The organism is Paenibacillus sp. BJ-4, from assembly GCF_020404765.1.
GTDB lineage: Bacteria > Bacillota > Bacilli > Paenibacillales > Paenibacillaceae > Paenibacillus.
Genome location: NZ_JAIVEM010000135.1, coordinates 57,672 through 115,342, shown reverse-complemented (window position 1 = coordinate 115,342; position 57,671 = coordinate 57,672). Strand labels below are relative to the sequence as shown.

Annotated in this window: 44 protein-coding genes and 6 pseudogenes (2 of these 50 cut by a window edge); 23 read left to right on the top strand and 27 right to left on the bottom strand. The window is 43.5% G+C overall.

What is annotated here, in order from left to right:
* The 7 genes from LCF57_RS28280 to LCF57_RS19435 all read left to right on the top strand — a co-directional run.
* Positions 1 to 1,067, top strand: the end of a protein-coding gene (locus LCF57_RS28280; protein WP_413232209.1) for a thioester reductase domain-containing protein. It extends 1,570 nt beyond the left edge of the window; 1,067 of the gene's 2,637 nt are visible here — the last part of the coding sequence; the start codon falls outside the window, past its left edge; its stop codon occupies positions 1,065 to 1,067.
* A gap of 12 nt (positions 1,068 to 1,079) precedes the next feature.
* A complete protein-coding gene (locus tag LCF57_RS19460; protein WP_226002181.1) occupies positions 1,080 to 2,699 on the top strand; it encodes an aminotransferase class V-fold PLP-dependent enzyme in 1,620 nt (539 codons plus the stop codon).
* Between the two features lie 65 nt (positions 2,700 to 2,764).
* On the top strand, positions 2,765 to 3,478 hold the full coding sequence (locus LCF57_RS19455; RefSeq protein ID WP_226002180.1) for a hypothetical protein: 714 nt from the start codon (positions 2,765 to 2,767) through the stop codon (positions 3,476 to 3,478).
* A 315-nt stretch (positions 3,479 to 3,793) separates the two neighbouring features.
* Complete coding sequence (locus LCF57_RS19450) at positions 3,794 to 4,741, top strand: ABC transporter ATP-binding protein (RefSeq protein ID WP_226002179.1); 948 nt, start codon at positions 3,794 to 3,796, stop codon at positions 4,739 to 4,741.
* Positions 4,742 to 4,753: 12 nt separating this feature from the next.
* Positions 4,754 to 5,530 (top strand): ABC transporter permease, encoded by a 777-nt coding sequence (locus LCF57_RS19445; protein WP_226002178.1) that lies wholly within the window; start codon positions 4,754 to 4,756, stop codon positions 5,528 to 5,530.
* A complete protein-coding gene (locus LCF57_RS19440; RefSeq protein WP_226002177.1) occupies positions 5,527 to 6,513 on the top strand; it encodes an ABC transporter permease in 987 nt (328 codons plus the stop codon). The genes LCF57_RS19445 and LCF57_RS19440 overlap by 4 nt, the downstream gene beginning before the upstream one ends.
* 67 nt (positions 6,514 to 6,580) lie before the next feature.
* Positions 6,581 to 9,199, top strand: a complete 2,619-nt coding sequence (locus LCF57_RS19435; protein ID WP_226002176.1) for a helix-turn-helix transcriptional regulator — start codon at positions 6,581 to 6,583, stop codon at positions 9,197 to 9,199.
* Between the two features lie 1,445 nt (positions 9,200 to 10,644).
* On the opposite strand, the gene ppsA is transcribed toward LCF57_RS19435, so the two are convergent.
* The 6 genes and pseudogenes from ppsA to LCF57_RS28275 all read right to left on the bottom strand — a co-directional run bounded on the left by ppsA (position 10,645) and on the right by LCF57_RS28275 (position 17,803).
* Positions 10,645 to 13,263: a phosphoenolpyruvate synthase gene (gene ppsA / locus LCF57_RS19430; RefSeq protein WP_226002175.1), complete on the bottom strand. Its 2,619-nt coding sequence runs from the start codon at positions 13,261 to 13,263 to the stop codon at positions 10,645 to 10,647.
* A 1,353-nt stretch (positions 13,264 to 14,616) separates the two neighbouring features.
* Positions 14,617 to 15,720 carry a Gfo/Idh/MocA family protein gene (locus LCF57_RS19425; protein WP_226002174.1) on the bottom strand — a complete coding sequence of 368 codons (1,104 nt, stop codon included), beginning with the start codon at positions 15,718 to 15,720 and terminating at the stop codon, positions 14,617 to 14,619.
* 139 nt (positions 15,721 to 15,859) lie between these two features.
* The gene (locus tag LCF57_RS19420) at positions 15,860 to 16,285 is read right to left on the bottom strand and encodes a MarR family winged helix-turn-helix transcriptional regulator (protein ID WP_226002173.1); all 426 of its coding nucleotides are present in this window, start codon (positions 16,283 to 16,285) and stop codon (positions 15,860 to 15,862) included.
* 171 nt (positions 16,286 to 16,456) lie between these two features.
* Positions 16,457 to 17,130: pseudogene (locus tag LCF57_RS27960) on the bottom strand (nitroreductase family protein).
* A 128-nt stretch (positions 17,131 to 17,258) separates the two neighbouring features.
* Complete coding sequence (locus LCF57_RS19410) at positions 17,259 to 17,354, bottom strand: SDR family oxidoreductase (RefSeq protein ID WP_318840727.1); 96 nt, start codon at positions 17,352 to 17,354, stop codon at positions 17,259 to 17,261.
* 215 nt (positions 17,355 to 17,569) lie between these two features.
* Positions 17,570 to 17,803, bottom strand: coding sequence for an LLM class flavin-dependent oxidoreductase (locus LCF57_RS28275; protein WP_226002172.1), 234 nt, complete (start codon positions 17,801 to 17,803; stop codon positions 17,570 to 17,572).
* A 209-nt stretch (positions 17,804 to 18,012) separates the two neighbouring features.
* Here LCF57_RS28275 and LCF57_RS19400 point away from each other — a divergent pair.
* Positions 18,013 to 18,380 (top strand): annotated as a pseudogene (locus LCF57_RS19400) (winged helix-turn-helix transcriptional regulator).
* Between the two features lie 1,053 nt (positions 18,381 to 19,433).
* Positions 19,434 to 19,547 carry an IS3 family transposase gene (locus LCF57_RS28270; RefSeq protein ID WP_413232205.1) on the top strand — a complete coding sequence of 38 codons (114 nt, stop codon included), beginning with the start codon at positions 19,434 to 19,436 and terminating at the stop codon, positions 19,545 to 19,547.
* Positions 19,548 to 19,672: 125 nt separating this feature from the next.
* Here the strand turns inward: LCF57_RS28270 and LCF57_RS19395 are convergent, their stop codons facing one another.
* On the bottom strand, positions 19,673 to 20,581 hold the full coding sequence (locus LCF57_RS19395; protein ID WP_413232204.1) for a LysR family transcriptional regulator: 909 nt from the start codon (positions 20,579 to 20,581) through the stop codon (positions 19,673 to 19,675).
* 72 nt (positions 20,582 to 20,653) lie between these two features.
* On the opposite strand from LCF57_RS19395, the gene dapA reads away from it, so the two are divergent.
* Positions 20,654 to 21,538 carry a 4-hydroxy-tetrahydrodipicolinate synthase gene (gene dapA / locus LCF57_RS19390; protein ID WP_318840723.1) on the top strand — a complete coding sequence of 295 codons (885 nt, stop codon included), beginning with the start codon at positions 20,654 to 20,656 and terminating at the stop codon, positions 21,536 to 21,538.
* Positions 21,539 to 21,859: 321 nt separating this feature from the next.
* Here dapA and LCF57_RS19385 read toward each other — a convergent pair whose 3' ends face one another.
* Together LCF57_RS19385 and LCF57_RS19380 are read right to left on the bottom strand one after the other, a co-directional pair.
* The gene (locus LCF57_RS19385; protein WP_226002171.1) at positions 21,860 to 22,312 is read right to left on the bottom strand and encodes an SRPBCC family protein; all 453 of its coding nucleotides are present in this window, start codon (positions 22,310 to 22,312) and stop codon (positions 21,860 to 21,862) included.
* Positions 22,313 to 22,514: 202 nt separating this feature from the next.
* Positions 22,515 to 23,888, bottom strand: a complete 1,374-nt coding sequence (locus tag LCF57_RS19380) for an MFS transporter (RefSeq protein ID WP_226002170.1) — start codon at positions 23,886 to 23,888, stop codon at positions 22,515 to 22,517.
* A 279-nt stretch (positions 23,889 to 24,167) separates the two neighbouring features.
* Between LCF57_RS19380 and LCF57_RS19375 the strand changes: the two are divergent.
* Positions 24,168 to 25,024, top strand: a pseudogene (locus LCF57_RS19375) (arginase family protein).
* 241 nt (positions 25,025 to 25,265) lie between these two features.
* On the opposite strand, the pseudogene LCF57_RS19370 reads toward LCF57_RS19375, so the two are convergent.
* Together LCF57_RS19370 and LCF57_RS19365 are read right to left on the bottom strand one after the other, a co-directional pair.
* Positions 25,266 to 25,616, bottom strand: a pseudogene (locus LCF57_RS19370) (alpha-amylase); the annotation flags it as partial.
* 78 nt (positions 25,617 to 25,694) lie between these two features.
* Entirely contained in the window at positions 25,695 to 26,423 is a 729-nt protein-coding gene (locus LCF57_RS19365; protein ID WP_226002169.1) for a carbohydrate binding domain-containing protein, read from the bottom strand.
* 286 nt (positions 26,424 to 26,709) lie between these two features.
* Here LCF57_RS19365 and LCF57_RS19360 point away from each other — a divergent pair, with 286 nt between their 5' ends.
* A complete protein-coding gene (locus LCF57_RS19360; RefSeq protein ID WP_226002168.1) occupies positions 26,710 to 28,869 on the top strand; it encodes an amidase in 2,160 nt (719 codons plus the stop codon).
* Between the two features lie 170 nt (positions 28,870 to 29,039).
* On the opposite strand, the gene LCF57_RS19355 is transcribed toward LCF57_RS19360, so the two are convergent.
* Both LCF57_RS19355 and LCF57_RS19350 read right to left on the bottom strand, forming a co-directional pair.
* Complete coding sequence (locus LCF57_RS19355; RefSeq protein WP_226002167.1) at positions 29,040 to 29,834, bottom strand: SDR family NAD(P)-dependent oxidoreductase; 795 nt, start codon at positions 29,832 to 29,834, stop codon at positions 29,040 to 29,042.
* Positions 29,835 to 29,999: 165 nt separating this feature from the next.
* Positions 30,000 to 31,015 (bottom strand): annotated as a pseudogene (locus tag LCF57_RS19350) (AraC family transcriptional regulator ligand-binding domain-containing protein).
* A gap of 700 nt (positions 31,016 to 31,715) precedes the next feature.
* Between LCF57_RS19350 and LCF57_RS19345 the strand changes: the two are divergent.
* Together LCF57_RS19345 and LCF57_RS19340 are read left to right on the top strand one after the other, a co-directional pair.
* Positions 31,716 to 31,994, top strand: coding sequence for an ArsR/SmtB family transcription factor (locus tag LCF57_RS19345; RefSeq protein ID WP_226002186.1), 279 nt, complete (start codon positions 31,716 to 31,718; stop codon positions 31,992 to 31,994).
* 102 nt (positions 31,995 to 32,096) lie between these two features.
* Positions 32,097 to 32,480 carry a VOC family protein gene (locus LCF57_RS19340; protein ID WP_226002166.1) on the top strand — a complete coding sequence of 128 codons (384 nt, stop codon included), beginning with the start codon at positions 32,097 to 32,099 and terminating at the stop codon, positions 32,478 to 32,480.
* A 227-nt stretch (positions 32,481 to 32,707) separates the two neighbouring features.
* Here LCF57_RS19340 and LCF57_RS19335 read toward each other — a convergent pair whose 3' ends face one another.
* The 5 genes and pseudogenes from LCF57_RS19335 to LCF57_RS19315 form a co-directional block, all read right to left on the bottom strand.
* A complete protein-coding gene (locus LCF57_RS19335) occupies positions 32,708 to 33,280 on the bottom strand; it encodes a TetR/AcrR family transcriptional regulator (protein ID WP_226002165.1) in 573 nt (190 codons plus the stop codon).
* A 139-nt stretch (positions 33,281 to 33,419) separates the two neighbouring features.
* Entirely contained in the window at positions 33,420 to 34,457 is a 1,038-nt protein-coding gene (locus tag LCF57_RS19330; RefSeq protein ID WP_226002164.1) for an aldo/keto reductase, read from the bottom strand.
* 71 nt (positions 34,458 to 34,528) lie between these two features.
* Positions 34,529 to 35,764: an NADH:flavin oxidoreductase/NADH oxidase family protein gene (locus LCF57_RS19325; protein ID WP_226002163.1), complete on the bottom strand. Its 1,236-nt coding sequence runs from the start codon at positions 35,762 to 35,764 to the stop codon at positions 34,529 to 34,531.
* Between the two features lie 286 nt (positions 35,765 to 36,050).
* Entirely contained in the window at positions 36,051 to 36,761 is a 711-nt protein-coding gene (locus LCF57_RS19320) for an SDR family oxidoreductase (RefSeq protein WP_226002162.1), read from the bottom strand.
* A 161-nt stretch (positions 36,762 to 36,922) separates the two neighbouring features.
* A pseudogene (locus LCF57_RS19315) lies at positions 36,923 to 37,003 on the bottom strand (TetR/AcrR family transcriptional regulator); the annotation flags it as partial.
* Between the two features lie 683 nt (positions 37,004 to 37,686).
* Between LCF57_RS19315 and LCF57_RS19310 the strand changes: the two are divergent.
* A complete protein-coding gene (locus LCF57_RS19310) occupies positions 37,687 to 38,673 on the top strand; it encodes a substrate-binding domain-containing protein (RefSeq protein ID WP_226002161.1) in 987 nt (328 codons plus the stop codon).
* 86 nt (positions 38,674 to 38,759) lie between these two features.
* On the top strand, positions 38,760 to 41,024 hold the full coding sequence (locus tag LCF57_RS19305) for an alpha-galactosidase (protein ID WP_226002160.1): 2,265 nt from the start codon (positions 38,760 to 38,762) through the stop codon (positions 41,022 to 41,024).
* Between the two features lie 131 nt (positions 41,025 to 41,155).
* Here LCF57_RS19305 and LCF57_RS19300 read toward each other — a convergent pair whose 3' ends face one another.
* Complete coding sequence (locus tag LCF57_RS19300; protein ID WP_226002159.1) at positions 41,156 to 41,359, bottom strand: TetR-like C-terminal domain-containing protein; 204 nt, start codon at positions 41,357 to 41,359, stop codon at positions 41,156 to 41,158.
* Between the two features lie 181 nt (positions 41,360 to 41,540).
* Positions 41,541 to 41,846: an ArsR/SmtB family transcription factor gene (locus LCF57_RS19295; protein WP_226002158.1), complete on the bottom strand. Its 306-nt coding sequence runs from the start codon at positions 41,844 to 41,846 to the stop codon at positions 41,541 to 41,543.
* 108 nt (positions 41,847 to 41,954) lie between these two features.
* Between LCF57_RS19295 and LCF57_RS19290 the strand changes: the two genes are divergently transcribed.
* Positions 41,955 to 43,127, top strand: a complete 1,173-nt coding sequence (locus LCF57_RS19290) for an MFS transporter (protein ID WP_226002157.1) — start codon at positions 41,955 to 41,957, stop codon at positions 43,125 to 43,127.
* A 61-nt stretch (positions 43,128 to 43,188) separates the two neighbouring features.
* Here the strand turns inward: LCF57_RS19290 and LCF57_RS19285 are convergent, their stop codons facing one another.
* The 7 genes from LCF57_RS19285 to LCF57_RS19255 form a co-directional block, all read right to left on the bottom strand.
* Entirely contained in the window at positions 43,189 to 43,542 is a 354-nt protein-coding gene (locus LCF57_RS19285; RefSeq protein ID WP_226002156.1) for an Asp23/Gls24 family envelope stress response protein, read from the bottom strand.
* Positions 43,543 to 43,692: 150 nt separating this feature from the next.
* Positions 43,693 to 46,803 carry an efflux RND transporter permease subunit gene (locus LCF57_RS19280; RefSeq protein ID WP_226002155.1) on the bottom strand — a complete coding sequence of 1,037 codons (3,111 nt, stop codon included), beginning with the start codon at positions 46,801 to 46,803 and terminating at the stop codon, positions 43,693 to 43,695.
* Positions 46,800 to 48,224: an efflux RND transporter periplasmic adaptor subunit gene (locus LCF57_RS19275; protein WP_226002154.1), complete on the bottom strand. Its 1,425-nt coding sequence runs from the start codon at positions 48,222 to 48,224 to the stop codon at positions 46,800 to 46,802. The genes LCF57_RS19280 and LCF57_RS19275 overlap by 4 nt, the downstream gene beginning before the upstream one ends.
* A gap of 157 nt (positions 48,225 to 48,381) precedes the next feature.
* Positions 48,382 to 49,032, bottom strand: a complete 651-nt coding sequence (locus LCF57_RS19270; RefSeq protein ID WP_226002153.1) for a response regulator — start codon at positions 49,030 to 49,032, stop codon at positions 48,382 to 48,384.
* Complete coding sequence (locus tag LCF57_RS19265; protein WP_226002152.1) at positions 49,029 to 50,258, bottom strand: sensor histidine kinase; 1,230 nt, start codon at positions 50,256 to 50,258, stop codon at positions 49,029 to 49,031. The genes LCF57_RS19270 and LCF57_RS19265 overlap by 4 nt, the downstream gene beginning before the upstream one ends.
* Before the next feature lie 185 nt (positions 50,259 to 50,443).
* Positions 50,444 to 51,535, bottom strand: a complete 1,092-nt coding sequence (locus tag LCF57_RS19260; RefSeq protein WP_226002151.1) for an AI-2E family transporter — start codon at positions 51,533 to 51,535, stop codon at positions 50,444 to 50,446.
* 240 nt (positions 51,536 to 51,775) lie between these two features.
* Positions 51,776 to 52,678 (bottom strand): AraC family transcriptional regulator, encoded by a 903-nt coding sequence (locus tag LCF57_RS19255; RefSeq protein ID WP_226002150.1) that lies wholly within the window; start codon positions 52,676 to 52,678, stop codon positions 51,776 to 51,778.
* Positions 52,679 to 52,852: 174 nt separating this feature from the next.
* Here LCF57_RS19255 and LCF57_RS19250 point away from each other — a divergent pair, with 174 nt between their 5' ends.
* The 6 genes from LCF57_RS19250 to LCF57_RS19225 form a co-directional block, all read left to right on the top strand.
* On the top strand, positions 52,853 to 53,599 hold the full coding sequence (locus LCF57_RS19250; RefSeq protein ID WP_226002149.1) for an SDR family oxidoreductase: 747 nt from the start codon (positions 52,853 to 52,855) through the stop codon (positions 53,597 to 53,599).
* Between the two features lie 169 nt (positions 53,600 to 53,768).
* Complete coding sequence (locus tag LCF57_RS19245; protein WP_226002148.1) at positions 53,769 to 54,476, top strand: lantibiotic protection ABC transporter ATP-binding protein; 708 nt, start codon at positions 53,769 to 53,771, stop codon at positions 54,474 to 54,476.
* A gap of 1 nt (position 54,477) precedes the next feature.
* Positions 54,478 to 55,209, top strand: coding sequence for a lantibiotic immunity ABC transporter MutE/EpiE family permease subunit (locus LCF57_RS19240; RefSeq protein WP_226002147.1), 732 nt, complete (start codon positions 54,478 to 54,480; stop codon positions 55,207 to 55,209).
* A 1-nt stretch (position 55,210) separates the two neighbouring features.
* Positions 55,211 to 55,969 carry a lantibiotic immunity ABC transporter MutG family permease subunit gene (locus LCF57_RS19235; protein ID WP_226002146.1) on the top strand — a complete coding sequence of 253 codons (759 nt, stop codon included), beginning with the start codon at positions 55,211 to 55,213 and terminating at the stop codon, positions 55,967 to 55,969.
* Between the two features lie 21 nt (positions 55,970 to 55,990).
* Positions 55,991 to 56,650 (top strand): response regulator transcription factor, encoded by a 660-nt coding sequence (locus tag LCF57_RS19230; protein ID WP_226002145.1) that lies wholly within the window; start codon positions 55,991 to 55,993, stop codon positions 56,648 to 56,650.
* Positions 56,641 to 57,671, top strand: partial view of a sensor histidine kinase gene (locus LCF57_RS19225; protein WP_226002144.1) — the 5' portion only. The gene runs 367 nt beyond the window's last position; the window shows 1,031 of its 1,398 coding nt (coding positions 1-1,031); it begins with the start codon at positions 56,641 to 56,643; its stop codon lies off the right edge, out of view. The genes LCF57_RS19230 and LCF57_RS19225 overlap by 10 nt, the downstream gene beginning before the upstream one ends.

Here is a 57,671-nt window from a genome sequence, read left to right as displayed (position 1 = left end):
GTCAGTTGCTTCGAAACACTTCGGCGAATATCTTTTGTCTTGTACGTGGACGCACCGAGGAGGAAGCTGCACAGCGCTTGCAATCAAATCTCGCAAAGTACGGCTTGCTTGAAGAATCAGCTTCGAAACGCATAAAAGTGTTCGCTGGTGATTTGGGTCTCAAAAGGTTTGGGTTGTCTGAAGCTGCTTTTGATCGGTTGGCCGAGGAGATGGATGCCCTTTATCACAATGGCAGTATGGTCCATTTCATTGCGCCATATGTCGAGCATAAAGCAGCGAATGTGCTAGGAACTCAGGAAATGATACGACTGGCGAATATTGGACGCTTCAAGACGCTCCATTATATCTCGACTACGCACGTGTTTTCGGACCAAGATATCCAGAATGGAGTATTGTCGGAAATGGATATTCCGGAGCATCCTGAGGATCTTAAACTTGGATATACGCAGAGCAAATGGGTTGCGGAGCGTATAGTGATGGAGGCGGCTCGCTGTGGACTACCGACCCTGATTTATCGTCCGGGACGGATATGGGGAGATAGCCACATGGGCCACTGTCAAACAAACGATTTTATGTGGCTGATCATCAAGGCCTCTATAGAATTGGGGCTAATCCCCAATATGGAAGCTGAGATGGAAATCATTCCGGTTGACTTTGCAGCGGAAGCAATTATCTATTTGTCAGGTACCCAGATTCCTGACGGGCGTGTATATCATCTCTTGAATCCGACGCGAACCACCTGGGATGAGGTAATCGAGACTCTTGTAAACTACGGATATGATCTTAAGAAGGTACCGTACGAGATTTGGTACGAACAGATCCATCAGACGGCATCTTGCTCTTCAAGCCAAGCAACGAATGCAATTCTGCCGCTTCTGGAAAGCGGATGGAATGACGGTATGTCAGAATTCCAAGTTCGCTATGACACTACCCATCTGATACAGGGTCTGAAGGAAAGCGATGTAACTTGTCCGAAACTGGACAGGTGTTTGATGAATACCTACCTTACTTATTTTGTCGAGACAGCTTTCTTGCCACAACCAAATGGAAGAAAGTTAGGGTATTAGGGAGGGTGAGAAATGATGGAGCCTATATTTAACCAGTCGTTTCACGAAATCGGTGATTATTTACGTTCAGTGTTCGAGCCATCTGCAGAGCAACATAAATTGGAGGAGAAGATGGATAGGCTCATCACGGACGTAATTAACGAAATGCACGGCGCTCCAAGTGTTACATCGGATACGGAATTAGAGCTTATACCCCTGATGGGACAAGAAATAATTATTCCTGAGGTTCCGGTACACCCAGAGCAGTACATTAGCCATCTGATTCGAGAAGTCGTACACCATTGTATCAATACATCTTCTCCCAACTTTATCGGCCATATGACCTCAGCGTTGCCAATATTTTTCAGACCGCTTAGCCGCCTTTTAGTAGCACTAAACCAAAACGTGGTGAAGGTGGAAACATCCAAGTCATTTACAGTGCTTGAGCGTCAAACACTTGCGTTTATGCATCGCTTGGTGTACAGCCGTTGTGAATCTTTTTACACCGAACATGGGCAAAATCTATCAAGCACGTTGGGGGTTGTGACTTCGGGGGGGACGGTGTCCAACTTGACTGCCTTGTGGATTGCACGCAACGTGGCGTTGCATAACCAAGATACCGACGTGGAACGGGATGGTTACGCCCTCGCATTACATAAAAATGGGTACCAGCGGGGCGTTATTATAGGCTCATCCTTGATGCATTACTCGTTTGATAAGGCTGCCGATGTTCTAGGCTTGGGTAGTGACGGAGTAATCCGGATTGATTGCGACTCCCGCGGCCGTATAGATTTGGTAAAGCTTGAGAAGGAAATAAAGGCTTGCCAAAAACGGGGAGATCGAATACTCGCATTAATAGGCATTGCAGGTACAACAGAGAGCGGAGCAATTGATCCGCTGGTAGGCATGGCGGAGTTGGCCAGAACGAGAGATATTCACTTTCATGTAGATGCTGCTTGGGGAGGTCCGCTACTTATGTCGGATGTACACGCCCGTAAACTTCGTGGAATTGAAAGGGCTAATACCGTAACCATTGATGGACACAAACAGATGTATTTGCCCATGGGTATAGGGATACTATTGATGAAAGATCCACATGCTGCGGCTCGGATTGAGAAAACAGCTCGATATATCCTACGAGGTGGTTCCTTGGATTTGGGACGTCACTCGATGGAAGGCTCCCGTTCAGCGATGTCAGTGTATATGCATGCGGGACTTTATTTACTGGGGCGTGAAGGTTATGGCTATTTGTTGGATGAAGGTATCCGAAAAACTCACTGGATGGCTAAGCTGCTGGCTAGTCATCCAGCCTTCGAGCTGATTGGCGAGCCAGAAATCAATATTTTAACTTATCGTTACATTCCTGCATCCCTTCGCGAGGCTGTACGAAGCTGTACCCTGCGTCCTGAAGAGCACGACCGAATTAATCGCTTCAATGAGCTCCTTCAAGAAATGCAAAGCCAGCAGGGGGATTCGTTCGTTTCCCGGACAACGCTGTGCGGAATTGAAGGGATGCCGAAATCTGTTGTCGTACTAAGGGTTATTTTGGCAAATCCGTTAACAACGGAAGCTCATATTCAGAGTGTTTTGAAAATTCAGCAGGAAATTGCCAAAGATCTGGAGCTTTCGTTCAAATACAATACAGACAGATAGGAAATATGTGTACTGAGTAAGGACGTGGAACACTTGTGATCACGTCTCACAAAGGAGTGAAACATATGGTATTGAGAATGCCTAAATCTCTTCAGACCTTTCCTAAAGGAGCCATCAAGAATGCTCAGATCAATCAACGGTTTCCAGCAATAGGGATTACTGAGTTTCGTATTGATGTCCATACACTCGGAAATATGTTGATTTGTTTTGATGCAGAGAAAGAGATTAGCTTTGTGGCTTCCGGCGAAAAACATCTGCTTCCTCAACGAATTTGCTCTGGCGGTACATTCCTGTTCGAGGGAAGTAACTTGGGATCATATTGGAAACAGGGACAGAATCAAAAAATCTTCATAGAGGTTCATGTACCTCTAGAAACGAATGTACAAGCTAAATTCACGGCCGGAGTTCTAGTTTTAGATGGAGGACGGGGCACCATCAATGTTGAGGGTACATTCGGAGAGGTGGCCGGGATTACAGAGTCCTCTAACGTACAGATAAAGTTAAGTACTGGAGATGTCTCAATGAATGAGCTTCGTGGTGATGCGGATATCCGGCTGACAGGAGGAAGCGCTACATTGGGCTGGACTGAACTAACAGGTAGGGAGCGAATTAATGTTCATTGCGGGACCGGAGGGATTGACATATTCTTACCTGCTATAGAAACCACGGTTCTTGATCAAGGATTTCTCCCCCGCGCCAAGCGGATAACAACACATACAGGGTCAGAAATCTCGGGAGTTATAGGTATAGGTACGTTTGACATAAAACATTGGCAGTAGGTATGAATTATTGAAGGAGCGTGCAAAACGCAAGCTCCTTCAATAATTTTACGCCTTTAATCCGACCATGTGGGTACCGCAAGCAAAAATTTCGAGAATTCTGTTGAAGTACGGAACTAGACAAAAACGTAGGAAGGTGATGAAATGCTTCAAACGGTTTGATATGGAATATTGGTGAAGCATGAGTCGATAAACATCAGAGGATGAAGCTGTCTTAGAGGGGAAAATCAACCTTATGAATCGACCCTTTGGTTGATTTATTATACTGGCTTGCGCGGTAAGATGAGAACATAAAATAAGAGGAGTGGTGCTGTTATGATCTCTAATTCACCTATCATCGAAGTAAGCGAGCTAAGCAAAAGCTTTGGTAGCCGCACGGCGCTGAACAATGTAACGTTCGATGTGCATCAAGGTGAAATTTTATGTTTTCTTGGCCCTAATGGGGCAGGAAAGACTACAACAATCAATATTTTGTCTACCTCGCTGCGCGGGGACAAGGGAAATATCCGATACTGTGGAGAGCCAGTGGAACGGCTAATGAGCCAATACAAACGTGAACTTGGAATTGTTCCGCAGGATTTAGCGGTGTATGAGGATATATCAACCGAAGCCAACGTTCGTTTTTTTGCTTCGCTATATGGTTTGACGGGTACGGAACTAGAGCAAGGTACAAATGAAGCGCTTGAAATCGTCGGATTGGCGGACCGACGTAAAGATAAACCGAAGACATTCTCTGGAGGAATGAAGCGGAGGCTCAACCTGGCTTGTGCCATCGCTCATCGTCCTAAAATGATTATTATGGACGAACCAACGGTAGGTATTGATCCCCAGTCTCGTAACCATATTCTTGGATCAATCCGCAAGCTGAGGGACGAGGGAGCAACGATCATCTATACAACACACTACATGGAAGAAGTGGAGGAAATATCTACTCGAATTTTGATTATTGATCACGGCGAGGTTATCGCTTCCGGTACCAAAGAAGAATTAAAGGAACGGCTTGCCGATGAGAAACGTTACGAAGTAGAGGTTGAAGAAATAAGTGAAATGCCTGATATTGATCTATACCGAATCGACGGTGTTAAGAAAGTAGACATCGTCGGAAACCGGATTCACATCTCAACTCTAAAAGGGATTGAAAATCTGGATCAAATCATTGTGAACATAACCTCAAATGGACTTAAAATTATTAATCTGACAGGTTTTTCGCCCAGTCTTGAGATGGTTTTTCTCAATTTGACTGGTCGTACGCTTCGGGATTAGGAGGAAAAGACAATGACCGATTCGAGAAAAAAAACGGGGCTGCTATTTCCATTTTTCAGTATTCTTAAGCGAGATTTTATCAACCTGGCTACGAATGTCCCACTTATCCTGAGTAACACTATTTTTCCACTCCTTTTAATCTTTGTGCTTGGTTATTTGGGTGGAGGGCTATATGGTGGAAGTGACGTTACTGCTTACGATTACTATGGCGTGACGATTCTAATTTACAGCGCTTTAAACGTATCCATGACGGCTGCAAATAGTTTTATGGATCAAAATGTGAAACGTAGCAATCTTCGCATATTGTACGCACCGATCCCAAAATCGTTCATTTACTTGTCCAAAACTGCGGCCACGTTCCTATTTACAGGCCTTTGCTCCATTGCACTTGTAGCACTACTTCAACTCGTGTTTAACATTCGGCTAGGTGGAACCTCCGCAGTTTACACAGCTGTTGTACTTCTTTGTTTCGATTTGTTTTCATCCGCACTCGGTGTCCTATTCTGTTGTCTCTTTAAAGGAGAGGAATTAACAAACAAAATTCTTTCGATAATAAACAGCGTGCTCGCGATACTGGGTGGTTTGTTTTTCCAATTAGACGGCCTCGGTAGGACGGCGGAAGTCATATCCTTTTTCTCCCCGGTCAAATGGGTGGTTGAAACTGTGTTACGTATCGTTTACGACGGAGATTTCAGCTTGTTTCTACCAACACTGTTGAGCTTTGTTATAGCGTCCCTACTACTCTTATGGGGCTGTAAACGAACTTTCAAAACGGAGGACTATATATGAAAACGACCTTTCGAATTTTTTGCAATCATTCCCTTCGTATGTGGAACCGCAGGAATGTTATTGTGATTACCCTAATAATGACGTTGGCATCAATGGCGCTGGCAATCTATTTTACAGCTCAATCAGAATTGAAAGGCACCTTAGCGGTGGTAACAAGCCAAAAAGTGAGTTTGACCCTCAGCTCAGAGCAATATCGGATTCAATATTTGCAGCAGCCGCCACCTAAATCTGAGCTGGTAAGAAATAGATATGATGCAGTGGTTACTTTCAATAGCGACGGCTCTCATCGTATTGAATCATTGAAATCGGATGAGTTTAAGCAGCAGCTAGAGCATGCAATTGTCCGCCCGCATGCGCCGTTGTCTGTAATGCCTCAAAGAGGAATTGGGACCAACATATTGGGTTACCTTACCATGTTCCTGCTTATTCAAGCTTTGTTCTATTTTCAGTTGTTTTCGGATGACAAAAAAACGGGCACATTTCGACGGACTGCTGTATCTCCTGCAGGAATTGTTCCCTATTTGTCAGCACAATGTCTATTTGGATTTATGGCTGTTTATGTGCCAACTTGGCTAGTGTTAGCACTAGCGAAAGCTGTAGGAATTAATATCGGATTTGGTCTTGGCACATACTCTTTACTTCTTGTCTTGCCTGCGCTGTTAGCAGTATCTTTTGCTCTGTTTATGGCAGCGTGGATCGAGAATGCTGATAATGGGCTATCATTATCTTCAGCCATTATTCTTTTAAGTTCAGTGCTTTCGGGCAGCTTTTACACAATTGCTCATGAGAACGGTATTATGAAGGTTATTACAAGTGTTTTCCCACAACAGCATTTTATAACGCTCGTTCAAGAAATGGAGTTAAAAGGAGCAGTAGGGTTGTATTGGGAGCACGCACTTTATGTGATTGTAGCGTCCGCAGTGTTGGCGGCGGCAGGGTGGCTCATTTGTAAGAATCGTTTTCGCAAAGGATTCTACGGGTAACTTCGGAATTTCGTGTTATAGTAGAATTAGATATTTTCACACGAACTAAGGCAGGTGAAAAGAAAAGATGGGTAGTTTTCAGCTGCTTTCCGCCAAATTGAAAGCACCCGCATTACGTAAGCAATATGTCCCGCGTCCTGAATTGTATCGGAAACTTGATAGACTCTCCGATCACAAGGTTTTGGTCGTGCAGGGCTCAGCAGGAAGTGGAAAAACCACACTTATGACATCCTACATGAGCGAGCGGCCAGATCTTGGATGGTATTGGATTACGCTTGACGAAGCGAATAACGATGCGCGTTCTTTTTGGTATTACGTTTTAGAAGCGTTAAAGGGACTGTTTGGACAAGAGCCAGAGCACTTGCGTACAATGTTTGACGCACTATCCCAAAAGCCTAATTTGGATCACCTGCTTGTGCTACTAGTCAATCGGTTGGAGGAATGCAGAGCAGTAGGAACGCTGGTATTAGATGATTTTCACTTTATTGATGACACGACCTTACTTCAAAGTCTGACATTTTTTCTTCGCTTCAGTCCCGAAACAATCCGCATTGTTCTGCTGACCAGAGAAACTCCAAAGTTATATTTGGGGGAACTTGCCATGTCGGGACAATACCTGGAGGTTAACGAACGCGAATTAGCATTTACCCACGAAGAAGCGAATTTATTTCTGACTCAAACGCTTGGTTTAACACTCGAACCTTCAACTGTTCACAAGTTGTATCAATGGGCTGAAGGGTGGGTGGGCGGCTTACAACTGTCTGCTCTTGCGGTTGTTCACCATACGCATACTTTGACGGAGCCAGTCGGAACCTTGAACAGATACATGGTTGATTATTTATCTAATGAGATTTTGCGGTCGGTATCGGAGTGGGAGCAACAGTTCATGCTTCAGACATCTGTGCTTGCATATTTCAATGAAAAGATATGTAATTGGATGCTCGGCATTAATGATGCGGCGGTGATTATCACAAGGTTGGTAGAAAAGCATTTGTTTGTGATCACCGTGGATGAGGAAGAAGGTTTATATCGTTATCATCAGGTATTTGGTGATTTTTTAAGGGCAAAGCTTCGCGAGCAAGGAGAAGATACAGTGCGATCGCTCCATCTTAGAGCAGCAGAAGTTTATGAACGAATGGGAAGTAGTGAAGAGAGCCTCCAGCATTATTTGTGGGCCGAGGCCTATGAAGAAGCTATACGTTTATTATTAGCAACAGGACATCACTTCCCCAATTGGTCGTACCTTCGGCAAATTCCGCTGGATATTTTATCTTCCAGTCGCCCACTTATGTTTCAGCGGTTATTTTATCACTTTTGTAACTTAGAAATTGAAGATATGAGGCAAATCATAAATTTAACACCACAGCAAGAGGAAGATGGATTAGGGAGCTTGTTTCAGTTGTGTCGTTTTATGCTAGGAGATGAAGTTTTTGATCTACCTGTTGGAATGGAATGGCTCGAAAACTGGGAATCTTTTGAAATGGATGCAGTTACGCGTGCCATTATTTTGGTAACTGGTGGAACGATGTTGTCGCTCAAAGATCAATTTGCGACAGCCATGAATTGGCTCAATCAAGCAAAACGGTTGGAAAAATTGTCGCCAAATCCTTTTTTGCGCTTTTCTATCTTGAGCAGCCAAGCCCAAGTGCTAGAAACGTTAGGTGAATTTTCGGCATGTCTGTCACTGTATGAAATCATGTTTGATCTTTGTGAGAATTATCCTATGCTACATCCAATGAAAGTTATCAACTGGATCGGGCTTACTGGCATCCAATTAAAGATGATGAAACTTGAATTGGCTGAAGAGTCAATTGCTACGGCTAAACAATTATTTTTCGACGATGACAGTCAATTAAAAAGTGCATATTTATATAACGAAATGGAACTTCGAGTACTTCACGGCGATAACACACGCGCGATTGAATTACTGGAGGAACTTAAGAAATTTCCCCTTTATCAAAGTCCTACCTATTTTACGTCTATTTTAAAATACATGCTCAGGTATGGATTGAGTAACATTGAAATGGAAAATGAACTATTGAAAAGAGTTGAAGAACCACACTCCAAAGCTTTTATACGCTTGGAAGATCGTTTGGCGTGTGCTCGTATTCGCGTAGCAAGAGGAGAAAATGAGCTTGCCTATCAGCACCTTGACGTATTACTGCCTCATGCAAGAAAACATGGAATTCGAACCATTCTGGTAGAAGGGTTATTATTGAAGATGACTCTAATAGCTTCTGTATCAAGCGTGCCGGGAAAAGAATTGTTTCACGTACTCCGAGAAGCTGTACATTACGGATATGAAAACGAGTACCTGTCTCCTTTTTGTTTGGAGATGGAGAGACTTCGCCCTTATTTTGGTCTATTTTTGAAAGATCCGGAGCAGGAATTAAATTCCAAAGAAAAATGCTTTGCACAGCTTATACAGGCACTCTTGGAACAATCAAAAATGCAAATATCTTTGCCCGTATCACCTAAGGAGCGTGAAAAAGCCATTCTCAGTGAGCGTGAGCTTGAGGTACTTCAAGTGTTAGCCACGGGACGTAGTAACAAAGAGATAGGAGTTATGCTGTGCATTTCATTAGCTACAGTTAAATCTCACGTCATCAATATTTACGCGAAACTCCAGGTATCTAACCGAGTAGAGGCTGTAGAACGGGGGAGAGAGCTTGGATTACTTTATTAAATAGAGTATTGGACTCTATTCACTTCTTAAAATACTTGTAGGACCTAATTTATGAATCAATCACTGATTATTTTTTTGCTTGTTCTTTGTTCTCAGTGAATCGGTGAGGTACCAGTTTAAGCAAAAGATACGGTACCATATTTCGGTAAGTTTGAGACGTGTACTGGTTTCCTTAGTTGCAATGAATAATCGGTCCAGTCACGTCTTTATTACTGATATTTCATATATATTAAGACAAAACTCAAGGCTTTTCATTTATTAATTGATAAATCTATAAACGATTAACTGAAAGCTTTCTGTGTTAAAATTGCCTTTTAGTTATTTACAAAGCCGAGTCTCACGATATAAATCCATATATACTATGCAATGTTATAGTTAATATAGAATTTAATACCGTCATCAAAGATTTCTCCTTGTAGAATTTTTCATTGCGATTAGCAATTTGTTTCTTGATTTCAATTGAAATTCAGCCATCGTTCAGAAGCTTACTTTGCAATCGTGAACAAAATAGGGTATTATTTCATTCCCTATTTGTCCTGTTAGACGATAATACATAGGATGAATTGGCTGCTACATAAGTGGATACACATTCCCTCAGGATTGGACCAATATATGATGTCGGAAAACTAAGCGAGGATCACATGAAGAAGAATACAGAGGGATATCAGGATGAGAACGACGTATAGATCGAAAAGGGGAAGGAACAGAGCCACAATCCGGAATATACAATCACGGATAAAGTCTTAGAAATTGCAAGACAGGGCAGTCTAAAATATAGACACTCACTTGATAAACTTTCGGATTAGTCTACATATTTTTAAAGGCTGCTGTTATGAGAATAGTTTTTTCCTTCAACTGCAGTTTCTTTGTGTCTCAAATATGTTTTCAAAAGGAGATCAGGTCTGTTGCTCATTAGACGATACCTCAACCATAAGCAGAATAGGGTTGGTAAATGCACTATTGGTTTAAATCCTTATACCGTCCGCAAAGTATCAGGGTTCATACTTTATATATAATTGATAAAATCATCTAATTTCTAAGAAAATCAATCTTACGACCAATGAATAGCATATAGTAAATCGTTTTTAATACTTATTCACAAAACTCGTATTTTGACTAAATGTTTTTAATCATTAAAGCCTCCTCGGCATACATTTTCATTTGGTGTTATCACTATATAACCCCTTTTTTCATTTTAAATGATTTACCCTTATTCCAAAAGGCTGCCGAGTCAATTGGCAGCCTTGCATGAGATTTGTTTGGTCATTAAGACACATTTGAGTGTTTTGCCCGTGTGTAGCTCCCTTATGTTTCTGCTAACCCATAATGTCCAAAAACTGACGGAAAAAAATGTCCAAGTACTGACCGATATAGTGACCATAGAAACCATCCGAGGAAAGGAAAAGACATCACTAATACTCATAATTCAACTGCTGATTTATCCATTACAATAATTCGATATACCCTTCTGTTCCATGCACGCGAATTCGTTGCCCATCTTTTATCAGTTTGATCGCATTCTCCACTCCCACAACGGCTGGCAAGCCATATTCACGTGCGATAACGGCTCCATGGGTCATCAGTCCGCCCACCTCCGTAACCAAGCCTTTTATGGATAAAAACAATGGAGTCCAGCTGGGGTCGGTAAAGGCGGTGACTAGTATATCGCCATCTTCCAGATCAGCCTCTTCCATATTCAGGATCACACGTGCCCGCCCCTCTACAACGCCCGAAGAAACAGCGAGGCCTACAATAGCTTCGGCGGGGATATTTTCCCGTTTGTATTGACCCGTAATGATTTCGCCGTCAGACGTGATAATACGTGGCGGAGTTAGTTTTTCATATAATCTGTACTCATCTTTTCGTTTGTCGATGACCTGGTAATCTAGTTTATTTGTGCGTATGGCTTCCTGCAATTCTTCAAAAGCGAGATAGTAAATATCTTCTTTTTCATGAAGAACGTTGGCTTGTACGAGTCGTTCCGCTTCCTTTAGTAAAGCCTGCTTATAAATGAAGTAGCGACTAACAATGTCGTATTTCGGATATTCGCGATAACCGATGAAATTCCGGATCAGGTCGATCATTTGTTTTGTCTCTTCGGCTTTTTGTTCACCACCCGGTAATTGTTTCAATTGGTCTAATAAGTCCTGTTCTTTTTTCAAAGCTTCCTGTCGCCCTTGCTCAAATTTTCGTTTGCTGGCGCCAGGCTCAAGGTTTTTGATGTTACTGAGGATCATAGGTACCAGTATACTTGGTTTTTCACTCCAGCGTGTTCTTGTAATATCGATCTCCCCGGCACATCGCATTCCATATTTGTCGAGATAAGCAGCAATAGCATCACGCACCTGCTGCCCGCCTTCGAATTGAAGCAGTTCATCCAAAAAGTTATCATCCTTTACCTGTTGTAGATACTCAATTATTTCCGGATAGGGACGAATCACATCTGCAACATCCAGTAGCTCCATACCCATTTCAGAAGTAACGTTGTTAGGTACAGATAGGGAAAGTGTGTCTGCTACGTTTTTTTCACCTAACCAGTCATTCATTTTTTCATTGATCCATGCTGAAGCGTGGATAGCGGCCATAATCACACTCAAATTTTTCAGATCTGATGCACGCTGCCTCCGTTGCTGCATATCTTCCAGGATACAATCAAATACATCCAATCCTGATTTCGTTTGGATGTTATGTTCTAACGCTGATAACGATGACTCACTACTCTTAATCAAATCAGCAACAATTGCCGGATCGTTTCCTGCTTCTGCCAGAATATCCGCAGACGACATACCCTTATGGCTTTTAACGGGCCCCGGTTCGCTTTTGTCATTTGGGTCCGATTTTATAAAATCTCCCCGCTCTATGATGGTAATAAGCGCGTCTTTTATGAGCGGATCGGAGTGCCCTAAAACATCCAATAAATTTTGCCTGCCAGCCGGTGAAGCCAGGCCCATCGTGATATCCACAAACAGCCTTCCACCACCAGTTTTAAACATGGGTCGGGCACCTGTTAACAACCAAACAGATATCCCCAGTGGTTTAATAGGATCAGTCATCATTTGCTGATGGCCGACAGATACATACACGTGATTCTCCTGGTCATTTGCTTCAGGAATGGGATATAAAGTGGTGATCGGTCGGCTCTGGAGAATATAAAATGTATCATCAGCCAAACACCATTCGATGTCTTGGGGGCAGCCGAAATGTTCTTCGATCTTTCTTCCAATGCGTTCCAGTTGTAAAATTTGTTGATCCGTAAGGGTTTGCGTCTTTTGCTGATCAGGATTGAGCTGCTTGGTTTCTGTTCCGCCTTCTTTTCGTCCATAAATAGCCATTTTTTTGGTTTCTATCCTCTTGCTGACGATTACCCCATCCTGTACTTGATAACAATCGGCAGATACCAAGCCGGAGACCAGCGCTTCTCCAAGTCCGAAACTGGCATCGATAGAGAGCAGCTTTCGGTTGCAAGTGATGGGATCAGCGGTAAATAAAATCCCTGAAGCCTGTGGGAACACCATCCTTTGAACGATAACGGATAAATAAACTTGGCTGTGATCAAATCCATTCTGCATTCGGTAAATTACCGCGCGTTCCGTAAATAAAGAAGCCCAACATTTGCGGATATGCTCCAAGATGGATTCTTTGCCGATAATATTTAAATAGGTGTCTTGTTGACCAGCAAAAGAAGCATGTGGCAAATCCTCAGCAGTCGCACTAGAACGCACGGCATAAGCATATTCATCGCCAAACTTGGAGAGATAGTGAGCAACTGCTTTCACAACATCGGAAGGAATGGCTACTTCCATAATGGCCTGTCGAATCTTCTTGCTGATTTCATCAATTTGTTCTCGATCTTCTACTTTAAGCGTAGTTAGCCGATCCAACAAAGCATGAACCATTTCGTTTTGTTCGATGGCTTTTTGATATCCCACCGTTGTAACACAAAACCCTTCTGGCACTTGTATTCCTTGCATTTTGGATAATGCCCCTAAGTGCAGTCCTTTTCCACCAGCAAGCAAAAGCTGAGGGTTATCCATTTCTTGAAAATCGAGAACCAGTGAATTCATTCAATATCTCCCCTAACCATTAAATTGAGAAAAAAACGAACAATCATGATCATGCCTAGTCACCGCCGACGTAAGTCGCCGCGTACTTCTTTTCAAAACCGCTTGAGGATGTACGCAGCCTGATCGCACATTCCACCAACCACCGGCTCCAGCTCATCAATTCTTGCTTGCCGTTTGTTCCTAACCTGTTTCAGCCGCTCCTGTTCCAGACGCCAACCTTTCGCTTCTATTTCTCCTTGAACGCGCTCCTTTTTTTCGTTTTTTTTGGGGGTATAAAAAGAGCATTGACAAATCAAAGTCCTAGATGTAAAATAAAGATAGGAATAATAATGTGTGCGGTCTTTTGTATGATTTGTCAATGACGTTATCGATTATATCATAGCGTTTATTCGTGTTCAATTGTTTTTTAGCAAGAGATGACCCTTGAATTTATCAAGGTCATCTCTTTTTGTGTTCAGTTGAACCATCATGTTAGTTTAGCCAGTCATTCTTGATAATCTATCGTCCCGCTATCTCTTGGATCTTTTATTGTTTTGTTAGCGATGATGCTTCCTTCTAGGGAATGCTCGAGCAACTCGGATATGAAGCAAAATTAAAGTGTCAACACTTCGGCCCGGATGCCCGGTATTCGCCAATTTGAAATTCCGATGGCCTAGCTCATGGATAGCCTGGCCGCGTTCGTTCAACTTCTGTACAGCCTGGTTATCTTCGGAGAGATCTTCACGACCTTCGTAGCCAAAGCTATGGGCTCACACTGCAGCTTAAGGGACGGACGAAGCTCTCCTCCGGTTTACTTTCCCTCATACTGCTTGGTCTCTGTTTTCTGATCGCGCAGTTTGGCTTCAGTCTGCTTCTGTCCTTTCTTTACCCCCTGTTCGGGGTGATCAGCATCTGCTGGATCATCGCCCTGATCATTCCGGTAGAGACAGAGCATTAAGAGAAGACAAAGATAAATTGTCTCAAGGATAATTCAGTTCAGTAATCTTAGAATTCTCATGTTTTTGTGCTATTAAAAAGTAAAATGACATCTATTAAATAAATTCTCATGGCGACAAGCTGGTACGGGAGAGCTTGGGCCGCTGCGAGATTCTGTTTCCTCTGAAGCTGGACGGCTTGATATGGTGAAGGCCAGTTTCGGGGAGTATGTGGGAGCTTGCAGAGCACGTCGTTCATCTAATGGACATGAACTGAGTGTACAATAAAGAAGCCGCAGCTATCGTGCCTGTTAGCTGCGGCTTCTTGGTTTGACAAACAATCTTTGTGATCTAGTAATTCGCTGTTCAGATACTCTACTTCATTCATTTAGTAGGGGTACGCCTTGTCTAGATGGATATGCAGAATGGTTGGCTCAGTTCATAAATACTGACGTTCACCGGTTTGTGCTGCTTTTTCCACTGCATCCAGTAACTGATGAAGTTTGACCGCATCCGTAAAACTTGGTGTTAAGGATGTTCCTTCTTGGATATCTTGGGCAAACTTACGGTAAGCCTGAGCCATATTCAGAACAAAACCTGAATCATTTTTAAGGGAATCCGGTACCCAGTAATAGGAATCGGGAACTGTTAATTCATGAAGCTCTTTGTCATTAGCTCCTGCACCCCGTAATTGATGTGATCCGAATTGAATGGATGCAGGCGCATTCAGAACGATCGTCCCCTTGTCTCCAAAAATTTCAAGCGTAAATCCTGTCTGCTGTTTGACTCCCCCTTGGATATGAATGCTGGCTACTACCCCATTAGTCAATTTCCCTGTAATCAGTATTTGATCATCCGTCGTCTTTTCAATGACTTTTTGGATATCTACCAATTCAACTTCAGGGAATTGTTGCGCCGTGACAGCCGAAAGTTCAGTAAATTCTCCAAGCATGTAGGTAAAAGCATCCAGATTATGTCCGCCTACAATCGTGAGCAAGTTCCCTCCGATCTTCCGATCAAACAAGTACGCAGTGGACTTGTCACCCACGCCACCCATTCCATCAATAAAGATTTTTAGATTGGCGGACAATACTTTTCCAAAATAACCTTCTGCCAATAAATCTTTCACATAATTAATTGCTGGTGCTTGTCTGGCCTGTAATCCAATTGCATTTGGCAGTTGGCCGGAAGCTGCCCATTCCTGCATTTCGAGCGCTTCAGCAGTATTTGATCCCAGTGGCCATTCGCAATATATCGGTTTTCCAGCAGGAGCAATGGCTTTAACGGCATTATAATGATCCTTAACGTTAATGCTGACGACTACCATGTCCACATCGGGATGTTGAGCCAAATCCTCCATGTTATCAAACCCGTGATTTGCATGGAAAGCTTCAGCGCTTTTCTTCGCACTATCCATATTGCTTGTTCCTACTGCCGTAAGCTCAAACTCATTCAGGTGCTCAATGGCTGGAATATGTGTGCCCCTTGCCCAACCGTTATTAATCGACCCGCCTATAATACCTGTACGTAATTTTTTATACATGAAAAACAGCTCCTTATTTTGAATTTTGTAAATACTCTTTAAATCTTGAAGTGAAAATAAAATAACTTACTCTTCATCACGGTGGTGTTAACACTGATAAATAATTAGCATACTAAATACAATACAAAAAATGGAGTGCTCATAATATATTACTCTCCATTTTTTGCATTAGTTGTCTTAATATAAGCCGATCTTCCGTAGAAATGGAATGTAGCAATTTATCCTGCTGCTCTCTCCATTTGATATCAACCGGTTTCTCTAATTCTTTGCCTTTGTCTGTTAGAAAAATTCGCATAACCCTCGCGTCTTGTTCATCACGTTTACGGTATATAAATCCGTTCTGTTCCAGTGATTTAACCATATTCGTTACTGTAGGTGGTTCGCATTTTAAATGTTCACATAGTTGCATTTGTGTTACCCCATCGCCTAACCACAAACGATACAGTAAATTATCTTGGCCTACATAAAGGTTAAGTTCTCTTAGAGATTCGCTGTAATTTCGACGCATTTGGGAGGAAATTCGATCTAACGACTGACGAATATCACAATCCACTTGATCTGTCATGAATTCATCATCCCTTATCCCTCGAATGTTATTTAGCGGGCTGACTATATCATGACGAAATTGATGTGTCAAATTATTTTAGAAACCTAATCAAACTTAATTTGGAATTCCTCCGGATTGAAAAAGTTTGGAAACAAGTTAATCTTTTTCACTTAGTAGTTCTTCCCTGCTTCATTTTATTGCATATCCCTGCTTGTTTAAATAGTCCATCATTTGTGGCTGAATACTTCTTTGGAGATGATCATGGATATGGTCACTCCATCCTTTAACTTTTTTCACTGTGAAAGGAGCCCTCACAGGTCGATTTTCATAATACTTCAGCATGGTCTTATCATAAGTTGCTAATTTCAGCTTATCTAGTGTTTGATACTGGTTTTCGTGTAAAACCATGGACTTAGGCAACCTAGGCTTGAGTTCAGGTTTATCTCCAGATGGACTACCAATACATAGTCCCACCAATAAATACGCCACCAAGTCCCATAGATTCTGCTGCCGTTAAAGCACTTTGTGCCATAAGCCCGGCATCGAATGAACCGATTAAAAGAAATTCTTATATATTCAAGGTCAACTTCAGGGGCGATTTGATGATTCCGGTGGAAGTCTGAACAAAAAATCCAGAACTCTGCCGCTTCTTCAATATAAGGTTGATTAACCGAAAGTTGCATCACTTTTCTTCGAAGATCTGGAACTGTAATTCTAATGATAGAAACAGCCTGCAAAAGACTAAATGATGATGTTTGATTAGCTGCCTTAAAGATTGCTTCTCGTTGTTCTTCAGTCAATAGTTGATTGGTATAAGAACGAATGGACGCATGATTATGAAGCAATTCAAGGGCATTATTCAAGTGAATCCTCTCCTCCAAATGTTATTATCATAATAAATAGTGTTAGCGAAAAAATAGCAATGGGGCCTTGGGTTGAAGTTGGCCTCATATACTCATATACTCATATACTACATCAATACAATATTACGTTACTTCACAGACAAACCTCCATCAATTACAGGATCAGCACCTGTTATATAAGAGGCATCATCACTCGCCAGAAACAAAGCAAGATTAGTAACTATAAGTGCAGTTGTGTAATTCGGTTTTTCATCAATAATTTCTCCTATTGTCTATCTGTTTTATTGTTTATTACTTCTTATGCATATTTTCAGGGTAAGGTAGCCCTGAATTTCCCCGAAGTGTGTCATCCTCATATTCCTTTCGGAATATGGCCTTTCTCTTACAATATGATAACTTTCAACGGGCTTGTGATTAGGCAACATGACGCCACCAGAACTTATCGAATGCTTTTTGTGTGAGCTGCTGCATGCATGCTGAGCATGTCTGGTGAAGTACTCATCAAGGTTGTTGTGTTATGGTGTTCAGTGAACCAGTACCTGGTGTAACCCAATCGTTCTGCCAATTGCACCATTTCTGTTATGTTTTGAAGACTTTTTGTAGCATCACTTCCTTTATAAACATGAACGAAGTCCCATATCGAAAGTTTCAGTCTCGAATTTCCTGTGTTCACTAATCAAAAACTCCTTTCTATGTTATAATATTATTTAGCCTGCTAAATATAGAACCAAAGAGAACGTATGCATTGCATTTAGGTAAACTAACTTGTAATGGATTGCTTTGTTGAAACAATCATAAAGTCATTATGTTCAGTTGCAAAGAGGGCAATTTAAATGAATATAGTACATTTTTTTGTACTTATAAGGACTGGAGCGAGATAGAATGAAGGTTTGTAAAGATGGATTCCAAAGAGAATTTATAGACGAAAAGAGAGACATGTACGCAATAGCTTTTACTCAAAATGTTTTATCAGGACGTTGGAAGTATTTCATTCTTTGGTACTTAAAGGGAACCAAACGGCGTTATTCCGACATTAAAGCTTTCCTAGGAGACCTATCACAAGGCTCCCTCAGTAAGCAGCTTAGAGAATTAGAGAACGATGGTGTCATTAAACGTGAAGTGTATCCAGTCGTTCCACCAAAAGTAGAATATTCACTTACAGAAAAGGGAAATAAATGATTCCTATTTTAGACATGATGGAGGTTTTTGGTAAAGAGTTTGGTGAGAAGGAGAGAAATACCAACCTTTAGTAGGAGCTTATCCATCAGAAATTTACTAATAAAGTTTCGCTATTAATTTAACTTTCGCACCTCATGTGTTGATGATCTACTAGTATTAATCTAATCAGCTGAGTAATCATGTTATTGTTTAGCTGAAGTCTCACTCCTGATCCAATCTTCGATTTTTTGATTTAACTATTCCTTTTTACTTCAGGTTCTCTTCGGACAGGTTAAGTGGCCGATTTTCCCCATCGGCGTCACCCGACAGTTCTGTATCCGAACTCCTTATTGTTATTAGATAGCCATTCAATCGGCAAACGGTAGAGGTTCTTTTCTGCGACTCGGGATAAGAACTTGTAGCATTAAAACAAAGATGCCGCCTCCCTCAAAGCCGCTATATAGAGCTTTAATAGGATCAGTGTTCTTGTCCTTTACGGCAATAGGTACAAGTACTTGTCCTCGGCTCGGGACAAGTACTTGTACCGTTAAAACAATCGATCATATATTCTTGCAATTTTGTTAATACAATCTTGTCGTTCATTTATTGGGATCTCTTCCACATCAGGATGAGGGATTTGGTTGTATGGAAAAATCAAAACCGAGAAAGGTACAGCTTTTTCATTTAAAACGCTGGCTGGTTAGCTAAACAGGGCCTGCTCAAGCTACTCTATAGATCCCGTTATCTTAATAACTGCACCTTCCACGACTATATGTAGGTGTTGTTCTGCCATAACGTGAGTAATTAATTCAACAACAAAAAAACGGTCAAGCCTAAAATAGGACTGGTATTATCCCCTTTGAGTAGACAAGTGCAAAAAAGCGCACTACATTCTACTTGGAGGGGATTTTTCATGGGTGAGATTCGTAAGACGTATTCCATCGAATTTAAGCAAAAGAGTTGGGAATTACCCACGATTCGGTGCAACGATAGGTGAAGTACTTTCAAGAGGAAGGGATATCCGGGCTCGAAGAGGAACGGGGAAATGCTACCGGCCTCATGAAAGGCCGACCCTGAACCCGGGAACAGAGTGGTGAAGCAGAACTTTATCGATTACGGGCGGAGAACGAATACCTAAAAAAGCTGTGGGTATTACAAAGGGGGCGAACAGAAGACGGCAAGCCGTAGAGGAGTATTTCTATTTTTACAATTACCAGCGTTTTCAAGCCAAACTCAAACAGCGCGCGCCAGCCGCATAATAATGAACTTCGGTTCATCTTTGCATTCTAAGTTCTCGTCCTCATCGGCACGTTAAACTGTGAGCGCTTCTGGTATCCACTAGGAAGCGCTCGTACTGTAATTAATTTTGATTTGGACGAAAAATCTATATTCTCAGACTCTCCATAAAAAAGCTCAATGCGTTGGACACCCACTTCTTGGGATGAAAAACAAGCTGAATTTCCAGCTTGAGCTCGGCATGCTCAAAGGGTAACACCTTCAACTCTTCACGTTCAATCTCCTCCAGCGCGGCCATTAGCGGTAGAATGGATATACCCTCTCCAGTCTTGATGCTCCGCTTGATCGCTTCCGGATTACCCAGCTCCAGGCCCACGCGATAGGCGATTCCATTTGCGCGAAGCACTCTCTCCAGCAGCTGCCTGTAGTTGCACGTATGCTCGGGCATGATCCACTCCGCATCCACCAGATCGCCCAGCCTGATTCGCTTTTTAGCAATAAGCGGATGGTTCGGATGGACAATCAGCACAAGCGGTTCTTCGCGAATCGTAATCCACTGCAAAGCCGGATCGCTTGAATCGTCAGCGAGAATCAGCCCGACATCGGCCTCCCCTTCCCTGACCTGGTGCAAAATCATCTCTTCGCGATCCGTATACAATCGTATGTTCAGATCAGGGTATTCTTTGCGGGTCGCCTGCATATACGGCGGCAGAAAATACGAAGCGATGGAATCCATGGTACCGATCGTCATGGAGCCTCCGCCCTGCTTGGCCAATTTTTCTTTGGATTGCTCGAAAAGCTCCAGCATTTGTCCGGCAAGCTTGAACAGCTCTTCCCCGGCGGAGGTAAGACGAATCTTGTTGTTGCTGTAGCGATCGAACAATTTGACTTGATACGCTTTCTCCAGCTTCTGAATCTGGGTCGTGACGCTGGATTGTGCGTAACCGAGCACTTCCGCTGCTCTCGTAAAGCTTTCACGAATGGCAACTTCCCGAAATGTTTGGAGATAGATGAAATCCAAACTGGTCACCCCATCGAAAATATTGATTAGAATCATCGTTTATTATAGATAACTCTGATACTATCTCCTATGTTACATTAGATTTAATTCAACGGGAAGGGATAACTGATGATGATGAACGAACAACATATTCATGGGATTTTTATACCGCTGATTACACCTTTTACGCGTGACTATAAGCTGGACATCGATTCGTACCGGAAGTATGTTACCTATTTTGCAGGCCATGACATCCAGGGTCTGGTCGTTAACGGTACGACGGGAGAGTCGCCGACCGTATCCTGGGATGAAGTGAAGCAGATGGTACAGGTGACGCAGGATGTTCTAAAGAGCATGAACAAAACCATTCCAATCGTCATTGGCACGGGAACGAACGATACCTATTCAACGGTGCATCGGACGGAAATGGCGGCTGAATTAGGAGCGGATGCAGCCATGGTGGTCACTCCGTATTACAACCGGCCGACGCAGGAAGGAATTCTAGAGCATTTCCGTGCCGTATCTCGTGTAGGCCTGCCTGTGCTTGTATACGAGATTCCGGTTCGCACTGGCAGTCGCATGACATTAGATACAATACGCAAAGTACTGGACCTGGATGGCGTAATTGGGCTCAAGGACAGCACGGGCGGTCTTGATCTGCTCTTGAAATTGGCCCAGTACGAGACCAAGCCTGTCCTCTGCGGAGAGGATGCCTATTTCCATGCCATGCTATGCCAGGGGGCTGCCGGCGGTATGCTTGCATCCGCTCATATCAACATCCAGAAGTATGTGGAGATATACCAACGTTTTGTGACTGGCGACATGAACGGGTCGCGAGACAGTTTCATGCTACTAAAGCCGATGATCCAGCATGTATTTGCGGAGCCAGCCCCAGCCGCGATCAAGTGGTGGCTTGCCCAGCAAGAGATCATTGCCGCCGAGCAATTGCGTCTGCCACTTATGCCGCTGTCCGATCAGGTGAAGCAGGGTCTCCTGAATTCGGTCGTATCCTGATAAATCAACTTGTCTCATACTTCCCAATCATCACGTAGAAAAAGGGGCTGTCTCAAAAGCAGCTTTTTCATTAAATAAGGACAGTCTCCTAAATAAAAAATCGAAAACCGAACCGGGCAAGGAGGTCATCCTTGTCTGGTTCGGTTGTTTTTTTCGTCCACTTTGTGCTTTTTCAGCAGATTGTGGGCAAGGGAAACAGTGTTGCCCTCATCTTCCATTTATACTGGAAGTACGGTAGACTAACCTGGATTTTGCGGTTACCGGCAGCTTTGATACAAAGATGCTTTATAGATTGTTATCGAAGAGTAGGCAGGCTTTTCATTAGCTATTTGTCATCATCCTATTGTCGAGCTGCTCAAGTACAAACGGCCATGCCTGTTCATGCTGGTTTCTCGAATTCTCATCTGGAAGACCTGCGTGGGTTAATCGAAGTAACGTGCCATTTCCGCTAAGTTTAAGCTCAACGGTAAGCACCGTTTCATATCCCTTGGTGCCTCCTTCCCCGGTAACCCAGGTTAGTTCGATAAGGCGATCTTGTTCTAGTCTCAGAAATCGTCCGTAGTGCGGATGGCGTTTCCCCTCAAAATGTGTTTCGAAAAAGAAGGCCGTATTCACTCGGGCCTCCATGATTACAGACCCTGGGGCTGCAAACCAATGGTCAAACTGCTTGGTCCACGCTTGATACAGAACATTGGGTGACGCTTCCATTTTTCGTTCCACTGTTAGATTAGACGGTCTTTGTGAAATATCCGGCAAAGAAATAGGTAGTGTCACTTCATCTTCAATCCCTTCAGTTCAACAGCATTATGATCATCTCCTTATTATTATACCCATAAGTATCCGTTGATTTTGGAGTCATCATCTGTCCAATAAATACAAAAACGACTAGAGACCCCACAATAGGGACTCAAGTCGTTTTTGTATAACTATTCGGAATATCATTTTTGGTTTTGGAACAGTAGTGATAAAACGATAATTACTTATCCAAGGAAGCCTTTCCTTCCTTGAATGCGATCAGGAAAATAGCTCCGCCTATTATTACTGCAGCTAGAAGCAGTAGCGTCAAATTGCTGTACAGATACGCTGCAACGTCAGTAACTATCGGGAGAATAGGAAAGTTGAGCCTAAGCTGTGTAAGCAGTCCGCCTACAATTGCGATACCGAGCCCTTCTGCCAAAAAGCAGGAAAAATTCAAAAACCCCATACCTGAGCCTGATTCGTCAGCGCTTAGAGAGCCTGCCACAATGGTTGAGATGACCGTTTTGACAAAGGATAATCCACCAAAAATCAAAACCAAGGCTCCCGAGATGATCCAGGGGTTATTATCTGCGAAAAGTGAAACGATCAAAAGCCCCGCACCGAGCAACAATAGTCCGGTAACCATGACAAAACGAGCTCCCCGCCTGTCGACCAAAGAACCACCAATGATCCCGAAAAAAATCACGCTAATCGTTCCAGGAAACAGAACACTGCCGCCAATGAGGCTTGTCGACATCTGATGTACTTCTCTCATCATGTAAGGGATCATGGACATAAATCCTGCAACGGTTCCCAGAAGTATTCCCCCAACAAATACGCCGACGATAAATCTTTTCCTCTTGAATAAAGCCGGTTCCACGAAAGGTTCCTTAGCTCTTCGAATTCTCAGCACAAATGCTATGAACAGAATGAAGCTGATGGTCAAATACCACCACTCGTAATGCGTCGTAAATAAAGTAAACGAAACAATTCCAAGAACAAAGAGCAGGCATCCCGGAACATCAAGCCCATCTTTTTTCACATGTTCGTCGGGCAGCGTCCGTAAGAAAAACGGCAGTGTTACTAGCGTCATCATCGGCAGGAAAAACAGATAGGACCAATGTACATAGTCCGCGATCCATCCTCCAAGTATCGGACCAAAACCTTCTCCCAAAGCAACGGTCGATCCGATCATTCCAAAAGCCTTTCCTTGATGCTGCTTTTCGATACTTCTGGTAACGATGACCATAATCAGCCCGGGAACGGCAGAAGCACCCGCTCCTTGAATAAATCGCGCGGCAAGTAAAGCCGGAAACCAGAAGTGAAACAGCAAGCCGATTAGTGATCCCCCACCGTATATCAGCACACTGATGAAAAACAGTTTTTTTATGCCATAGATGTCCGATATTTTTCCGTAAACGGCCGTTCCTACTGCAAAAGAAAGAATGAAGCTGGTATTGACGTAATTTGCGGCGGATGGCTCAATTCCAAATTGAGCGGCAATGTCGGGCAACGACACGTTGAACACTGTCTCATTCAATACGCTGAAAAATGCAAGCACGCACAGCCAAATCAAGGATTTAGGGATGCGTTCCTCAACTGGTTTTTCCATCATGCAAACCCCTTAAAAATGCCAGGGGAACACGCAGTTTATAGGGCCAGTGATGCGATGTCCCCTTTATTTTGTGCCCTTCTTTTCACTATGTACTTCATTCTAACGCCTCCAGAAAGTAAAAATCAGTTTAATCCAAAATACCTAACCATATTACCATAAAATAATAAAAATTTTACACTATCCTTTCGGGTAGTACCTTTCAAAAAAGTGCGTACTACGTTTTTATTTGCGTTCAGTTTATACTGACCTTACTTTTGAAGTAAAGGAGAGAAAAACATGACTAAAAAAACAATACGCCTGTTAATGCCACAATGGCAAAGGGGAAACAATCCTAACTATTCTTTTGGAGCCGAACTGCTTGCTTGGCTAGCTCCGGACAATGATCAACCCCTTATTCATGTTCCAGTTCAAGCTTATGATGAAACTCCGCTTGAAAACGAGAACGGTATGAATGGGCGAAAACAGCTACTTGAACAATTAGAGGCTGCCCAGCATATCATTAATGCTCATAAGCCAGATCGCATTGTCATGTTTGGTGGTGACTGCTTGGTCGAACAAGCCCCATTTGCCTATTTAAACGAACGATACGGCGGGGAATTAGGTTTAATTTGGATCGATGCTCACAGTGATTTAGTCAGATATGTGGGCTATGATAACGGACATACATTACCGCTCGGGAATCTTTTGGGAGAAGGGGATGAGGAGTTCGCAAAACATGTGAAAATCCCTCTAAAACCTGAAAATGTCTTTATGCGGGTTTAGCAGCTCCTACAGAACAAGACACAGAAATGATTCAAAGACTAGGTATTAAAACTGCAGGAACCAAAGAGTTAACGAACAGTACTGCATCTATAAAAGAGTGGATTAAAGAAAGTGGCATTAAGCACCTGGCTATTCACCTTGATTTAGATGTGCTTGATCCCAAGGCATTTCGTTCATTATTATTCGCCAACCCTGAAGCACCTTATAATTATTCTCCTGCCGGAACAATGCAAATGCCTCAACTACTTAATCTGATTAAAGAACTATCTGAAGAAACAGATGTAGTTGGATTAGGTATAACGGAACATATGCCATGGGATTCTATTAACTTGAAGAATCTGCTTGGAGAAATACCTATTCTAAACAAATAAGTAGTAAACGGAAATTATAATAGAACAATGATCTGCTAAATCATAAAAATCACTCACGCACTTTTATGTTTGCGAGGGTGTATTTTTATGTGACAGCAAGTGCAAACTGACTACTCCTTAATCACAAATTCAAAAAAACACACTCATAAAAATATGAATGTGTTTTTGAATGATGGTTCAACAGCGACTCGTAAGATAATGTCGCCCCTTCACTCTTCTTATCTTTTTTCTACTGTAGAAATTAAGGCTTCAAGAAAGGCCCGTCTTCACCGATCTTACCAGGAGCAGGATTCCCGGAGAGATCAAGTACATATACCCTTAAGTTACCTTTACCCGAAACTGTCACATTCAGCGTCCCATTCTTGACCTCTTTGACATCTCCAGTAATAGCATCTTTATAGGTTCCGTTAGGAATATTCCGAAAAACAGCTGAATCACTAACAGTAATTAAAGCAAAACTGTTGATTCCTTTCGATGTATCCGTATAACGGCGCTTGTACGCCATTTGTCCGCTTACATTCTCCGTAGAATACTGACCTTTTTGAAGGGCGGGAATACTTCTTCGAATTAGATTCAAACGCTGAATGTGCTTTAATACTGCTTTTCGATTTGTTGGCAGGTTCTGCTTTATCGTATGCCTTAACTGTATACGTATAAGTCGTTTCCGCTTCTAATAGTGATTCTTGGAAGTTAGCATGAGGCGTCGTATAGACCTTTTCGCCTTTTGTCCCTCCTGTACGAGTGATCTCATACCCGCCGATTCCACTTCCTCCCCATTATCAACAGAAGGATCCCATTGTAATTGAATTCGTAGTCCATCTGCTTTGACTGTCAATCCTTGAGGTATAGAAGGTGCTTCTAAATCAAAAACTGGAGGGCTACACGGATTCTCAGCTCCTGTTGTGACGACGCCGTCTCTGATGGTACTTAAACCAGCGGATAAGTGATAATCAGCGCCTTTATTATTATCCCAGACAGAGCCGTTGTTAAATGCAGCTTTCATTGATGTTTTGGATCCAAGATCAATAGTTTTTTTGGACCAATCCAAGCAAGCGTTCTCATTCATGCTGATACCAGGCGGGGATGTCCAGGATGAACCATCGGGAGCATAATGGATATTTACATCGCTCCAGCCACGGCTTTTCTTAAAATAATAAACGATCGCTTGATTGCCTGGTTGGACCCCCAAATTAAGGTTTTCAGACAGATTTGCATATGTCGCATCAGTGATATTTTGCTTGATAAAAGAAACATTGCGATAGAGATCGTAACCAGATGCCCCGCTGCCGTCGGCACTATCTTCGGATGCATGCCGTGAAAGTTTTACCGATGTGCTTGGCTCCTCACCAGCATTGATCGGTGAAACAACACTTACTGATCCAAGCATCCCTGTGATCATGAGAAAAAATAAGTGTTTCCAGAACCTTCGTCTATAACTCCTCATTCCCTACGTCCCTTCTATATATAATCTTTTGGCCTAACATCCCCAATACATGATTCCCCCTTCTCTTTTCTCATACGAATGATTTTTAAAACATTTTCATGGATAATTTTATGTTATTGCATAAGGATTTAGAGTAGAAAATATTGACGCGCAGGGAGGATAATAGTGTATATTATGTAAAAGATATTCTTCTCTTTTCGTTCAAATTCCTGATCCTACCCATCTAAGGAGTGAAAATGCTATGTGCGCACGAACGGTAAAAGCGAATACAAGGAATGTAATCGGTAGTTACTGCAAATGGATCGCAGCAGGTATGATTTTAACTTTCACGGGATGCTCGCTTGCATCCGCAGCTCCTTCGCCCTCATCCTCAAGTGAAACTAATAGTGAACCCGCCTCCTCCCTAGTTACATTTCAATTGCAAGAGGCTACGATTGCTCAGATGCAGGACGCGATGAAGTCAGGGGCACTGTCGAGTGTCGAGCTCACCGCCATGTACCTTAACCGGGTATATGCCTATGATTCTAGTGGCATTCGGCTCAATTCCATCCCTGTTCTGAACCCTGATGTACTAAAAGAAGCCGCTCAGGCTGATCAACTAAGGGCGCAGGGCATCAAGACCGGGCCTCTGCAAGGCATCCCCTACACGGTTAAAGACAGCTACAAGGTTAAGGGACTCACTGTTGCTTCTGGATCTCCGGCTTTCAAAAACCTGATGGCAAAGGACGATGCCTTTACAGTAGAAAAGATACGCAAATCCGGCGGAGTTCTGATTGGTAAAACCAACATGCCGCCAATGGCAGCGGGGGGAATGCAAAGAGGGGTTTATGGCCGTGCTGAAAGTCCGTACAATCCAGATTATTTGGCTGCAGCCTGGTACTCTGGCTCTTCTAACGGATCTGGCGTCTCAACAGCCGCCAACCTCGCTGCCTTCGGTATGGGGGAAGAAACGGTATCTTCTGGAAGATCACCAGCATCAAACAATGGTTTAATTGCCTACACGCCATCGCGGGGTCTAATCTCCATTCGGGGGAATTGGCCACTCTTCCCAATACGGGATGTCGTTGTCCCACATACGAGAACTGTCGAGGACATGCTCCGCTTGCTTGACGTGATCGTTGTAGAGGATAAGATCACCAAAGGCGATTTCTGGCGAGAACAGAAAGCCGTTCGGCTGCCTTCTGTCAACAGTGTCCGTCCAAAATCTTATTTAGAACTGCGAGACACCCAAGCTTTGAAAGGCAAACGCATTGGCGTTCCAAAAATCTATATCGGTAAGGACCATGAAACCACAACCCCGATCAAATTCAGACCTTCGATACAGGCATTATGGGAAAAAGCTGTAAAGGATTTAACTGCTCTGGGAGCTGAGGTTGTGGAAGTTGACTTCCCCCTGCAGGCGAACAGCGAGAAGGACCGGCCAACAGCGAAAACACCTGAGGAGCGTGGACTGATGCCAGCAAAGTGGGCTGAAAAGGAATTTGGGCTGCTTAATCCTTATGCGGCTGAGGAATTCCTCAAAAGTGTGGGCGATCCAAACTTCCCGTCATGGGCTAATATCGACCCTGCAACCGTCTTCCCGAATCCGCCTGGTTCGGTAGATGCCAAACGTGGCAGAGACCTTGGCCATTATGACGTATTCATTGATACCATAAAGAAAGGCGTCACCCCATACGAACAAATTCCACAGTTTCATGAAGGGCTGCGGGGGCTTGAGAATGTACGGAAGATTGATTTTGAAGATTGGATGAAGCAAAACAATCTTGATTTTATTGTATTCCCGGCAAATTCCAATATCGGCAAAGCCGACTCCGATGTGAATGAAACGTCCTATGAGGAAGCTTGGGAAAATGGCAACTATTTCTCCAATACGAATTTCATTCTACGCGAGTACGGGATCCCAAGTGTGTCCGTGAGCATGGGCGCTATGAAGGATACCGGTATGCCCGTTAATCTAACGATGGCGGGTGCCGCATACACCGATAATGACCTGTTGCGTTATGCTTATTCCTATGAGCAGGCGACAAAAAACCGTCCTATTGCAACGCGTACGCCAGCGCTTGAGGATGAAACCTTTTCCTATAACCCGAAAACTACGCTCCCACCCTCTAAACGCAAGGAAACAGACGTGCCTGTGCTCAAATTGAATGCCTTAATCAAGGACGATGTCCTCTCTTTGGAAGGTTCAGTCACAGATCAAAGCGCTATCGCACAGCTTAAAGTTTATGTCAATGGCATTCGTGTCGTTATTACAGAAGATAAAGCCAATTGGTCAGCAACACTTCCAACTGCTAAATACAAACAGGCTGGCGCCTCCCAAGCCGATACCATTCTCGTGCTGGCCAAGGATATTTATGGAAATACCTCTGCTCAAGTCAAATCTGTCACTTTACACCAATGACGAAGGACATTATCAACCGCCCCATCTCAATAAAAGAGGGAACTTGACTTATGTCAGGTTCCCTCTTCTCGTTGATACAGTGAGCGAGCTTGCATTGATCTAATATGAACTGCGACAGGGGAAACAGAATTTCTTAAACCTATGTACAATATTTGAAAATAGAAAAAATGTTAAAAAATAGTCGGCACCATTCCCCCATCCATGCGGATTGGAGCACCTTTAAATGCGGATGCAAAAGGACTACATACAAATGTAGCTAGTCTACCTATTTCAATAGGCTTGATAAATCGCTGTATTTCAGATTGAGGTAGGTTTGTAGTCATAAATTCTTTCTCTTTTTCTGAAAAAGTCATATCTTCATTTGGGTACATATCCTCAATTATTTGATACACATTTTCAGAGAGCGTTGGTCCGGGCATGATTGTATTGACTGTAACTTCTCTTCCCTTTGTTAATTTAGATAAGCTTTTTGACAATGATAATAACATTGATTTTGTCATACAATACTGAGGCATTTGTCCTGAAGGCATGATTGCTTCTTCACTCGCAATAAAGATAATGCGGCCATAATCATTTTTCAACATTTTAGGTAAATAAAATTTAGATAATTCATTTGCGGCAAGAACATTCGTACGGAAGTATTTTTCCCATACTTCATCGTCTACATCCTCATATTGCATAATTTCATAAATACCCATATTGTTAACTAAAATATCAATATTGGGATATTTTTTAAATAGAGCTTCTCTTTGCCCTATATCCACAATATCGGCTATAGCATTTTGAGGAGAGGTGGCTGGGAAATCTGACTTAATTTCATTTACAATTTGTTGTACCTCTTCATAATTTCGTCCATTAATTAGTACATTAACACCTTCCTTGGCAAGTTCTATGGCAATTGCTTTACCTATACCTTTCGTTGATCCTGTAACTAAAGCTGTTTTATTGTTTAACCCCATATCCATAATACATTTCTCCTTTCCATTCGTTTGTCATTCACGGCAAGCTGATTAGTAGTCATTTTTAAAACAGTCTTGTGCTCCGGATAGTGATTATTTTACCTTGTCTGGATTGTTCAGTAACTAGCCTATTGCGCCAAAGTTCTTGTTTAACACGCCAAATGATAAAACTCAGTTCGAGTTTATACCTAAATGTTCAGAACGCCAATTTGAAGGAGTATCACCTTCCCAAAGACGGAAGGCGCGGTAGAACGAGTTCTGGTCTTCATATCCAATCAAGAAAGCCACTTCTTTAATATGGAGCGAGGGGTCTGCCAAGTACTCTCGTGCCTGCTCATGTCTAGCTTGTATCAACAGATGCTTGAAGCTCGTGTTTTCGTTAGTAAGCCGGCGCTGCAAGGTACGATCGCTCTGCCCAACTCCTTCGCGACAGCCTGAATGTCGGGGCGCCCTCCTGTGAGGCTACGTTTCATGATCCATTTGACCGTCTCGGTTATTGAGCGGCTACGCTGCTGTTCATCCATTGATCGGTCCAGAACGGGAGTCAGGATCTCCAACAACTCTTCGTTGTAAGAGGCAAAGGGGCGGTCCAGATCTCTTCGATGTAGCGTCAACCAGTTACATTTTGCACCAATCCGGATACGACAGCCGAAGTAAGCTTCAAGGGCATGTACATCGCCCATTGAGTGCGAAAATTCAACGAATCGAGCTGTCAAAGGTTGACCTGTCCCCCGTCGCCCAAGCTCCAGAAGACATGCCAGCGTGACACCAACCAGCACCGGCGGACCGGGTTGCTCGGTATACAGCCATTCCAGTTCGATTGTACAGTGCTCGCCCTCCTCGGTAATACGTAAGCTTTCTGGGGGGCACAGTTGTTTGTACCGAGCCATTCGGTTTAGTGCGTCACGGTAGTCACGAGCGTGGTAAGTCGCTAAGACCGTCGGTGGGTACTTCGCTGTTTCAAAGGCGGTCGCAAGCTCGATGATTCCTTTGGCAGTGTCACCAATGAGATCGGAATAAGCTTGCCAGATTGCGAAATATTGGGCGGTGGTGACTACTGGTTCAGTAATAATAGTGAGCGGCAGTCGTGCTTTGCGAGCTACGTCGTGAGCGGCAATCCCTAATTGACGTAATCCTGTCCAAAATCCTGGCGGGATTTTAATACGGTCAGAGGTATGAGACTTCATACATATGGGCCTCCTTTAGCTATTTATATATTCATTAGTTTTAGTTGTGATTGGGTGTCCTGCCTTGTTGATGGGACAATTCTTATAGTACCTCCCCAATGTCGCTCTGTAACTAGCAGAAAGCGACATTCTACTTGCCAATTACGCCGAATCTTAATTTATTATGCAAACAACTCCCTCGGCTTTTGTCATTCATGTGAAAACCGAAGGAGTTGTACACCGGGTATGGCGCCATATTTCACGAAATCAGGAATAACGGCAGCCCCCCGGATCGAATTGTTTCCGTAAGAATGCAGATAACCCCTGTCATGGCAAGTACCAGCAGTGCAAGCCAGGGAAGTCGAGCAGGGATGTTGGCTGATTGGACCACACCTGTGGATGATGAAAATTGAGACAATCCTTTTTATACACTCTAACGATATCATGTGAAAGTCTCAAATCTTGAATTTTCGATAAACTCTTCTGACCGTTAATTCAATGAATCAGTTGCCGATCAGTGATATAACTGCAGGCAAATAATCAAGGACATGTTGGTAACATCTTTCTCGTTTGAAGTGGACAAAACATACCAGGGTATCCGTTCACGTAAGTTTGCGGTATAAACATGGGGTTCAAACTACAATTATGTGATTTTAACTTGTTAAGATTGCAGGATACGGTTTCTTTATCATGCAATCTTACAGTTGCTTATACTCGATTTATGAATAGGGACAAAGACGCTATATTCAAAGCACTTGGCGACTCAACTCGGCGGCTTATATTAGACGAACTATCCGAACGCAACGAGCAGAAGTTGTATGAACTTACAATGCGTCTCATTACGAAGCACGACCTTTCCATTACGCGACAGGCGATAGCTAAACATCTTTCTGCATTGGAAGATGTAGGGCTCGTAAAATCAGAAAAAAAGGGAAAATATCGAGTGGTTATATTTAACAACGAACCACTTAAAAATTTACTGAAAGGATGGATAGAATAATTTTAATTAAAACTTCTGACGAATGTATTATGAGTTTTCTGATTGGAGCCAGATTGTTAGCAGAGCGCCAACGTCGCAAATATCAAAGGAGGGAAAAACATTATGAAAATCATTGTTACCAGTATATTCGTTCAAGATCAAGACAAGGCATTGGAGTTTTATACAGAAACGCTGGGCTTTGTAAAAAAGCATGACATTCCCACCGGAAAATTTAGATGGATAACGGTTGTATCTCCCGATGAGCAAGACGGTACCGAGCTTCTACTCGAACCGAATGACCATCCTGCCTCCAAAGAGTATCAAAAGAAGCTATTTGCCGAAGGCATCCCAGTAACAATGTTTGGCGTTGTAGATATTAATAAAGAGTATAAACGATTATTGGAAAACAACGTCAAGTTTACTATGGAGCCGACAAAAATGGGCGAACTCACAATAGCTGTCTTCGACGATAAATGCGGTAACCTTATCCAGATTGTGCAGAAGTAACTTCATGACGAAGTATCTTAGTGCTAAACGACTTATATTGGCAAGTTTTAAGTTCAGCAAAGTGTTTTTTATTAAAAATTAAACAACTTTATGTTAACTCTGTCCTTAAATAAGATTGTTGTCACTCTAAAAAAACGGAAAATCAACAATTTTCATTAACAGAGCCTTAAAAAAGAAAAAAGCCACTGACCTTTCTATTCAGATCAGTGGCTTATAATTTTTCCTTTTCAATCTAACATGGCCAGTGTGGTATTAATAATACGCGATAATTTCCCTTGATCAGTTGCCGTTTTAACCATCGTACGTAGTCCTAACCAGGCATTCATTAAGTAGTGAGAAATGGCTTCAGGTTCAAGAAGAGCATCGATTTCACCTATCTGCTGACCAACCAGAACGAGGTTATATAACAACTTCTCCGTTTTTGAATAGCTATCTTCTACTAAGGATGCAACTTCTGGATCTGATAATCCCAGCTCCACACCCGAATTAACTATGAAGCACCCTTGAGGTTCTCCTTCTTTCTTGATTGTGGACTCAAAAAATTGGCGAATTAATTCCTTTACCGGTGCTTGCTTCTCAACCAACAATCTCATTTTTTTGTTTTGAATAGCATCGTACCGTTCGAGCGCCTTCATAAATAAGGCATGCTTATCACCAAAAGTATCATAAATACTTCTTCTGTGGATTCCCATAAAGTCAACTAATTCCTGCATTGAAGTTTTTTCGTAACCTTGCACCCAAAACAGTTGTACCGCTTTATCTAATACCTCATTAATTTCAAATTCTTTGGATCTTGCCATTGTAATCACCCCAAGCAACCATTATACATTTAAGTGAACGATCGGCAAACCAGAGAGTAAAACGTGAATAAAATCAAGCGTTGTCGCTTGATTTTATTCTATATAAATGCAATACAGGTATTTTGCTTATTTTATATGTTTAACCATTAATTCTTCGTTTGTCTGCTTTTAACCAATCGGGAGTCCATCCTTTTTCCATCGCATCCAGGGTTACTCCTGGCGGAACAATCGTATCGATCGCATCGAGTATTTCGGTGCTTAATCGGATGTCACTACCTTTTAAAGTTTCCCGGAGTTGCTCGATCGTTCTAGCCCCAATAATTGCAGAAGTGATGGAAGAATGCGCTTGAGTGAATGCCATGGCAAGATGAGGTAAAGTTAATCCCGCTTCATCTGCTAGGGCTTGGAGTTTTGCTATGGCTTCAAACTTGGAACGGTTTTCTTCTCGATTAGGGTCAACAACAGATTTTAAGCGTCCCGAGAAGGTTGCTGCTCTTGAATCTGGGGAGAAAGCTTCCCCGGAGCGATATTTTCCAGTTAATAGGCCACCCGAAAGTGGGCTCCAAACCAAAACGCCCATTCCGTACTTTGCTGTGGCAGCAAGCAAATCGAATTCGATGCTTCGGTTTAAAATGGAATACGGGGATTGCTCAGAGACAAAACGTGCTACATTTTTGCGTTCGCTAATCCATTGGGCTTCTGTAACTTGCCACGCTTGAAAATTGGATGTACCAATGTACCGAATCTTCCCTTCACTGACCAGATCCGTAAGTGCACCAAGAGTTTCTTCAATATCGGTATCAAGATCAGGCTGATGTAGTTGATACAAATCTATATAATCGGTTTGAAGCCTTCTCAAACTATCCTCTACTGCTCGTTTAATCCAATATTTTGAATTTCCAGATTGATTTTGTCCACTGCCCATGGGAAGTCCGCCTTTAGTAGCAATAATGACATCCTGTCTGCGTCCTTTTAGTATTTCACCTAAAATTTCTTCTGATTCACCACTTGAATAGACATCCGCAGTATCGATCAGGTTAATTCCTGCAGCCAATGCTTCATCTAGAATTAGTGCACACTCTTTCTCCGTGTTGTTCCCCCACAAACCAAATGTACCTGTACCTAATACAAAACTGCTTACTTTAAGCCCGGTATGACCTAATACACGATATTCCATGTTCACTCATTCCCTTCTGTTCGTTATCTTTAAGAAGTCTCTTTTATAAATAAAGGTAATTAGATATATTTTTAGCCTCTTCTTTTTTTAAATACAGAAATACCTTGTGTCAGGATGCTATAAATAAGAGATAGCCATACACTATAATCGGGTTTTGGCAATTTCCCTTTACCAATCCTTTTTAACTGTTGCTCATACCACCCAAGTTCTAACATTGGAGCACTCTTGTCAATACTTCTATTTCCGGTTCTTATCGGCTTCAGCGTGATGTTTGTAAAGCTGCCTTGAAAAACTCTATTGGGAAGGTCTGGTACTATAGCAAATGGCTTTCCTATGCCAACCATATCGATTCCACCATCGGTTAAGGCATGAGTCATTCCATCTAAAGATCTAAATCCACCAGTTACAACTAACGGGGTAGTAATCAATTTTCTTACCTTCACTGCGTATTCTAAAAAATAAGCTTCTCGTTTTTTCGTGCTTTCTCTTACTTCTGAGACCAACATCTTAGGGTTTTCATAACTGCCGCCGGATATCTCAATTAAATCCACACCTAATTCGGATATTTTTTGAGCAACTTTCATGGATTCCTCTTCTGTAAAGCCTCCTCGTTGAAAATCGGCAGAATTCAATTTTATACCTATCGGAAACTTTTCACCAACCTGTTTTCTAATTTCTTGATACACTCGTACAAGGAATCTCATTCGATTCTCTAGGCTGCCGCCCCACTCATCACTGCGTTGATTATGATTTGGAGATAAAAATTGATTGATCAGATATCCATGGGCAGCGTGAATTTGCACACCGGAAAACCCTGCTTTTTTTGCAATTCTTGCGGAATTCCCAAAACGTGTAATTATCTCTTCAATCTCTTCGACTGTAAGAGCTCGAGGGGGATTAAAGAAGTTTTTTAGATTTCCAGAAAGTGGGGAAGCACTTGGGGCGACTGGTTCTTTGGATAACATCTTGGGCGATTGTTTTCCAGGGTGATTTAGCTGCATCCAAAGGTGTGTTCCATTTTCAGTACCAGCCATAGCCCATTCTTCGAGCAGAACCAGATCACGCTCATCTTCAACCACGACGTTTCCTGGTTCTCCTAGTGCTCGTCTGTCGATCATAACGTTTCCTGTTAAAACAAGTCCTGCTCCCCCTCTTGCCCACGTTCGGTAGAGATTAACTAATAGCTGAGTAGGATTAGCATCTTTCTTAGCCAAAGTTTCACTCATCGCCGCTTTAAAAAATCGATTTTTTATGCTTACTCCATTCTTAAGTATTAATGGCTTAGCTAAGATTGAAGTATTTTTCATACCGTCCAACTCCTCATAGTTCCTCATCGTTTATGATCATCTAGCAAGCGGACTCCATGGAAGATACAAATTCCTCTTCGAGGACAGTGTGAAAGAATCTCTCTCCTCTGTACAACACCGCAACTACTTCGGGGGAAGCACATGTTGTGGAAAAATGATTTCTCTGATCAATGTAACATTTATCTGGTTCAATTGAAGTTTGATCTTAGGATAATGATATATGCTCAAGAAATAAGTCTGAGTGCTGGAATAAGAACCAGTGTCCCGAGTCAGGATAAGTTATATGCTACCACGGACATTGTGTGTCCATATAATAGAATTCGCCGGTCGGACCGTCATCGGGCAAAGTCGCTAAACGAACTGCCGTTATTGCTCCATCTGCTTCGGACAGCTCTGCGTTTTCCCCGCCCATTTGCGTTCTTACCAATCCTGGATGCGCAGAATTGATTTTCAAGTTGGTATCTTTCCATTTTTGTGACCAATAGGCCGTCAGCAGATTTAGCGCTGCTTTGGATGCCGAGTATGCCGGGGTAGCCATCGCCTGCACCTGTTCGCTGGATAGGTTTAACTGGATCGACCCTAAAGCACTGCTTTGATTGACGATTCTTCCCGCATCGCTCTTTAACAACAGTGGTAACAAAGCTTCTGTAATGAAATATGGCGCGAAGGTGTTTACTTCGAACGTATCGCGTATGAAATCCCCTTCATATCTCGAGTTCTCAACCAAGATTCCCGCATTGTTCACCAGTATATCCAAACGACCATACTCTTTCTCAATGAAGCGAACCAAATCCGAAATATGCTCAGTATTCGTAACTTCGAGCTGCACACCAATAGCTCGAATACCTTCAACCTGCAGTTTGCTTGCCGCCTCGTCTGCCTTCGTTTTTGTGCGTGCACCAACTAATACCGTAATTCCTTGACGACCTAATTGTCTGGCGACTTCAAAACCGATCCCTTTATTCGCTCCTGTTACAAGTGCAATCTTGTTAGACATTAACATGTTCCTCCTTGTTTATATGCTTCGACCAACATTGAAGAATGATCATTCTAAAAACCGAGCAAGTAACTATTTCCTTAGGAAGAAGTAGTTTTAGGCAAAGAGAAGACTTACGCATAAGGGGAACGATCATTCTAATAAAAATATAAAAAAATGTCTTTTTCGTAACCCTGTTCCCAAAAGAGCCTCAGCGCTTTATCCAATACAACGGTCTCTTCAAACCCTTTGCTTCTTGCCATTGAAATTCCCTTTCTCGCGTCATCAATATAACATAATGAGAACGATCGGTAAAGAAATGATTTTTATAATGTTTGTGTTTAACTGTTAGTTTTCATGCAGCATTAAAGCCAATTTTGAATCAATTTCGACAGCTTTCTATTCCTGTCTTCCGTGCAGCCTTTGTTATTTGTTGCTTCCAAAATCAAGCGTGTGGCCAGTCTCTATTAACGTTTTTGTGTTACTTAGAACATACCACCAGGCACTGTCACTGGGTTCATAGGAAGGATCGTCAGGATGCCACTGATCATGGATAAGAGACAGCTTCGTGATATCCGCCCACTGGCTCTAGATGCCAGGAAATCCGGGATTATTACTGGTGGTTCGGTCTATCAATGAACGGCTGAAGAGTTGGTTGGACAGCAGTCCAAGAATGAGCAGAGAAACTATAATAACGGGAGAAATACCGCTATAACCTTGCTTTTGAAACGAAGCCGGCCAAACCATTTACGAGCCAGTGACAGAATACTCAATGCCAAACCCTCCGTCATCAACAGAATATTCATCATGTTAACACAACTTATCAGCACAGTAATAGATCAAAATTAATCCTAAAGATTTAACCATCATCTTGAAAGTATACTAGGGATATGTTAGGATAAAATCGAATTTTAGTAAAATTATTAACTAAAAAGGTGTGAGCTCTTTGGCAACCATTAAAGACATTGCCCGTGAAGCGGGTGTGTCTGCCGCAACCGTTTCACGGGTTTTAAATAACGATCTGTCACTGTCCGTGAGCCCAGACACCAAGAACAGAATTTTTTCGATTGCAGAACAGCTCGGGTATAAGCCTTCCCGGCTGAGGCAATTAAAGCAAAATACGGAACGGGCCGGGAAAACGGTCTCTCTTCTACTGTGGTGTTCCATTGAAGAGGAACGGGACGATCCGTATTACGCCTCGATCCGCCGTGGAATCGAGCTGCGCTGTGAAGAGCTTGGCCTGACGTTGGGACAGACACTGCGAGGCCGCTCTTCTATCGCTACCTTGCAGAAGACGGACGGTCTGATTGTTGTGGGTGGAGTTGATCCTGATGAGGTGATCAAGCTGCATCCCGACAAGAACACCATTGTCCTTGTCGATCAGTACGATGAACAGCTGGAGTACGATTCCGTACGCCTCCATTTCCGGCAAGCTGTTGATCAGGCGCTCGGACATCTGATCGAGCTGGGCCACCGACAAATCGGGTTTATCGGCGGCAAGAGCGACGGAGAGCGACGGGCGCATTATTTTGAACGGTTCATGCGGGACCAGGGGTTGTACAATCCTCAATTCGTCCGTGTAGGCGCCTGGAGTACAGCGGATGGATATCTGATGATGAACGATCTCCTTGCCGAAGAGCAAAGACCAACAGCCTGCTTCGCTGCAAGCGACCCGCTCGCCATCGGGGCTCTTCGCGCCCTTCATGGACATGGAGTCAAGGTACCAGAGGATATGGCTATCGTAGGTTTCGACGACATTGAGATGGCGGCCTTTGTCCAGCCTCCGCTAACCACTGTACGCGCCTATCCCGAACAAATGGGAAAGGCTGCCGTTCAACTGCTCTCTGAGCGGTTTGAGGGACGTGAACCTCCTGCGCACAGCGTGATTGGGACCAAGCTTGTCATACGGGAGAGCTCGTGCAGAAACAGCTAAAATCGGTAACAAAAAGTCTTAAGTCTTTGATAAATATCCTTACGTGAAAACAAATTGATATTAAGTACCCTCAAGGAGTGAATACCATGAACATTCATGTAGACGAGACGCTTGGTTTGTTTCACCTGCAATCCAAAGATTGCAGCTATATTATCCAGCTTGTAGAAGGACATCCCGCACATGTCTATTGGGGAGCCCAACTTCATCATGACAAAAATCTGGCAAGCATACTGGAACTTAGAGAGCGCTGCTCCTTCTCTCCCAATCCTGTTCCTTCCAATCGCGCGATTTCCCTGGACACGCTTCCCCAGGAATATCCGCAGTATGGAACAAGCGACTTTCGTCAGCCTGCTTACCAGGTTGCACTTGCGGATGGAACTCGGATTACGGAGTTAACCTATAGTGGCTACCGCATTGTACAGGGTAAACCAAAGCTAGAGGGACTTCCTGCCGTCTATACCGAATCGGATGATGAAGCGACAACTCTCTTTCTGATCCTTGAAGACCAATACTCGGGCCTTAAGGCCACACTGCTCTATACTGTATTTGCTAATCACAGCGCTATTGCCCGGTCTACTCTTTTTGAGCATACAGGGAGCGCTTTCATAAATATTGAGCAAGCCATGAGCGCCTCTGTCGATTTCGCCGATTCCAACTACCAAGCTCTCTACCTGTCCGGAGCTTGGGTGCGGGAAAGACATATTCAGCGCCGCGACCTCGGACCCGGGGCCATTCGGTTGGAAAGTCGCCGGGGCTCCAGCAGTCACCAGATGAACCCCTTTCTGGCACTGCTTCGTCCTGATGCAACTGAAGATCGTGGAGATGTATACGGCTTCAGTCTGGTCTATAGCAGCAACTTTGTCGCACAGGCAGAAGTAGAGCAGTTCAACCAGACCCGTGTAAGTATTGGAATCAATCCCTTTGATTTCTCCTGGCGACTTGAACCGGAACAGTCATTCCAGACCCCCGAAGCCATACTGGTCTTTTCAGAAGAAGGTCTTGGGGGCATGTCGCGTACCTATCATCGACTCTACCGCACACGTCTATGCCGGGGTACTTATCGTGATAAAGAGCGTCCTATTCTCGTAAACAATTGGGAAGCCACTTATTTCAACTTTGACGCCGATAAAATCGAAGCCATTGCTAAGGAAGCGGGTCCCCTTGGAATTGAACTCTTTGTTCTTGATGACGGTTGGTTTGGCAAACGCGACAACGACGATAATTCACTTGGAGACTGGTTTGAAGACCGCCGCAAGCTGCCTGGCGGTCTTGCCGACCTAGCCAACCGGGTTAATGGACAAGGATTACAGTTCGGGCTGTGGGTAGAGCCGGAGATGGTATCTCCTGATAGCGAATTGTACCGCAAGCATCCCGATTGGTGTCTGCATGCCGAGGGTCGGCGGCGGACTGAAGGTCGATCTCAGCTGGTGCTCGATCTTTCGCGCAAGGAAGTATGTGACTATTTGTACGATACGCTTAGCTCCGTGTTTTCGATCGCTCCCATTACTTATGTCAAATGGGACATGAACCGTAATATGACAGAGATTGCTTCGGCTACAGCTTCTAGTGAACGACAAAAGGAAACAGCACACCGTTATATGCTTGGACTTTACGATCTGCTGGAACGCTTGACCTCCCGGTTCCCGGACATCTTGTTCGAAAGCTGTTCTGGAGGAGGCGGACGGTTCGATCCTGGAATGCTCTATTATATGCCGCAAACATGGACCAGCGACGATACCGATGCGATTGAAAGATTGGCGATCCAGTACGGAACAAGCATCGTATATCCGGCCAGTACCATGGGGGCACACGTATCGAGCGTGCCGAACCACCAGGTGGAACGAATCACCTCCTTGGCCATACGCGGCGACGTGGCAATGAGCGGCAACTTTGGCTACGAGCTTGACCTTACTGCATTTACGAAGGTGGAAAAAGAGCTCGCTGCCAAACAAATCGCTCAGTACAAGGAAATTCGCTCCCTTGTACAGCAGGGGGACATGTATCGGCTTCTTAGCCCCTTTGAAGGCCGAGGCGATACGGCATGGATGTTTGTTAGCGAGGACCAATCTGAAGCGTTTGTCGCTTATTTCCGCGTGCTGGCTGAGCCGAACGGACCAATCCGGCGATTAACTCTAAAAGGACTTGATCCGAAGAAAAAGTATACAATCGAAAGCGGAGCGACGGGCAACACTACAGATCATGTGGAAGACGGCGGTTCCCCCTTCCGTGCAGCGTTCGGCGGCGAAATCTTTGGAGGTGACCGCCTAATGAAAATTGGACTTGTTGTCTCGGATCTGACAGGAGATTTTGCTAGCTCTACCTTCCGCCTTAAAGCTTTCCCCCGCGGATAACGGATGTAGCCAGTAGCATAAAGTGACGATAAAAAATGTAAACAAGGCAGACCGGAGATCGGCCTGCCTTGTTTAATCATTAAGCGGATAAGGTTTAGCATCTATTCCTCCCCCTTTTGATTGTTCTCCGATTAAAAATGGTGTGAAAGACAGGGTGTCGATTTGATAAATCGAGTTAGTAGACGTGCAATTTCAGCCGGAGGCAGCGACTGATCCTTCATAAACCAGTGCTGGATTAAACCAAACTGTGCATTACCCAAATAAGCTATAAGATAACCTGAAGGATAAGTTGACCACTGAGCATGCGGATGATCTTGTTTCAGATTTTCATACAAACGGGTTCCAACCTGATGAGAATGAACAAATCTGGAAACCTGAATGGTTGAATCCCTCCCGCCGAAGACGCACTTAAATAAAAGAACGAATAAATATAATAATACCGTTTGTTTTCTTCTATAGCTTCGTCGTTATTTGTCCGTTAAACGAAAAGCAGGCTGTCCATCGACAGACTACTTTTTATTGCTCCAAACCCAACAATACAGCCGACAGCAAACCGGGAAAGCGTGAATTCAAATCGTCGTATCGAATAGAAATGAATCGCTGGGTTCCCACCAATCTCGTATGAATGACTCCCGATTCCCGGAGAACCTTGAAATGATGGGACAAGGTTGACTTCGGAGCTGAAATATCTAACGAGCTGCATGATTGCTCCCCGTTTTTGTCCAAAATTTTGATGATGTTAAGCCGGATCTGGTCACTAAGAGCATATAAAACGGTGGATAGGTTTATTTCATTAACATTGGGATGGTACATTGTTCTCAAAATCGTTCACCTGCCTGTACAAGAATTATAGTTGCATTATAGCATAAGCGGTGCTATATTTCTAATATTCGAAAATATTCGAACTAACGAATTTAGGGAGGTATCGCTTTGAACAAAATTATCACCTTGTTTTTCTTTATTATGTTTTTCATCGGAACTGATACGTTTATTGTATCTCCGCTTTTACCGATCCTCCGCGAGACTTTCGGTATTTCTGTCGAACAGTCGGGTTGGATCGTTGCGGCTTATGCTTTGGGTTATGCCGTGTTTGCCTTGATTGCAGGGCCTCTGTCAGATGGATGGAATCGAAAAAAAGTGCTGCTATTGGGCTTGCTTGGTTTCGGTGTGTTCACACTGCTATGCGGTTTTGCTGCTGACTTTTGGACCATGTTTGCTTTTCGCTTTCTGGCTGGGATTAGTGCTGCTTTTGCTTCGCCTCAAGTCTGGGCCGCCATTCCGCAGCTGGTTCAACCGCATAAAATTTTAAAAGCCATGGGAGTGGTCACCGCAGGATTGGCCATTTCCCAAATGCTGGGCGTGCCCCTCGGCAGCTATCTTGCTACTACCAAATGGCAAACACCATTTATTATAATTGGCAGCTGCACCTTCCTGCTTGTTATACTGGTTTTTGTTCTATTACCTTCTATGCCGGCTGCTCAACAACAGCATAAAGCAGCAGCAATTGGGAGCAGATATCGTTCTTTACTGCACAGTTCAACATCCAAGGTTGCTTTTCTCGCCTATTTCCTCTTTCAACTTGGAAATTTTGCTGCATTCTCTTTTATTGGCATCTGGCTTTCAGACAAATTCAACTTAAATACTGCGAGTATTGGTACCGTGATTCTATTCCTGGGTTTGGGAAATACGATTAGCAGTTTTTTCGGCAGCAGCCTGGTTAACAAAGTGGGGCCTAGACACTCTTTTATGTATGGTGTAATCTTCATCGTCCTGCTTTATTTACTGCTTCCATACTTGCCTAGTGTAACCTATGTTGAAATTACATATTTTCTGATCTTCTTCATCCTTGGAATGATTTTTCCGCTTATGATGAGTTTGCTTCAAACTCTGTCTGCCACAGCACGTGGAACCATCTCATCACTCGCCAACTCCTCGATGTATTTCGGAACGACCGTTGGCTCTTTCACTGCGGGGATTCTGTATGCGCACACGGGTGGTTTTATTTCCGTCAGTCTATTTACTGTGCTTTGTTTCAGTATGTCACTGGTCCTATTCCTGCGAAGCGGGGTTTTACCAAGCTCCTCTCCTTCATCTGCTTCCTAAAATGGCATAGCAATTTTAAAAATCTAAAAAGCCGGGCTAAAATAACAGCTCGGCTTTCATTTTATCTACTATTTTGAATAGCAACTCCCTCCACCTTGACGTTCACCACAATCGTGGATAGTCCTGCCATATTAATCAAATCCTCCATGATATTTTGCTGTAACTCTCTGGTCACTTCATGAATGGAGCATCCGTATTCGACGACTACTTTTAGATCAATAATCGTTTCGTCCGGGCTTACTGTTACTGAAATTCCTTTTTTGATACTTTTTCTATTCAAGCGTTTGTTTGCTTCTTTTGAAATTCCCCTGTAGATTGTTGATATCCCGGGAGTATTCAATGCTGCCAAACCCGTAATTTTGGATAAAACATCATCTGATATTAGAATGTGACCGTTCTGCTTGTTTTCAGTCATACAATCCTCTCCTTTGGTGCCATTCTTACTATTCATTGTATTACGCCAGCAAAAGAAAAAAAATCGTACATTAGGGCAACAGCCTAATGTACGATCGGGTAATATTCAAACACACTATAATCACAATAACCTATCTATCTTTTGCAACATCTACAAAGATAATGAGCTATCGTTATTTGTTTGCATTTCCTTCTTATGCTTCCGTTTGAGCTTCAGATTAGCTACGACCATATAAAGAGTAGGCACCACAAACAATGTTAGAATGGTTGAAAAGATGAGGCCGAATATAATGGTCGCTGCCAGCGGTTTGAATAGAATTTCTCCCATCGTAGCAATGGGGATCATCCCGACAATCGCTGTTAGCGAGGTGAGAAAGATCGGACGGAAACGGGTAGAGCATGCCATTAAGATAGCTTCTGTTAATTCGGCGCCTTCACGCCGCGCGTCTTCAATAAACTCTATCAATACGATACCATTACGCACGACGATACCGGCAAGCGAAATGATACCCATGATACTCATAAAGCCGATTGGCATACCTGTAATAAAGCTACCAAGCACTCCTCCTGCTGCTGCCAGGTACACAGTTGTCATTATAATGATCGGTGTGGAAACCGAGTAAAACTGCATTGTAATCAAGAGTAGAATGAGAAAAACAACGATAACGGCTAATTTGCCCAAATCCTTAAATAAATCGGACTGCGTGGATGTTTCCCCACCCATTTCCCAAGTGTACCCCGAATCGAAATGTGTATTTGTAAGCTTGCTGCGGATGTCTTGGGTGAGCTCCGTAGCCGTACGTCCAGATGCATTGGATGAAATCGTTACGGTCCGCTCCAAATTATAGCGGTGGATTTGCTGGATGGAAAAGTCCGGTTTCATCGTAGCTAACTGGGATAACGGGATTTGCTCTCCACCCGCATTAGTGACACTTAGTTGTTGGAATAACACCTCAGGATCATTGTTTGGTTTATCCATGTACATATTGATATCAAGCAGTTCCTTACCCGTATCAAAATCTGTAACCTTCACTCCGTCCCCCATTAGTAACAAAGTGCGGGTTAAGTTGGAATAGTTGACCTGATATTTGTCCAGGGCCTGCTGATTAACTTGAAAATTCAAATTGTAGCTTTGCATCCCCATATTATCGGTCACATCTACAGCCCCGGGAGTCCCTGCAACGATTTCTTTTACTTTAGATGTCATGTTTTGTAGTTTTCCAATGTCTTCTCCTTTAATACGGATAGACACTGCACTGCCGACCGGGATACCTAATTGAGGAACCCGAATGCTTATTAATGCCGCTGGATATTTAGCTTGCAGCGTACTTGTCCAACTGTCCACTGTTTTTTTGAGATCAAATATCCCTTCTTTGCCAACGACAGCAAGTTGTCCGTATACCGATCCTTGAGAGCCGCTACCACCCGCAATATCGCTGTACATCTGAGGCGCTGCTCCACCTGCAGTTGCTGCCAGGTGTTCGGTTTCTGGCTGTTTTTTGACCCAGTTTCCAATTTCGTTTATAACCTGATTGGTTGCCTGCAAAGACGTTCCTTCGGGCATCGTTACGTTGATTGTGGCATCCGGTTGGTCAGATTCTGGAAATAATTGAATGGGAACAATAGCGAGCAGTCCATAAGCTGCTGTACCAATCATAAGACCAATAAGCGCAGTAAAAAGTGGTCGACGCAGTATTCTCGGCATCCAGTTTTTAGAGTACACATTGGATAGGGACTGTATTTGATTCCCAAGAAGCCCCGGTGGCTTAACTGTTTTATTACTCTCTTTTCCTTTACGACGTTTATCGTACCATTGCCGGAAAATAGGAATAATCGTAAGCGACATAATCATGGAGGCCAGCATCGTTAACGAAATAACGGTAGGGATCGGTTTAATAAAGTCCCCCATATTGCCCGGCAGAAATAAAAGTGGGGCAAATGCTGCAACTGTAGCCAGCGTGGCTGTAATGATCGATAAAGATACTTCTTTCGTTCCATTAATTGCAGCATGGGTTGCATCTTCCCCGAATTCAGAACGTCGGCGTTCAATATTATCATTGACTACGACGGCATCATCAACCAGTATCCCCAATACGATGATTAATCCGATGACTGAAATTTGATTCAGCGTCGTTCCTGTCATCGGCAAGACAATAAATCCGATGGCAATAGAAACAGGGATAGCCAAGGCCACAAATGCAGAAGTCAACAAGTTTAATCCTAATGTACAAATCACAATAACCGATGCAATAGCAATCATCATCTCTTTAGACAGATTACCAAATATTTCACCTACACGATCATTTTGAGCAAAGAGCAGTTCGAAATGTACGTTCTTCGGCAAGCTGCTTGCAAGTTCATTGATTTTGGCTGTCGCCGCTTTGGATACCGTTGGCACGTCTGTGCCTTTATCTCCACTCAAGCTGATTGAAATAGCAGGTTTGGTATTCACATACGTATAACTTTCTGTTTTTTTAAAAACAAGCGAGGCCGTACCTACATCCTTCAAAGATATAGGGAACCCTTCTTCGTTGCTTGAAATCTGGATGTTATTTAAGACATTCGGGTCAGTCGAGGCATTTACCGTCAACTGATAAGTACGGTTAACGTAATCCAGACTTCCTGTAGGTACTCTATCGTTTTCATTTTTAATGGCTTGAACGACCTGTTCCCAGGATATGTCATATTGCTGCATTTTTTGAGTGTTCAGGCTTATTCGTACTTCTTGTTCGGGAATTCCTTGAATATTAACTTTCGAAACACCTGAAACCGTTTTTAATTGATCTTTCCAGGTGTTCATTAACTCATTTAACGCATACAAATTTTCAACTTTATCAGAAGTGATTGCGTATGACCCGATAAAAGAGCCTGTCATGCTATCATTGATAATGGGCTGCATCGCATCATCGGGAAGCTCAGACTGTGCATCCTGTACCTTTGTACGAAGATCAGCCCACACTTTTGTTGGGTCTGCCTCATTCAAAGCCTCTATACTTATACTGGATTGGCCTTTAGACGAAGTGGAAGAAATCGTTTTGACACCCTGCACTTCTTTGATTTTCTGTTCCAATATCTTCGTTATGGTTTGCTCGATTCTTTCAGGTGAGGCCCCCGGATACACAGTTGTAACATTGGCTGTCATCGGAATAACGTCAGGCATCTCCTGTTTAGGCAGGGATGTAAAATTGTAGAGTCCCAACACAATACACATGCCAAAGAAAATTAGTGTAATTTTCTGTTTTTTAACGATATATTTAATCATTCGGACGACTCCTTCAATTTCCCAAGTACATTATTCCCCAGTAAATCACCATTAAATAAGGTTCCGGCTCCTTGTGTAACGATTTGATCGCCTGCCTGTAGACCAGAGACAACTTCAAGCTGATTATTAGTCACTTTTCCCAGTTTAATCGCTGTTTTAACGGCCTTTCCATTTACAGCTTTAAAGACATAAGGGTCATTTCCCGTGCTAATTACAGCCTCTACGGGCACTAACAATGCTTCGGATTGATTCATGCTTTTAGAAGCACTAATGACTTGACCAGGCTTCCAATTGAGTTCGGGGTTGGGAATGCTGACTTCCACATTGATGCTTCCCGTTTTGGAATTGGTCGATGGATAGATCTGGGTAACGGTTCCTGTTCTAATTTCATTATAGAGGGATATATTTACTTTTTGATCTTTCTTCCACGTTAAGATTTCACTATCCGGTACAGGCAGGAGCACTTTTAGAGTACTAATATTACCGACAATAAAAGCCTCACTCCCGCTGGAGCCCAACTGTCCATCAGATACCTTTTTCTCAATCACAACACCAGCTATGGGGGATGTTAAAGTAGTTTTCTTGAGTGCCAGAGCCGATTGCTCATAAGCGGCCAATGCATCCTTGTAGGTAGCCTGTGCCTGTGCCTTACTGGCTAACCCTTGTTGTCTAGTAGCCATAGCCGATTCCAGCCCTGCCCTGGCCTGATCTACACCAGCTGAAGCTTGTGCACGCTGTTCCTGGGAAGCCCCTGCAAGTAAAAGGGACAATTGCTCTTGCGCATCACTTAAACTTTTTTGGGCGTTCGTTAATTCCAGCTGCGCATTCTCATTTTCTGTTACTGATACTGCCCCTGCCTGAAATAGAATTTGGGTCCGGGCGGCATCTGCCTTTTTCTTGTTGTAGGTATTGGTTGCCGCTGTAACTGCATTTTGCGCCTGTACAATTTCCTGTTTTTTGGCACCGTTGTTCAATTCCTGTAATTTGGATTGGGCTGAATTAATCTGGGATTGTGCATTACGAATGCTCGCCTGTGCCGATTGAACAGAAGCGTCCGCTTGGCTGACACCAGCTTTGGCCTGCTCTATAGCTGCCTTGGCCCGAGCAAGCTGCAGCTGATAATTGGATGTGTCCAATTTCGCGAGGACTGTCCCTTTCTGTACCTGATCCCCCACTTCAACCGTTGTATTTAAAATACGTCCATCCGCTTCAAAGGAAACTGCGGTTTGATTGCTTGCCTGCAATGTTCCAGCTAAATTAAATTCATTAGCCAAAGGCTTCATCGTTACTTTTTGAATTTGTACCGGCTGACCGGATTTTGCAGTGGTATCCTCCGAAGCGCTTGAGCAACCGGAAACCACCATGGCGAAGGTTATTCCCGTGACCAGCATTTTGATTCGTGTTCTTTTCAACAATTTCATCCTCCTCGACTTCCTCTAAGCAGTAATCAGCAATCCATAGGTTCTTTCTTTTTTCATAGTACAGCAGTTTATAAACAAAAAAATCGTACATAAGGGCAAGCTCCTCATGTACGATAGGGCAAATTCGAACGTAAATATATGTTTTTATTTACCATTTTTAAAGATGCAGGATGCCTCGTTCCAGAGACACGGCTACCGCTTCAGACCGGGAATCGACACCGAGTTTATTGTAAATGTTCGTTAAATGTGCTTTCACGGTCCGCTCCGAAATCCCCATGTCGAACGCAATTTCTTTGCTCCTAAGCCCCCGTGCTACGGACTGTAATATAATCCTTTCTTTCTCGGTCAGGATTGAAGTATCTTCATGCTGCTCACTCTTGACCTCTCTCTCACTTGTTTTAGCAAAAACTCTTGCTGTAATTTCCGGCTGAAGAAGCGTCTCTCCCCTTAATGCGGATTCAATGGTCCGAAATAGGTTCTCACGGCTGGTATCTTTTAACAAATATCCTTTCGCCCCCAAAGACAGACCCTGGATCATTAAATCATCTTCGTTATAGGTGGTCAGGATGATAACCGGCGTTTCATTTTGTCTCTCTTTTAAAGCTTTCATGGTCTCCAACCCGCTCATTTGGGGCATGTATAGATCCATTAGTATGACATCCGGCTGAAGCTGCTCAATCAGGGTCATAGCCGCTGCCCCATCTTCCGCTTCACCCACAACTTCGTAGCTATCATTTGTCTCTAGAACAAGCTTTAGCCCTTCTCTAACCACCCAATGATCATCTACAATTAATATTTTAAATTTCATGATACATCTCCTTTGATAAGGGGTGCCTCTACTTTAATAGACGTCCCTTCTTGAGCTGTGCTGTTGATATGAATGGTTCCACCCAGCAAACGCGTCCGCTCATGAATGCCTATTAATCCATAATGTCCTGCCTGTTTGGCAATAATATCCGGATTAAAGCCTTTTCCATCGTCACGGACCTCCATAGAAATCATACCTTGATGATCCAAAATATGGATCCATACGTTCTTGGCATGCGAATGCTTGGCTGCGTTCGTAAGACACTCACTTATGATGTGCAGCCCATGCTCAATCAACAGCCTGGATACGGATGATTTAATCTTGATGTCCAGTGCTGTCCGAATTCCGGTAGCCATCGTAAAACGCTGTGCCTCTTCCCGGACGGCATCAGCAAAGTCCACTTCCGAGGCTGACTTTGAACGCAGGTTGTCTATAGCCCTGCGTGAGTCAGCCAACGCCTTGCGTGCCTGGGACATGGACTGCTGAACAATTTCATGGGCTCTCTGTGGGCTGCCTTTTGTCAGATGGGCATCTACTGCCTCCAACTGCATAATCAGGCCGGCAAGACCTTGAGCCAGTGTATCATGTAAATCCCGGGCCATGCGTTGCCGCTCGTTGGCTAGTGTAAGCTCTTCTACTTTTTGATGTGCAAGCTCCAGCTCATTAAGAAAGTTTTGGGTACGAATCCGCGCATTGACCTGTCTGTAGAAAAGAACAGAATAAGCCGCTACAACAATAACAATAAGAATAAGCAACGCAATAAACAGCACTGAGTTCTTGCCATCGTGATGCCATATAAGAGCAAGGCAAAAAAGAAGGTAGAAACCAAAAAACACCATTACAACTTTTTTGGTTTGATAATAAATACCGATGCTCTGACCGATTAAAGTCGGGATTAATCCAACCAGTACAATCGGAAAACTGTCAGGTAGAAGTAAAGCACTTGAAAAGATGATTCCTGCTTGAATAATAAAATAAATCCATGAACCGTATTGTAGAATTTTACGAACATGCCAGTACAAAAGTCCATGCAGCATCATTACCAAAGAGAACAATATTGTTTGAAGTGGGAGTGGTTTGGATATGTTTTGAAAAATAATCCCATCGATATAGATTAAAATAATCCAGAATATAATCGGAACTCTGGATATGTTAAGTCGATCATTTTCGCCATCGTCTATCTTTAAGTTTACATCATGGTCTTGATCATTGGATGCTTTGCCCATAATCCACCTCTTTACTTCTTTAGTGCAAACTCATTTTATTTTATCACTTTGTTGCTTCGTTAAAAATAAGTAAGACTATTTCTCAATCCATTTTACAAAATGCTGAAATCAAAAAAACATGGGCGATGACGTGTGTACGTTTGGGCAAAAAATAAATTTTAGCATGCTAAATATTCAATATTAATTTATAAATTTTCCCATTTTCCTCTGTAAAAAAGCAAATACACCTTACTAAAGATAACTTTAACCATTATATATAATGGGATAACCAGCACGATTCCTGTAATTCCTGCCAAATCTCCGCCAATCAGCACGAGAATAATCACAGTCAAAGGGTGAACGTCCAGCTGCTTACCAAATACATAAGGAGAAATGATATTGTCTTGTATTTGCTGGGCCAAAAGAATAACGATAAGTGACCAGATTGCAACAGTCGGTGACTGAATGAAGCCAATAATAACAATAGGGACTGATGATAGGATTGCGCCTACAAAAGGAATAAAATTCATAATCACCGCAATCACAGTTAATAACAAGGCATATGGGAGTCCGATTAATAAGAATCCTAAATACATTAACACACCAAGCGCCAAGTTAATTAGTACCCTTCCCACAATAAAGCTGCTAAGCGCGCTATCAATATCGTCCAAAACCTCATTTGCAGCTATTAGAAAGCGCTTAGGAACAAAACTGACCAACTTGCGGCCGAATTTCCCCCCTTCCTTCAGCATGTAAAACAGGATTAAAGGGAACGTAAACAATGCGATGGTTACATTGGAAACAAGACTAAACAATCCGGTTACATAATCTGTAATAAAAAGGAAACCTTTGTTCAAGTATTCGGTTAGGTGCGATAGTGGATTAGCGTCGCCCGGAAAAATGGGTGAAAGTGCCCCATTCTGTTCTAATTCTTGAACCTTTTTACTCAATGCACTAAATAGACTGGGGGCATTCTCCACGAGATTGATCATTTGGTTGCGTATAGTAGGCCAAATACCAATAATAAAGACAGCTAAAATGACTGCAATGAATATATAAATGAGTATGATCGCAAGAGAACGATTTAACTTATGTCTTTCCAATAAATCTACCAAGGGGCGCAGAAGATAATAGAAAAAAACAGACAATATTAATGGCAGTAGGACAATGCTGATAAAGGAAGTTAGCGGTTTAAATAAAAAATTGACCCGTGTGCACAAATATATAATGGTGAGAACAAAAATGATACCCAAACACCATTTAAAAAACTTGCTGATTTGGGGAGAGTGATTAGTCATTAAAAATAATCCCTCCTATCTTTACATTTTTAATAAGCAATCTTAACTTCTTCAACTGACCACATCCCTCATATCATAAAAAGCAATTTGCATAAATAGCACCCTGCAAGTTAAACGTTGGTTTCTTATATACATCTTAGATCGATAGCGAAATAAAAAAATCGTACATAAGGGCATAAACCTCATGTACGATAGGGCAAATGGTTGTATTAGAACCTACTACTCATCAAAGCGGGATGGTTAATTATTGGGATGTATATCAACCGGAACACTTATAGCATCACGCAGATGCTTAACATCATTCATCGGTGAACGTCCAAACATGCGGGAATACTCCCTGCTAAACTGGGAGGGGCTCTCGTAACCAACGCGAAAGCTCGCATCCGCGGCTGCTAATCCATCCGAAAGCAATAAGCGGCGTGCTGCCTGCAATCGGATGACCTTTTGATACTGCAACGGGCTGATGGCTGTTACTTTTTTAAAATGTTTGTGCAAGGAAGAAGAGCTCATGTTTACTTCCTTCGCCAATTGTTCGATCACGAGAGGCTTTGCGTAGTCACGGTTAATCAGATGAATTGCTTTGGAGATGCTATGCGCATAGCTGCCCACTACAGCAAATTGCCTGATTAAAGCCCCCTGCTCGCCTTGCAGCACACGATAAAGGATTTCACGGATGATAAGCGGCGCAAGGAACCCAATATCCTTAGGTGTATCCAAAACTTTGATAAGCCTAAGCAAGGCATCAAGCAGAAGAGGATTGGATTGGTTTACCAAAATGCCTCGTCCCGTTTTTTCGTTCCACTGAGGATCACTTTCCTTGATTATTTCCAGAATAATATCCGGGCTGATGGATAATTGAAGGCTTAAATAAGGAAGCTGCGGTGAGGCTTGAGTTATTTTTCCGATGACAGGCAGATGAACCGAGCTGACCAAGTAAGAGGTTGGATCGTATATATAATTTTCTCCGGCCAGTGTTGCTGTTTTTGAGCCTTGTGCGATCATGTACAGGGAGGGACTATTGACGGTATGCTTCGGCTCCGAGACATGGCTTGCACGCCTGAAACGAAGTTCTGGTATAGCAGAAGCATGCGTACCGTCCGAAGGTGCGTGACGTTGAATCAGATAAATCAGTTCTTCGTGCATATTCACCTTTCCTTTTCGAAAACGCTAATGTGCATATTATATCGACGACGGATAGGATTGGGCAAGCATTGGACATGATTCGACTACCTGATTCAATCGAATTTTACATAAAATTTACTTGCAAGACAACGGAAAACGATGCATTCAATATATCAAAGAAAGAAGGATTCGGTTATGAGCTTGGAAGGAAACATTAAGGACAAAGTCGTCATCATCACGGGCGCAAGCAGTGGCATTGGCGAGGCAACAGCACTTTTTCTTGCAGAGCGCGGTGCAAAAGTCGTGCTTGGCGCACGCGGAGCGGAACGTCTAGAGACTTTGGCAAAACGCATTTCGAATAAAGGTGGTGAAGCCATCTATGCAAGTACTGACGTGAGACGGCGCGATGCCCTGTCCAACCTCGTTACATTGGCTTGCGAACGGTACGGCAAATTGGATGTTCTCGTCAACAATGCCGGCGTTATGCCAATTTCCCCTCTCGATGACCTGCGCGTCGAGGATTGGGAGGACATGATTGACGTCAATATTAAAGGCGTTTTGTATGGCATTGCCACAGCGCTGCCTGTCTTTCGCAAGCAGGGTTTCGGACATTTCGTGAACATCGCTTCTACAGCAGGACATAAAACCGTACCGACCCAGTCGGTCTACTCCGGCACGAAGTTCGCCGTACGGGCCATCTCAGAGGGACTGCGCCAGGAGGCAGGCGATAAGCTGCGCGTGACCATCATATCACCTGGTATTGTACATACCAATTTCACACTAGGTGTGACTGATTCGAAATTGAAAGATCAACTTGCTGACATCCGAGATACATTGGCGATGACACCAGACGCGGTAGCCCGCGCTATTGCATACGCCATCGAGCAGCCGGCTGACATCGATGTGAATGAGATTGTGATCCGCCCCGTTGCGCAAGTATAGAATAATGTGTAGGGTTATCATTTTTCAGAGCACAGCTTGGGTGGAAATATACAATTACGAAAAGGGGATGTTCCTTTAAGGAGCATCTCTTTATATTTCAAATCCTTATAAATTCCTTAGAATTGTCCTTTAAATTAGTTCCCAGAACGAATGTAAAGGATGAGCTTATATGGACAACATTATTTTACAGACTCAAAATCTCTGCAAAAGCTTCAGGGGCCAGCAGGCGGTGAACAACGTCTCGCTGTCTATTCAGAAGAATTCCGTCTATGGCCTGCTCGGGCCAAACGGGGCTGGAAAATCAACTACGCTGAAAATGCTAACCGGTATGCTCCGCCCGACATCCGGTGAGATTTTATATCAAGGAAATCCCTGGTCACGAAGGGATCTTGCCCAGATCGGCGCGCTGATCGAATCACCTCCGCTCTATGAGAATTTGACAGCCAGAGAGAACTTAAAGGTTCGTACCACCTTGCTGGGACTGCCTGATTCGCGGATTGATGAAGTATTGAACATCGTTGATTTGACCCATACCGGGAAAAAACGCTCCGGACAGTTCTCGATGGGCATGAAGCAACGGCTGGGCATCGCCATTGCCCTTCTGAACCATCCCAAGCTGCTGATCTTAGATGAGCCGACCAACGGACTGGACCCGATTGGCATTCAGGAGCAACGCGAGCTGATTCGTTCCTTCCCGAAGCAGGGGATTACTGTGATTCTCTCCAGTCACATTCTGTCTGAAGTCGAACAAATCGTTGATCATGTCGGCATCATCGCCGGCGGTGTGCTAGCATATCAGGAGGCGGTTACCCCAGGACAAAACCTGGAATCGTTGTTCATGCAAATTGCACGGGAATACCGGAAGGGCGGTGAGTAGGATGCAGCAATATATAGCCGCTGAACATCTGAAACTAAAGCGCACCTTTACCAAAAAGCTGGTTTGGCTTGCTCCCATTGTCACGCTTCTTCTGTGTACCGGACTCATGGCGGGAAATATGCTCCAAAGCGCCAGCTATAACTGGTGGTACACCATGCTACTGCCCGGCGCCCTTACCTTAATGTGCTCAGGGGTGATTCAAAAGGATAGCAAGAAGCTTCAATACCGTACTCTTCTCGGAATGCCTGTAGATCTGGCACGTGTGTGGTACGGTAAAATCGGGGTTTGCGCAAGACTCTTCTTCGTCTCCTCTATTATCTTATTTATCGGGATAACACTTGGTGGATTCGTGTTCTCAAGCTCCATAACATTGGCGGGAAGCGCTGCTGCAAGTCTGCTGCTCTTCATCACCTTTTTGTGGCAAATTCCGTTTTGCCTGTTCCTTACGGACCGAATAGGTATGTTTGCTACCCTGATTATCAACATGGTGGGTAATGTAGCCTGCTCCATTCTGTTTGCTACTTCTACCGTGTGGTGGGCGGTTCCCTATGCAATTCCAGCCCGATTGATGTGCGCTGTAATTAAAGTGCTGCCCAATGGACTTGCCGTTCCTGCGGGAGATTTGCTCCTGGATAAAGGTGTCATTATGCCCGGCGTCGTGCTTTCACTCAGCCTGTTTATTATTCTGTCGGTACTGACAGCTATGCCTTTCCGCAAACGGGAGGTCAAGTAAGATGACAACTTTTTTCCGCTATCTAAAGTCCGATATGCTCAAGCTTAGAAGGCAGCCGATGCTGCTTGTGCACCTGCTAATGCCGCTTTTGGGCATAGTCATCTTTCTGGCCTATTATTCCTTCACTCCCTATTCACCAGTTTCTAAGGTGGAAGGCTATTTGCAGGTCTTGGCCGTGTCCCTTCCTACCCTGATCGGCATCGTCTGTTCTATGGCTGCCGATCAGGAATCAGCCGCAGGGCATTTTCAGCAGCTCTTGACCTCCCCGGTTAAGCTGCTGCCCTTCCTAAGCAAGTTCAGCCTGCTTCTAATCCTGGGATTTAGCAGTGTTCTATTTGCCTCAAGCGGTTTTGGCACTGGCTTTCTGTACCTTTTGAACGAGTCTCCATATGGCTTCAATTTCTATATATCGGCTGCCTGCATTCTATTCACCTCCAGTATCTTCCTTTATATCCTCCATTTCTTCGTTAGTCTGCGATTCGGCAAGGGAGCTTCCATCGGCTTGGGCATTGCGGAAAGCCTGCTGTCTGCTTTGTTACTTACCGGGCTAGGTGATCATAATTGGATATTCATCCCCTGTGCCTGGGCCGCCCGATTCATCACGATTTGGGTGCAATATGGCGTAAGTTCGGGAGGTACCATCCCTGCTGCTATGCAGCTTGATTCAGGAATCGGATATTGTGCGGCTGGGACCTTTACGATCATGATATTATTAGGATTATGGATTTGGCGCTGGGAAGGACAAGATTCATTCGAGTAAAGAAAAGGAAGTGAATAAAGTATGGCAAACCTGTTGGCCGTTGATGATGAACCCGCCGTTCTGGCGCTCCTTCAAAATATTTTGCAGAAAGATGACCATGTTGTCACGGTGGTCTCTACCTCTTCACAGGTGCTCACCATGCAGCTTGGCGCATTTGATCTCATACTCCTGGACGTGATGATGCCTGAGATAGACGGGTTCACTCTCTGCCGGGAAATCCGCAGCAAGGTAGACTGTCCGATCCTGTTCCTCACCGCAAAATCTATGGAGACCGATGTAATGGTGGGACTTGGGGAAGGAGCTGACGATTACATTGTTAAACCGTTTGGGGCCGGGGAGCTGCGCGCACGAATCCATGCTCACCTCAGACGGGAGAATCGTGAACGGCGTAATGTGTTCTGTATCGGGGAAGTTCATTTCAATCTGTCAGGCAAGGAAATCACCGTTCGAGACGCAGTCGTCCCGTTTACCAAAAGCGAATATGAGATATGTAAGTTTCTCGCCCTGAGCCGGGGACAGGTGTTCTCGAAAGAACACATTTACGAATCTGTCTTCGGGTTTGACGGGGACAGCGATTCCGCCACTATCGTAGAGCATATTAAAAATATTCGGGCCAAGCTTGGCAAAGTAGAGGTTTCCCCGGTAGAGACAGTTTGGGGGATTGGATACCGATGGAAATAATCAAAGTACAGCAAGCGCGAAAGTCAACTAAGCTACGGACCATGTTCCTGGGTTATTTAGCTATTTTCTGTATTGGGACGATTGCATTCGCGTTATCCCTGGCCCTTATCTTCTATGTTCTGATGTCTTATGGCGCCATTCTTCCCGCGAACTATGCGGAGAAGCAGGTACTGGAGGCCAAGACAATCATTGAAGCGGGCAAGGCCCTTCAGCCGAATTCCAAGCTGGACCTATATAAATACGCGTTATTCACTTCGGACGGCAGCCTAAAAAAAGGAAATCTTTCTGAAAAGCAGGCTAAAGCCGCTTGGAGTCTTACACAGCAGAGCGATACTATCTATCAGTTTCCCTATAATTATATGAAAGTCCGGCATAATGATGAGGTTACTGTGATGCGCTACTCTATCGCGGCACAGTTTGAGCTCCCTATTCTGCGCCAATATATGCCGAACGCGGAATTGTCCTTTTTTGTCGTATTCTGTATCGCCTTCTTGGTGGGGGTTGCGTTGCTGGCTTCCTCCTTCGGACGAAAGCTGGCGCACAAAATGAGTGGACTACAACAGGCCACCCAGCAAATTCAAGCACAGGACCTGGATTTCTCGATTAAGCTCAGTGGCGTTATGGAAATCGATCAGGTGCTCCATTCCATGGATAAAATGAAAGAAACATTAAAGACTTCACTGCAGAAGCAGTGGAATCTCGAAAAAAGCCGACGAGAGCAAATTGCCGCCTTGGCACACGATGTCAAAACACCGCTCACCATCGTTCGCGGGAATGTAGACCTGCTGTCCGAAACAGAGCAGTCCGAGGAGCAAAAGGAGTATACCGATTATATAGCGGAGAGCACCAAACAGATGGAGCAGTATATCAAGACCCTCATTGAAATGACAAAGGCGGAAACAGCAGCCACCCTGCGGGCGGAAACGATTGATACTGACTTCTATTTGGCTAAAATAAAAGATCTGATACTGGCCTTGGCTTCCCCCAAAAAAATATCCGTAGTGTTCGGAGTATACAACCT

What these genes read in the sequence shown, in the direction of transcription:
- LCF57_RS19320 (WP_226002162.1), bottom strand. Translation starts at nt 36,761, where the DNA reads ATGTCTAACAAGATTGCACTTGTAACAGGAGCGAATAAAGGGATCGGT.
- LCF57_RS19235 (WP_226002146.1), top strand. Translation starts at nt 55,211, where the DNA reads ATGACAACTTTTTTCCGCTATCTAAAGTCCGATATGCTCAAGCTTAGA.
- LCF57_RS19455 (WP_226002180.1), top strand. Translation starts at nt 2,765, where the DNA reads ATGGTATTGAGAATGCCTAAATCTCTTCAGACCTTTCCTAAAGGAGCC.
- LCF57_RS19330 (WP_226002164.1), bottom strand. Translation starts at nt 34,457, where the DNA reads ATGGAATATCGTGTATTAGGTCATACCGGGCTTAAAGTAAGCAGTTTT.
- LCF57_RS19265 (WP_226002152.1), bottom strand. Translation starts at nt 50,258, where the DNA reads ATGGGCAAAGCATCCAATGATCAAGACCATGATGTAAACTTAAAGATA.
- LCF57_RS19260 (WP_226002151.1), bottom strand. Translation starts at nt 51,535, where the DNA reads ATGACTAATCACTCTCCCCAAATCAGCAAGTTTTTTAAATGGTGTTTG.
- LCF57_RS19360 (WP_226002168.1), top strand. Translation starts at nt 26,710, where the DNA reads ATGTGCGCACGAACGGTAAAAGCGAATACAAGGAATGTAATCGGTAGT.
- LCF57_RS19285 (WP_226002156.1), bottom strand. Translation starts at nt 43,542, where the DNA reads ATGACTGAAAACAAGCAGAACGGTCACATTCTAATATCAGATGATGTT.
- LCF57_RS19445 (WP_226002178.1), top strand. Translation starts at nt 4,754, where the DNA reads ATGACCGATTCGAGAAAAAAAACGGGGCTGCTATTTCCATTTTTCAGT.
- LCF57_RS19240 (WP_226002147.1), top strand. Translation starts at nt 54,478, where the DNA reads ATGCAGCAATATATAGCCGCTGAACATCTGAAACTAAAGCGCACCTTT.
- LCF57_RS19380 (WP_226002170.1), bottom strand. Translation starts at nt 23,888, where the DNA reads ATGGAAAAACCAGTTGAGGAACGCATCCCTAAATCCTTGATTTGGCTG.
- LCF57_RS19335 (WP_226002165.1), bottom strand. Translation starts at nt 33,280, where the DNA reads ATGGCAAGATCCAAAGAATTTGAAATTAATGAGGTATTAGATAAAGCG.
- LCF57_RS19440 (WP_226002177.1), top strand. Translation starts at nt 5,527, where the DNA reads ATGAAAACGACCTTTCGAATTTTTTGCAATCATTCCCTTCGTATGTGG.
- LCF57_RS19230 (WP_226002145.1), top strand. Translation starts at nt 55,991, where the DNA reads ATGGCAAACCTGTTGGCCGTTGATGATGAACCCGCCGTTCTGGCGCTC.
- LCF57_RS19275 (WP_226002154.1), bottom strand. Translation starts at nt 48,224, where the DNA reads ATGAAATTGTTGAAAAGAACACGAATCAAAATGCTGGTCACGGGAATA.
- LCF57_RS19305 (WP_226002160.1), top strand. Translation starts at nt 38,760, where the DNA reads ATGAACATTCATGTAGACGAGACGCTTGGTTTGTTTCACCTGCAATCC.
- LCF57_RS19255 (WP_226002150.1), bottom strand. Translation starts at nt 52,678, where the DNA reads ATGCACGAAGAACTGATTTATCTGATTCAACGTCACGCACCTTCGGAC.
- LCF57_RS19345 (WP_226002186.1), top strand. Translation starts at nt 31,716, where the DNA reads ATGAATAGGGACAAAGACGCTATATTCAAAGCACTTGGCGACTCAACT.
- LCF57_RS19340 (WP_226002166.1), top strand. Translation starts at nt 32,097, where the DNA reads ATGAAAATCATTGTTACCAGTATATTCGTTCAAGATCAAGACAAGGCA.
- LCF57_RS19395 (WP_413232204.1), bottom strand. Translation starts at nt 20,581, where the DNA reads ATGATTCTAATCAATATTTTCGATGGGGTGACCAGTTTGGATTTCATC.
- LCF57_RS19355 (WP_226002167.1), bottom strand. Translation starts at nt 29,834, where the DNA reads ATGGATATGGGGTTAAACAATAAAACAGCTTTAGTTACAGGATCAACG.
- LCF57_RS19365 (WP_226002169.1), bottom strand. Translation starts at nt 26,423, where the DNA reads ATGATCACAGGGATGCTTGGATCAGTAAGTGTTGTTTCACCGATCAAT.
- LCF57_RS19425 (WP_226002174.1), bottom strand. Translation starts at nt 15,720, where the DNA reads ATGTATAAAAAATTACGTACAGGTATTATAGGCGGGTCGATTAATAAC.
- LCF57_RS19250 (WP_226002149.1), top strand. Translation starts at nt 52,853, where the DNA reads ATGAGCTTGGAAGGAAACATTAAGGACAAAGTCGTCATCATCACGGGC.
- LCF57_RS19245 (WP_226002148.1), top strand. Translation starts at nt 53,769, where the DNA reads ATGGACAACATTATTTTACAGACTCAAAATCTCTGCAAAAGCTTCAGG.
- LCF57_RS19420 (WP_226002173.1), bottom strand. Translation starts at nt 16,285, where the DNA reads ATGACAGATCAAGTGGATTGTGATATTCGTCAGTCGTTAGATCGAATT.
- LCF57_RS19460 (WP_226002181.1), top strand. Translation starts at nt 1,080, where the DNA reads ATGATGGAGCCTATATTTAACCAGTCGTTTCACGAAATCGGTGATTAT.
- LCF57_RS19280 (WP_226002155.1), bottom strand. Translation starts at nt 46,803, where the DNA reads ATGATTAAATATATCGTTAAAAAACAGAAAATTACACTAATTTTCTTT.
- LCF57_RS19270 (WP_226002153.1), bottom strand. Translation starts at nt 49,032, where the DNA reads ATGAAATTTAAAATATTAATTGTAGATGATCATTGGGTGGTTAGAGAA.
- ppsA (WP_226002175.1), bottom strand. Translation starts at nt 13,263, where the DNA reads ATGAATTCACTGGTTCTCGATTTTCAAGAAATGGATAACCCTCAGCTT.
- LCF57_RS19435 (WP_226002176.1), top strand. Translation starts at nt 6,581, where the DNA reads ATGGGTAGTTTTCAGCTGCTTTCCGCCAAATTGAAAGCACCCGCATTA.
- LCF57_RS19450 (WP_226002179.1), top strand. Translation starts at nt 3,794, where the DNA reads ATGATCTCTAATTCACCTATCATCGAAGTAAGCGAGCTAAGCAAAAGC.
- LCF57_RS19325 (WP_226002163.1), bottom strand. Translation starts at nt 35,764, where the DNA reads ATGAAAAATACTTCAATCTTAGCTAAGCCATTAATACTTAAGAATGGA.
- dapA (WP_318840723.1), top strand. Translation starts at nt 20,654, where the DNA reads ATGATGATGAACGAACAACATATTCATGGGATTTTTATACCGCTGATT.